This window comes from Candidatus Binataceae bacterium, assembly GCA_035308025.1.
GTDB lineage: Bacteria > Desulfobacterota > Binatia > Binatales > Binataceae > JAJPHI01.
The window spans coordinates 114,504-172,174 of record DATGHL010000026.1; the positions used below are offsets into that span (position 1 = coordinate 114,504).

Sequence of the window (57,671 nt, forward strand, 5' to 3'; positions counted from 1 at the left end):
GTTTTGAGCAAAGGCGTGACCTGGGACTGGGAAACCTTTCCGCAATATCTCGACGCCGCCGAACGGCGCGGCAGCGGAATCAACCTCGGCTTCCTGGCCGCGCTGACCCCTTTCCGTCATTACGTGATGGGCGAGGAATCGATGGAGCGCGCCGCCAACGTCGACGAGACCGCGAAGATCAAAGCTCTGCTGAAAGAAGCGGTCGCCGCCGGTGCGATGGGTTTCACCACCACGGCGGTCCCGCAGCATATCGGTTACAAGGGCCGTCCGATCGCCTGCCGCAACGCCAGTCGCGACGAATTCAAGGCCTACGCCAACGCCCTCAAGGAGTTGGGCAAGGGCTCGATGGAGCTCGCGTTGACCAAATCGGTCAGCGAACTCACCGACGAGGAATACGAATTCCTCGACCTCCTGCTGACCGAAAGCGGCCGCCCGGTCACCTGGCTGGCCGTGCTCAACCGCGACGACATGCCTGATGCCTGCATGCAGACCCTCAAGAAGGCCGAACCGCTCATCCGCCGCGGCGGCATCCCGCAAGTCACCTGCCGCCCGCTACTGATTCAGATCAACCTCCGCGCGCCGTTCATCTTCGCAAACCTCGACTGCTGGAATCCGGTCTTCAATCAGCCGCCGGAGGCCCAGAAGGCGGTCTATCGCGATCCGCAGTTCCGCGCCGCCTTCCGCGAAACGCTCAAGCGGCCGGCCGTCTTCAACGGCAAGTGGGAACGGCTCGAAATCAAGGAAGTGAAAAACCCGGCCTTCGCGCCGCTAGTGGGCCGCAGCGTCGCTGATGTCGCCCGTGAACGCGGCTGCGACGGCGTCGACGCCTTCCTCGACCTCGCGCTCGAAGACGACCTCGGCGTCGAGTACACGATGGAGCTCTTCAACGCCAACGAAGAGCGCATCCCCGAACTGATCACCGATCCGCGCGTGATGGTTGGACTCAGCGACGGCGGCGCGCACGTCGATATGCTCTGCGACGCCGGCTATTGCACCTACCTGCTCGGCCGCTGGGTGCGCGAAAAGCAGGTGATGACCCTGGAACACGCGATCAAGCGGATCACCTCGGAGCCCGCAGATTTCTTCGGGATCAAAAACCGTGGCCGTCTGATGCCCGGCATGGCCGCCGATGTCGTCGTTTTCGATTACAACACGGTTGGCTCGAACAAGCGCGGCGAGATGCGCGATGATCTTCCCGGCAGCGGCCGCCGTCTCGTGATGCCCGCCCGGGGTATCGAGAACGTGATCGTAAACGGCCAGGAGCTCTACCACGAAGGTAAGCTGAGCGGCGCGATGCCCGGACAGGTCCTGCGCTCCGGCACCTGCTAGACTTCTAGCCTGAGTGGGCGGGGCGGCGTCATCACGCCGCCCCGCCCGCTTCCCGTGCAGTTCTGGAAAAAATCCCGGCCCGTCTTCTTCAAGCGATCAGAGTTGTGTTACCGACGGGCAACGCGATAAGAAATCTGCATATCCAGCTCACAAGGAAGCCAACGTGGACAAGCAAACGCGATCGCCTTTCAGCGCGATCAAAGTCGTCGAGTGCGGCGAGGGTATCTCGGCCGCCTTCGCCGCCAAGATGCTCGCCGATATCGGCGCCGAAGTCGTCAAGGTCGAGTCGCCGGGCGGAGATTTGACGCGCCGTCGTGGTCCCTTTCCGGACGACAAGCCTGATTCTGAGAAAAGCGGCCTCTACATCTATCTCAATGCGAACAAACGCGGCGTCGTCGCCGACCTCACCCGGCCCGAAGGACGCGAACTGCTCGGCAAGCTGCTCGCGAGCGCCGACGTCCTGATCCATAACGTCGCGCCCGCCGACCGCGCCGCGCAGGGACTCGACGGCGCGGCCCTCTCAGCCAAGTATCCGAAACTGATCATCGCCGGCATCTCGATGTTCGGCGACTCCGGCCCTTATGCGAATTACAAAGGCTACGAGCTGACGGCAGCCAACGCCTCCGGTTGGGCGAATCTCAGTCCGGGCGCGTCGCCCTATGCCGACTTACCGCCGCTCAAGGCGTTCGGCAGCCAGTGCGATTTCCAGGCGGGCGCGCACGCCGCATTCACCGTTATGGCCGCGCACTTCAGCCGGCTCACTTCGGGCAAAGGGCAGGTGATCGAGGTCTCGGAGCAGGAGACCGTCACTGCGATGCTCGAGAACAACCTGGTCCATTACACATACGCCGGCCGCGAAACCTCGCGCCTGGGCGCGCGCATAATCGGACCCTGGTTTATCGCCGACGCCGCCGACGGCCAAATCTTTGTGCTCGCGGTCGAAGAAGACCAGTGGAAGCGGCTGGTCGAGCTGATGGGCAATCCCGAATGGGCCGCCGACGATCTCTTCAAGGACCGCCTGAGCCGCGGCGCGAACATGGACGCCCTCAAAGCCCTGATGTCAGACTGGATCGCCGGATGGAAAGTGCAGGACCTCTATCAGGCCGCCCAGAACGCCCGCGTCCCCTTCGCGCCGATCAACACCATGCGCGACCTCTTCGACAATCCGCATTTGAAGGAACGTGATTTCTTCGTGCAACTCGATCAACCCGGCGTCGGCAAATTGACCCTGCCCGGGATGCCGTCGCGCTACGGCGCGACGCCGTGGGCGCTCCGGCGTCCGGCGCCGCGACTCGGTCAGCATAGCGAGGAAGTTTACTGTGCCGAACTGGGCATGACCAAAGATCAGCTAAGGGCTTTGCGCCAGGCGGGCGTGGCCTGATTCCGGAGGAAATTGCGATGGCAAATGCGCCACTTGATGGAATCCGCGTACTCGACTTCACCTGGGCCTGGGCTGGTCCTTTCTGCACGATGCAGCTCGCGCATCTCGGCGCCGAAGTAATTCGCGCGGAATGCACCCTGCGCCCCTGCGTGACGCGCTACCTTCCGCCCTTCGCCGACGACGTCCCCGGGCACAATCGCGCCGGCTACTTCAATCAGTATAGCCAGGGCAAGAAGAGCATCCTGCTCAACCTGGCTAAGCCCGAGACCGTCGAACTTGTCTGCGAGATGGTCAAGCAATGCGACATCGTCGTGGATAATTTCGCCGCGGGCGTGATGCAGAAGCTCGGGCTCGGCTACGACAAGCTGCGGAAATTCCGTCCTGATCTTATCCAGATCTCGATGTCCGGCTACGGCCAGACCGGACCCTTCAAGGGCTTCGTCGGCTATGGTCCGCCCGCTTCCGCTGCGGCCGGGCTATTCTTCGGCACCGGCTATCGCGGTCTCGAACCGGCCGAAATCGGCATCTCCTATCCCGACCCCAACGCCGGCGTCTTCGGCGCCTTCGCGCTGCTCGCCGCCTTAAATCAGCGCGCGATGACCGGCGAGGGCCAGTATATCGATCAGTCGCAACTCGAGGCCGTACTGGTCTTGATGCCCGAGGGACTGATGCAGTACGAGATGACCAAGCGCGAGCCGGTGCGCGCGGGTAATCGCGACATCGTGATGGCGCCGCACGAATGCTATCGCGCGGCGGGCGACGACCAGTGGGTTTCGATCGCGGTCGGCAGCGAGGAGGAGTGGCGCGCGCTGTGTGGTGTGATGGGCAATCCCGCCCTCGCGGATGACGCTCGCTTCAAGACTGCACCGCTGCGCAAGCAAAACGAGGACGCGCTCGATGAGCTGGTTACCGCGTGGACAATCAAGCAGGATCGCTGGGAGGTCGCGCGCAAACTGCAGGCCGTCGGTGTCGCGGCCTTTCCCTCGCTCAGCAACAAGGACGTTGCCGAAGACCCGCATCTGAGCGAGCGCGGCTACCTCGTGCAGCTCGATCATCCGGAAATTGGCAAGCGCAAACATGCCGGGATTCCGTGGAAGATGTCGGGCACACCCTGTGCGGTCCGTTCATCCGCGCCCATTCGCGGCGCCGATACCGAGCAGGTCTTGAAGTCTTTGCTCGGCTATACCAGCGACCGCGTCGAGCAACTGCGCAAAACCGGCGTCCTCGTCTGAGGGTATCGCATCTCTACACCCCGCTCCCTGAACCGGGAGAGGGCAGGCGCGCCTCACGCCACGCGCGTGGGTTAGGTTAATCGATGAAACCACTGCCCCTCGACGATCTGCGAGTCCTCGATCTGACGCATTACTACAATGGCCCCTACGCCACGATGCTGCTCGGCTACCTCGGCGCCGACGTCATCAAAATAGAAGCTCCGCCGTATGGCGACGGGATTCGCGCGCTCTATCGCTCTCCGGGCAAGCCTTTCGGCATCCCGTTCGCACTGGTGAATTCCAACAAACGCGCGATCACCCTCAACCTCAAGAGCGAAGAGGGCCGCGCACTCTTCAAGCGGCTCGTCACCAGGGCCGATATAGTCGTCGAGAATTTCGCTGCCGGCACGATGGACAAGCTGGGCGTCGGCTGGGAGACGCTACGCGCGCTCAACCCGAAACTGATCTACGCCTCGGGCACCGGCTACGGCCTGACCGGGCCCAATCGCAATCTGCCGGCCTTCGATCCGGTCGTGCAGGCCAACACCGGCGTGATGGCGGTGACCGGCGAGATCGACGGCCCGCCCTTGAAAGCCGGTCCCGCCGTCGTCGATATTCTCGGCGCAACCCATCTGTTCGCCGGAATCCTCGCGGCGGTGCGTCAGCGCGATCGCACCGGCACCGGGCTGATGGTGGAGCTCTCGCTGCAGGAATCGACTATCCCGAGCCTCTCATCGCATATCGGCGCACGCGGGATGGGTATCCAACAACTTCGCGACGGCAATCGGTCACCGGGTGGCTACGTCGTGCCTTACAATACCTACCCGGCCGCCGACGGCTGGGTGATGATCCTGGCATCGGATAACCCGCGCTGGCGAAAGCTGTGCACGCTGATGGGTCATCCCGAACTGGGTGATGACGCGCGCTTCGCCACCCTCGCGGCGCGACGCCAGCGGCAGGACGAAGTTGATCAGATCGTCGCGGCGTGGACGCAGCAGCAAACTCGTCAGGAAATCATGGATATGCTCGCCGCCAACGACGTCCTCGGCGGAATCGTCAACGACCTCGACGAGGTGATGGCGGACCCGCATCTGCACGAGCGCGGCTCGTTGCGCAAAATCGACCATCCGGAACTCGGCACGATGACGATCTTCACCTCGCCGCTCCGCCTCGACGGCGAGCCCAACGTTCCGCGCTCGCCGGCGCCTACGCTAGGCAAGGACAATGATCAGTTCTACGCGACTGAGCTTGGTCTCAACGCTGGCGAAATCGCGTCACTGCGCGATCGCAAAGTGATCTGACCCAGTTCCGTCGGAGTGCTAAAGCGCTTGAGCGGCCGCCTGCTAGGCGATTTGGCCGTCGGCGCGCAGCTCGGCGACGTGCGGCTCCTGTACGAGAATCCCGGCCTTCGTCAGCGCCGCGATCTTGTCGGCTGAGTATCCGAGATAGCCACCCAGAACCTTTTCGTTGTGCTCGCCCAGAAGCGGCGTCCGCGCACGGATCATCGCCGGCGTTTCCGACATGCGAAATGGCGACTTCGGCAGCGCGATCGGCCCGATCCCCGGATGATCAATCTTCTGCATCGCGCCGCGCTCCGTAATCACCGGATGGTTGGCGATCTGGGCGATATCCAGGACCGGCGCACTCAGAATGCGCGCCTTTTCCAGTATCGCCAGCGGTTCTTCGCGCGTCGCGAAGGATTGCAGCCACTGCTCGATCAGCGTTGCCAGCTCCATCCGGTTGGCCGCCCGATCATCGCGATCGGCGAAGCGTGGATCAGTCATCCATTCGCGACGCCCGAGCGCGTCGCAGAAGCGCTCCCAATGATGGTCCACGACCGTGATCACGACATAGCCGTCACGCGCCTTGAAAATTCCGCAGGGCGCGAGCAGGTAGTGATGCGAACCGAAGCGGTTCGGATTCAACTTGCCTTCGCTCATCACGTAGTACTGCAGCGCCGTGTCGTGCAGATGAAACATGCATTCGAGCAGCGAAAGATCGATATACTGGTCGACGCCGGTTCTTTCGCGATGGTAGAGTGCGGCGCAGACTGCGGCGAGTCCGTGCACGCCCGCGTTCTCGTCCGCGATGAAGAGCCCCACATAGACTGGCGGGCCGTCCGCATTTCCGGTCAAATGCATCAGGCCGCTCATCGCCAGCGCGACGGTGTCATTGCCCATCCGATCGCGCATCGGCCCATCCTGGCCGAAGCCCGAAATCGAGCACATGATCAGGCGCGGATTCTCCTTGCGCAAATCCTCGTAGCCGAGGCCGTGCTTGGGCAGGACGCCGGGGCTGTAATTCTCGGTCACCACGTCGCATTGGCGCGCGAGTGTGCGCACGATCTCGACGCCTTCCGCGGTCTTGATGTCAACGCAGATACTCTGCTTGCCGCGATTGTGCTGGATGAACCCGCCGCTGTAGCCCTCGCGCATGTAGGGCATGAAGCGCGTCAGATCGCCGAGCGGCGCAGCTTCGACCTTGATCACTTCCGCGCCCAGGTCGGCCATCATCCGCGTCAGGATCGGAATCGCGATGTAATGACCGAGGTCCAGCACGCGGATTCCGGCCAGCGGTCCAGGTTTGATCGGGCTCTCCATCAGCGTCGCCTCCGAGGGCGACCATAGCGCATACCTGCGCTACCGCAACAACGATCGGCTTGCTCGACTCCGCGTTGACGATTACGACATTGGAGCATGGTAACACTGGTTGGAATCCTGGGTAGTGTGACGCCGCCGGGGCGCTCGTTGCGCGCGCTCGAATATACGCTCGAGGCGGCGCGCGCGGCCGATCCGGCGCTCGCCTGCGTCGGCCTCAATCTCGCCGATTACAAACTTGCGTTCGCTGACGGCCGGCCGCCCGAAGCCTTCCGCGACGATACCGCAACCGTCGTCGCGCGCATCACGCTCGCCGAGGCGTTGCTGCTCTTCAGTCCGGTCTATCGCGGCTCGTTCTCGGGCTCACTCAAGAATCTGCTCGACCATCTGCCGGTGGAGGCGCTGCGCGGCAAGCCCTGCGGGATCGTCGCGATCGGCGCCACGCCGCATCATTATCTCGGCGTGGACTGGCATCTGCGCGACGTTCTGACCTGGTTCGGAGCGCTGATTGCCCCGACCAGCGTCTATCTCTCATCGAGCGATTTTGTGGAGGGCGCGCCGAACGAAGCCGCGCGGCGCGAGCTGCGGGAATTGGTGAACACGCTCCTGACCTTGCGCGTGGCGCGCGCCGCCGGAGTATTGGGTCCCGCGCCGCTCGCCGCCCGCCGCTAGAAAAGCTCTGCCGCCGTATCCCGACGGCTATTCCGCGTCGAGCACCGCCGTGATCCGATCCATCCGATCGTAGAAGGCGTGTAGATTAACCAGCGGCCCCAGATCGAGCTTTCCGCCGATCGCGAAACTGGCTAGCTGTCCGTACAGCGCAAAGTCCGCATAGCCGATCCGGCCGAGGATAAACGCGCGCCCGCTCAAATCCTCGTCGAGCGGCGCGAGCATCGACGCCGCGCGCTCGCGATTTTGCGCATGATCGCGGACCATTTGGTCGCAGAAACCCGCGCCGTATTTGCGCTCGCGGATTAATCGCCACAGCGCCTCGTAGCCACTACCGCGCTGCCTCCAATAAGCAAGCATCGCCGGAATCGCGGCGCGAAATAGTGCATCTTCGAGTTCGCTGTCGAAGTAGCGCGCGAGCGCACGATGGATTCCGCGCCACTGTGCCGGGAAAATCGTCGGCTCCGGATATTCCGTCTCGAGCCGTTCAGCGATCCGATCGGAATCCGCGATCGTCTCGCCACTCTCAAGCGTCAGCGCCGGCACCATCAGTTGCCCGGAAGCTTCGAGCAACTCCGCGCGATTGAGATAGTCCACCTCGACGAGATCGTACGGGGCACCCTTGTAATCGAGAATTTTGCGCACCTTTGCGCAGAAGGGGCTGTCCGCGAACTGATAGAGGCGTAATCTTCCCATCGGGTTCGGCTCAACGCTCAAGCATCCGGCTCATCGTGGTGGCGTTCATCACACCGAAGTTACTGTAACAGTTGTTGAAAATCACGAAGGCTCGCCGCACTCCCCGTATCCGCTTCAGGCGGCCCGCCCATTCGGCGAGTTCGCGTTCAGCATAGAGGTGATCAAAACCCCGCAGGTGCGAAGAAGGGACATACGAAGCGCAGATCTTGCGGGCCTTGCGTCAGGCGGAGGGCCAGAGCGGCCGACATCTGCCGCGAACACGGAATCAGCGAAGCCACGGACGCGACCTGCTTGCGATAGTTATCGGCGCATCCCGATTCGACGAGGCGCCGACAGCCGCAATTCTGACACTCGCAGCCGGTCGGCGCTATTACACAAACCGCGTCGTGCAATCGCGCCGTTTTTGCGGTATCTGTTGCTCAATCTCGACGGCAGAAAGAGGCGCGGGATGGGACGACTTGACGGAAAAATCGCGCTGGTCATGGGCGGCGGCGCTAACGGTCCACCCAATCCGGGCGAACCGCTCTCGATCGGCAATGGGCGCGCAACTGCGATTATGTGTGCGCGCGCGGGCGCGGCGGTAATGGTCGCCGATCTTGACGCCGCGCTCGCGCATCAAACCGCCGCGGCGATTCGCGCCGAAGAAGGCCGCGCGGATTCTTTCGCCGCAGACGTTGCCAGGGAGGAGGATTGCCGGCGCGCGGTGGAAGAAGCGGTGCGGCGCTTCGGCGCACTGCATCTGTTGGTCAACAATGTTGGAATCGCGATCGGCCGCTCGCTGCTTAACACCACGATCGACGAATTCAACACGATGTACGAGGTCAACCTGCGCAGCCAATTCCTGATGATGCGATGCGCGGTGCCCGAAATGATCAAGGCGGGCGGCGGCGCGATCGTCAATGTATCGTCGGTGGCGGCGATTATGGCGGGCAGCGGAATCGCCTACGAAGCGACCAAGGCCGCAATCCTCGGACTCTCGCGCTCCGTCGCGGTGCGTTACGCGCGCGATGGCGTGCGCTGCAACACGATCCTGCCTGGATTGATCAACTCTTCGATGGTCCGGCGGGAGATCGGCGACCGTGAGGCGCGTGTCGCCCCGCGAATCCCGATGGGGCGCCAAGGGACGCCCTGGGAAATTGCCAAGGCGGTGGTTTTTCTGCTTTCAGACGACGCCTCGTACATCACCGGCACGACGCTCATCGTCGACGGCGGCATCAGCGCCGGCGAAGGTATGAGGCGGTCGCGGGACGGTCAACGCTAGTGATCGAGCCGCGCCGCAATGCTAAAGTTCATTCGGCGGCCGCTACAGAAGCTGACGCCTCGCGAGACGGCTTCGTAATCCTGCTCACAGAATTCATTCCGATCGTCGACGCCTTGTGTATAATGCCTTTTGCGAAGTGATGCGCTGCCGGTAGCGACCTGCACCGGACATGACTGACGCTGGAACCAAAAAACAGCGAATCTAAGTTGCACGCATCCAGGGAGCAAGCATGGAAAAGCCGGACAATCTGTCCAAGCCCGCCGCTCCGATTGGGTTCGCCGCGAGACCTACGCGCTCGCAGGAGTTCTACGATCGGATCAAACAAAAATTCGCCGAAGAACGCGATTTGCGCCTCGGCTATCGACCCGAGGGTACCGCACAGTACCTCACTGAGTTTGAGGGCGATCTCGCGAGGTACGAGATCGACACCTACGCCAGCGAGCCGACGCCGCGCGCGCCGATTAACGATACGGTCGAGTGCCTGTTCATCGGCGGCGGCTTCTCTGCCCTGCTCACCTCCGCCCGCTTGCGCGAGCGCGGCGTCGAAAGCATTCGCATCGTCGAGCGCGGCGCCGATGTCGGCGGCACGTGGTATTGGAATCGCTACCCCGGGGTCGCCTGCGACGTCCCCTCTTATGACTATTTGCCCCTGCTCGACGAGCTCGACTACGTGCCGAAGGATCACTATGCCCGCGGCCCGGAGATCTTTGCCCATTGCCAGGCGATCGCGCGCAAGTACAATCTCTACGAGCTCGCGGTCTTCCAAACTACCGTCACCTCAACTGTGTGGGATGAGGCCGACGGGATGTGGCATCTCACCACCGATCGCGGCGATCATATGAAGGCGCGTTTCGTAATCTGCGCGAACGGCACCCTGTCCAAACCCAAGCTCGCCAAAATCCGCGGTATGGAGTCGTTCAAGGGCCATTCCTTCCACACCTCGCGATGGGACTACGCTTATACGAAGCCGGACCTGTCGGGGCTCGAGGAGAAGGTTGTCGGCATCATCGGCACGGGCGCGACGGCGGTTCAGGCTGTCCCCGATCTCGGCGCCGCGGCCAAAGAATTGTACGTATTTCAGCGCACGCCCTCCTCTATCGATATCCGCGACGATTGGCCGACCGATCCCAATTGGGCGCGGAGGCTGGCGCCGGGATGGCAGACCGAGCGGCGCTTGCGCGCGCGGATGCAGCCGCAGATGCAGTTGAACGAAGCCCAAAAGGCCAAGCTTGCCGCGATGTCGCGCGAGGAGAAGATCCGCCAGCAGGAGAACGCGAACATCGAAGCCATGATGCGGATTCATCAGCGCATCGATCAGATCGTCAAGAACAAGCAGACCGCTGAGGCGCTCAAACCCTGGTATATGTTGATGTGCAAGCGCCCCTGCTTTCACAACGACTACCTGCCGACGTTCAATCGCCCTAATGTCCATCTGATCGATACGCACGGCGCGGGTATCACTGAAATCCGCGAGCAGGGACCTGTTTTCAACGGCAAGCAGTATGAGCTCGACGTCCTCATCTACGCCACCGGCTTCGAGGTGCAGAAGACCGGTATCTACAACCAGATCAAGGGCGCGCAGGGCCTCGACCTTAACGACAAATACCGCGACGGCATTCGCACACTGCTGGGAATCCATTCGCAAGGCTATCCCAACCTTTTCATCATGGGCGGTTATCAGGCCTCCTTCCAGTTCAATCTGACGGATATGCTGCAGGCGCAGGGCGATCACATCGCCGCGTGCATCGACTACGCGCGCCGCAATGACTATCGCACCCTCGACGCTGCTCCGGACGCGGAGGAGTGGTGGGTGCAGGAGGTCATCCGGCATCGCGGCAAGACCGGGCGTAATCAGGAATGCACCCCCGGTTACTACAACTTCGAGGGTGAGTCGCAGCGACGGCAGGACGGCAACTACAACGGCGGCTTCTATCAATACTGCAACAACCTGACCGAAGTGCAGGCGCGGATGCGCGAGCACTTCGTCTTCACGCGGCAGTAACGACTGTACTCGGCAGGAGAGTACCCGATGATTAAGTCAGTTTTTCACGTCAACGTAAACGTGACCGATTTCGATCGCTCGCTGGCCTTCTACAAGATGCTCGGCTTCAAGGTCGTGCTCGATATCGGCGAAGGGCCGAATAAGGGCAACGACATCGGTCTGAATATTCCAAACAGTGTCGCCCGCGCCGCGCTCCTCTCTTTGAGTGACGACCCGCGGGCGACGCGGATCGATTTGATCGAATGGAAGGAACCGCGCACCGCGGGCGCCGCCTACCCTCATCTGTACCACGCCGGGATCGCGCGGATCGCGCTCTTTACGAAAAATCTCGACGAGGAATACCAGCGTCTGAAGGCCGCCGGCGTCGCGATGGTATCTGAGCCGGTGGTTATCCGCTTCGGCAATAAGGCCGGCGCGAAATTCTTCTGCTTCAAGGATCCGGACGGCACGTTTTTGGAATTGATCGAACCTTTCAACGGCTAGCCGGCGCCGTGGGCGCGAATCTGCTGAAACGCGCTCGCTCAGCCGGCCCTTTTCCTCGGGCTCTTGCGAGGCTTTGCGCGCGGCGTCGGACTCGGGTCAGCAGTCGATGCGCCCATCCAGATTTTGAAGGCCTGCTCGGCCAGGCTGGCGCCTTCCTGCAAGGCCGCGGCCCAGCCGGCCACCGCGCCTGCAACAAACCCGTTCGAGGTCAGATCGGGGCTCAGGACATTCTCATGCGCGAGCCGGCGCGCAAAATTCTCGAAACCGATCGCCGCCGCATGCGCCACTCCGCGCGCCAGGTGAACGTTGGCGTGAGTAATCCGCAAGATCGCTTCGGTCTGTGGAGTTCTCTTTTCAGCCATGGCGACTCTCCATCCTCCCCGATGAACCGGCTAATGCCGCAGCGCCGGCTTCGTGGTTTCACTGCCTGACGAGCCCGACTGCATCGCAGTCCCATCGTGGCCGTCGGTGGTCCACAAGCTAACACGCGCCCGATCTTGCGCACCACTTCGATTGACGAGGTTCGCCAGCGCGATATCGGCGCGAATCTCGAACAAGACTGCGCCGTTGCGGCGCGCCGACTCGATCACCCGCAGCCAGCCGGCTTCAATAATGTCCGGCGCCGCCCCACTCTGGGTGAGGATTTCCGCCCGCGCCGAGCGGACGATCGTCTCCTCGAGCAGCATCTCACCGACCGCGGCCTCAGCCTCGTCAATCATTTCGAGCGCTTCGACGGCCGCACCGGCCATTGCTGAGCCCGACGCCAGCAGCGAGAGAAACCAGGCGTGCGGCAAACGCTGGCCGTTGGCTAGCCAGCCCGCGATCGCGGTGCGGATTTGCGCAACGCCGGCGAGCGCGTCGCCGGTCGTCGCGATAGCCCAGCCCGCATAGACGTCGAGGCCGCAGGCGAGTTGCTCGAGGCCGTGCGCGCGCGCCGCCGCGGCCCCCGCGCGCGCGACGTGCAGGGCTTCGCGCGGCTCACCGAACAGCCAATGCAGAGCCGCGCAGTTCAACTTGCAAAACGCCAGGGTCGGCTGGCTTTCGAGCTGCTCAGCCGCCCGCAGCGCGCGCACCGACATCTCGCGCGCTTCGTCACGCCGCTCCGCTAAGCCGAGCGCGACGGCTAGATAAGCCATCGCGAGCGGCCCGGCGTCGAACAGGGCGACGCGCCCCTGGTCCTCGACGTAGCACTCAACCGCGGCGTGCAGATGATTAATGCTCTGGGCGATCCGGCCGCGATGGAACAGCGTCATGCCGACCGCCAGATGCGAACGACATAAGGCCGACGCGCTCTTTTCGCTTTGCGCGATTTGCAGACGCTGTTCGGCCAAGGCTTGCGCTGCGATCGCTTCGCCGCGGGTCACGTGCCCCTGCCACAACCCCAACAGTGCGGCCGAGCGCTCCGGATGCAGCCGACGGCCCAGTTCGCGCGCGCGCTGATGAGCGCTTTTGCTCTCGCTGGAAGCCAGGCCCTTGATTGCCGAGAGGATCGAGGCCAGCGTCATGAGCAGCGACATTTCGCGCTGATCGCGCGCCGCCGCCGGCGCCATACCGCTCAGCATCTCGACCGCTTTCGCGTAGTGACTCGCCGCCTCTATCAGCGCGCCGCGTTTCGCTGCGGCGGCGCCGGCGCTCTCCCACGCGCGGCTCGCGGCGTCAGCCTCGCCCGCGGCGCTCCAATGATAGGCCAGCCGCTCGGGTTCGTGCTCGGCAAGCGGCGTCTGCTCGGCCAACTCGCGCGCGACCGCGCCGTGCAAGCGGCGGCGGCGGCTGCGCAGCAAGGAATCATACGCGGCGTCGCGCACCAGGGCGTGCTTGAAGCTATAGCGCGCCTCCGGCGGATTACCCCGCGAGTGAATCACGTCCGAGTCGAGCAGGCGTTGCAGATTCGCGACCAGGGCGACTTCACTATCTCCGCTGATCGCACGCAGTGTCGAATACGAGAACTCCCGCCCAATCACCGCGGCAATCTGGGCGAGCTCTTTCGCCGCTCCGAGGCGATCCAGCCGCGCCATCAGCGAATCCGCCAGGGTTGCGGGAATCTCGTGAGCCGCCCCCGGGGCGGCTTTCTGATCGGCGATTACTCCGGCCAGCTCCTCGACGAACAGCGGGACTCCGCCACTGCGGTCCGCGACCAGTTCCATCGCCGCCGCGGAAAATCCCGCGCTCGGCTGCGCGGCTCTGATCAACGCGAGCGTTTCCTCCTGGGTTAACCTTCCAATCCCAAAGACTGCGCTATGCTCGCTGCGCGCCGCGGGCAGCTCAAACTCGGGCCGCGCGGCGTAGATCAGCATCAGAGGAAGCCCGCGGCCGCGATCGATCAGATCCTCGGCAAGTTCCATCGTCGAAGGATCGGCCCATTGCGCGTCTTCGATCACGATCACCAGGGGCTGCAAACGCGCCAGCCCGAGCAGCCATTCGCCCACGACGAGGATAAAGCGCCGGCGCTTTTGCTCGGGCGATGACAAGAGCGGCAGATAGCCGGACGGTACCGGCAGGCCCATCATCTCGGCGATCGCCGGCACGGCCAGCTCCGGCTTGACGCCGGCCGCGGCTACAGCCCGGGCGATCTTTTCCAGCGCCGCTTGGGGCGAACGCGCACGCCGCAGGAAGGAGTTCTCGAGCGCTTTTACCACTGGCGCGAAGGGCGTGTTCAGCGAAAACGGCGAGCCGAATATTTCAAAGCGTGAGTGCGGCTGGTCATGCATCTCTGCCCCGAACTGACGCAGCAGCCGCGACTTGCCGATCCCGGGCTCCCCTTTGATCAGCACACGCCACCCGGCGCCCAGCTTCACCCGCGCCCAAACCTCGCGCAGCCCGGCCAGTTCGGCGTTGCGGCCGATGAACGGCCCGCTCGCGCGGAGCGCGCGCAAGGGACGGCGCACCGCGGCCGCCTGCTGCACGCAATAAAGCTCGACCGGCTGAGTCACACCCTTGAGCAAATGGCTGCCGAACGCTTCGATGACAAAGCGGCCGCTCACCAGCCGGCGGGTTGCGTCCGTGATGACGACTCCGCGGCGCGACGCCAGACTCTGCGCGCGCGCTGCGACATTCGGCGTTTCGCCCAAGGCGGCAATCTGATGCCCCGCCCCTACCCCAACTTGGCCAAGCAATACCGGACCGGTGTGGATACCCACCCGCGCCGCAATTTTGCGATCGTCGGACAGGCCGCGGCTCAGATTGTTCAGGGCGTCGAGGATTTCGAGCCCGGCGCGCACCGCCCGCTCCGCATCATCACCATAGGCCAGGGGCCAGCCGAAGTAGGCCACAACTCCATCGCCCAGGTACTGCGCAACATGTCCATTGAAGGCGGCCACGGCGGCGGCCACGGTCTGCTGGTATAACTGCAACACCTCGCGATACTCCTCGACATCGAGGCGGCCCGACATTTCGGTCGATCCGACCATGTCGCAGAAGAGCACGGTGATCTGGCGGCGCTCGCCTTCCATCTCTGCGCCTGTGCGCCGCCCGCCATCCTCGTCGGGATCAAGCCGCGTTCCGCAACTGCTGCAGAACCTGGCGTTCGGCAGTACGACTGCGTGGCATTGCGCGCAATGAGCGATGCTGCTGGTCAATGCGGGCTCCCCCTTTCCGATCTCCTCTTTATTACCGTCAACCCGTCCGCGACAACCGTCACCCGTGCCACAATACCCGCCCGTGCTCCACCTTGAAGTTGGTGCGGACGCGGTAGCCCGGTGACTTGCTGGTCGGCGGCAATCCAAGCTCCTTGACGATCGGATGGCTATCAAGGTGCTTGAGTTTAATCTCGTAGAGATGAGTCAACGGATCGATTTCAGCCGGCGGACCAAAGAGCCCGTAGTCGGCGGTGGCGATTTCATGCAAGCACGCCGGCGCCAGGTTGCCCTTTTGGCGATCGCTGATTGCACGGAATTGTTTGTGAAAGATCTCCGTAACGCCCTCTCCCGACCAACTCTCGAGCAGGTAACCAACCTCACCCAGCCCGCCGACCAGATCCATAATCGAGACCAACGGATTCGGAGCCTGCTGCTTGCGTTTGATCCGGATCAGCCCCGGATGCATATCCCAAAACTGGTCGTTCAGATTGCCGCCGAAGGTGTCGAGGTCAAACGCCACCGGTTCCGGCGATGAGTTGATTTCAATCTTGCCGAAAGTCTTGGCGTAGCCGAACACCTCGCGGCCGCCCGTCATCGAGTTCGGGTTATCGACCCAAACAAAGGGCGAAAAGAGCGCCGGAAAGCTGGCGTCGGCGGTTTCGACAAGGACCGGCACGTGCAAAAGAACATTTTTCTCCTTTACACCCGGGCCTCCGACAACGCCCGAGACTTTTTTGATTGCGCCGAAAATCAGAATTATGTACGGATCGAGCGCACGACACTTGACCGCGCCGCCCGAGGGTTGATCGAATACCCTTTTGCACAGACGGTTCAGCGCTTTGAGGTCAGCCAAGATAGCGAAGACATAGAGATCCGCCCCGATACAAACGATCGGCGCCGCCGCGGTCATAATCGGACCGTACTGAATATATGGTATCATCGCCAGACTGAGACCATCTTGATTCTTGCGAGCATACCATGACTCAATCAAGTCAAAAATTGCTCGGCAGTCCTCTCCTTTTACTACAATAAAGGCGTTAAGTTGGATCGAACAATTGTTCAATTCGGGTGAACAAATGTCCCCCTGATGGATTTATTAACCCGCGGCGTGCAGACCGCAATCGAAAATCTGACCTCAGCGGGCGGCACTCCATGAAAATCCTGGTCCTCGGCGTGACCGGCCATATAGGCAGCGCCGTAACCCGCGAGTTGTTGACGCGGGGCCATGCGGTCACTGGCGTCGCCCGACGACCTCGCGCGCGCGCGAACCTTGACGGGCTTTCGATATCCTACGTGCGCGGCGATATAGACGATTTCTCGGCTGATCTTAATTCGTGGATGCGCGGCCACGACGCCGTCGTCGACGCGGCTGCGCCGTATCCAGTCGCGCTACCGCGCGATGCGAACGCCGCGGATCTCGTGCGCGACGCGACGACGCGCACGCAAAGATTACTGCGTGCAGCCCGACGCCATCGCGCGCCCATTGCCTACGTCAGCTCGTTCGGCACTCTGCCGCAGCGCCGCATCGGTTTGGACCGCTGGGCGACCGATCTGATGCAACGACTGCACCCCTATTTCGCCGTCAAAAGCGCGATCGAAAACATGCTGCTCGAGGCGGCGCGAGACGGACAGCCGGTGGTCGTCGTAAACCCCACCGGATGCCTCGGGCCGTGGGACTTGAAGCCGCGCGAGCGCTGTTTCGTGCCCGCGCTGCTGCGCGGTGAGATGCCCGCGGCGACCAATCAGATGCTTAACGTAATCGACGTTCGTGACGTTGCGATCGGGCTGGTGAACGCGCTGGAAGCAGAAGTTTACGGCACCCCGATCGCGCTCGTTGGCCACAACATCTCGAACGAGATTCTCTTCCGCTGGATTTGCGAGATCGGCAACGTCAAGCCGCCGCCCTTCACCGCACCCAGCGGCGCCGCAGTAGTCGCAACCTATTTGAGCGAAGTGGCGCTCGGCGCGATCGGCGTCGAACCACCGCTGCCCGCGCTAATTGCGATGCTCACCTATATCCACGGTTATCTGGCGCCCAGCGCCGCCCAAGTCGATCTCGGTCTCGTTCCCCGGCCACTCTCCCGCACGCTGCTGGAAACGATCGAGTGGTATCGCGCGATCGGCTACTGCTAGCTGCGCTCGATCACCCACAGCGCCATCGCTTCGATAAAACGCTTGTCCCGCGAATCGGGAATGCCCCGGTAGATGCGCGAGAATTCGTGCAGCGCGGCCCCCGCCAGCTCTTCCGCCAGCGCCTGCGCATAATCGATACAGCAGTACTTATCGATCAGTGTGCGCATCCGCGACACCTGGCGCGAGGTGCGTGCGATTCGCGGTCCGCGCAGAATCCTGGTCACCTCCGCCTGCTCGTCCGCCGTCGCCTGATCGAGCAGACGAATCAGCATTAGGGTACGCTTGCCCTCGAGCAGGTCGCCGTTGAGTTCCTTGCCGTAGTGCCTGCCGGGTGAAAGGTTCAGGAGATCATCGCGGATCTGGAATGCCGCGCCCAGAAAAAAACCGAAGCGGACAAACGGCTCCAGATCGAGCGTCCCGCGCGATCCGATCAGCGCGCCGGCGCGCATCGGAAAAATCGTCGCCAGCCAGCAGGTCTTCTTCAAGACCATTTCGAGGTAGTCGGCCGCCCTCAGCAGCCCATTCGACTCCTCGCGCCAACCCAACTCCAGGGCCTGGCCCTCCGCCGATTCCCGCGCCATCCGCTCGGATTCTTCCATCATCCGCGCGGCCAGTTCGTCGCCGAGGATCTGCCGATTGCGCATCAACGGCCGCATACTCATCAGCAGCAAACGATCGCCTGCGTTCAATGCCAGTGGAATTCCGTGGATGACATGCAACGCCGGTCGTCCGCGGCGGCGTTCACTGCCGTCCTCGATATCGTCGTGAATCAGCAGCGCGTTATGCAGCAGTTCGATTGCCAGCGCGGTGGGTAGCGCCATTGCGGGTTCTGCGCCGAAAACACGCGCCGTCGCGATACACAAACTCGGGCGCATCATCTTGCCCGCGCGCAGAGGGTAGTCCGCAACCAGATCGTACAGGTAGCGACGGGGTTCGCCCGCCTCGGCCAGATATGCGCGCAGCGCGCCGACGGTCAGCGCGCCATATTCGGCGAGCGTCGTCTCGACGACCTTCAATGCGGCCGGTGGCATCATCGCGGACGCGCCGATGCGGGCAATTTACCGGCCGATGCGGACACTCACGACGCCCTGCGGCTCTCCCGAAACTCGCTCCACGAGCAGGCCGCAATAAACCCCGGCGGGCTGCTCATCCGGAATGCGAATCTGCAACCTCGCCGGTTTACCGCCCTTGGCCGGCGCGAAGGTTACTGCGGTCACGGCTCTGACTCTACCATTACCTCCCTCCAAGCCCCGCGTCATCAGCCGCAGGCGCTCGGCCGCCGCCCGCAACTCGCATGATACTGCCGCATAGCGCTTCGAGCTTACTCCGATCACAACTCGCGCCGCCGCAGGAACAAAACCATTGCTATTCGCAATCGCGCCCGTCGGATTCATCGCACCCAGTATCTGCGTAAAATTCTGCGCCCCGAGATTATTGAATAACTCGCCGACCACCGGCGTCAGGTCGGACAGCGATCGGAAAATGCGCGCCAACATCTGTGTTACGTCTTCGTTCCGCGGCATCGATTTTTTGCCCGTACGATCTTTCTCGTATTGCGCGGCGATCGCGCGCGCCTGACGGATATGTTTCTCGATCACCGCGTACCCCAGGCGCGCGCCGTCGGCTGCAGCGCCGTCGGCTACGTTGTCGTCAATCTTCGGCTCCTCGACCGCCATGCTCCGGGCTCCGGCGAGCGCGGCGACGGGACCCCCGGAGGCGCCGTTGCGCAAAACCCGCGGCCACGCGCGTAGAGGATCGGTTCGCGCTGGTTGCGGCCGCCGGATTCTTTCATCCCGTTGCCCGACGGGGCTCTTACGGGTGGTCATAACCGATGATCTCCTCCAGCGCCGGCGCGGCCGCGATCGCGTGCGCGGCCAGCCGACCCGAAATAAAAGCTGATTCCACGCATCCGACGTTGAGTCCGCAACTCGTCCAATCCCCGGCAATAGTCAGATTGTCATAAGTATAGTCCAGTGGCGAAATGCGATACTCCGTACTGCCCGGCAGCGATAGTACATAGCGGTCCGACGGATTAACATTCGCGGTCCAGAATTGACTGGTAAAGCGCGCCGCCCCATGCTTACCGCTTCCTGCCGCGGTCTCCGCGGCATCGATCAACAGCTCCCAGCGAAACCCGCCGCTGGCATGAACCGCGTTCGGCAAAATATCGCCGCCATGACGGTTGAGCCAGCGCACGGCCTCCCGCCGCACTTGCGCGCTGGATGCTGACGCATAACTCGAATCTCTACGCCCGCGCGATTGCGCAGACTCGTGCATCGCGCCGCAGGAATAAACGATCGCGCGCGGCCGGCAAGGCCAGTCCTCCTGCACCGCCAGATGGCGCATGTCGGCCCACGTATCGAAGGGCTTGGCGTAACCGGACATCGTCGTCGGCAGCTCCTTCCATCCCAGCGTTTCCATATCTTCACGCAGCCATATTTGAAACGCCTGGGTCGGAATCGTTTTCACCCGCTGCACCATCGCCCGCCAGCGTTGATCACGCGCGAGGATCGCCTTGCAGACGTGTGGGATCGCGCCAAGCCCGATCGCCAGCACGACCAGGTCGAAATCCTCGCCGACGCGCAGAGTTTTGCGCCCGGCGCGCGGCTCCTCCCAGTGCGATTCAAAGTCGCAACTCTCGGCGCGCAGCCGTTCGCCATCGCGCAATTGATCATAGTCGGGCCGCGACGGCCAGCAGGGCAGCCCGCGCCGATCGATCAGCGGCTGATACTCAAGGCCGTCTTTGATCTCAGCCTGAACGTCGAAGTCGAGCGTCGTCACGTGCGCCGCGCCGCGCGCATCGTCACCAAGCTCCACCTTACGCAGGCGATGGAAAAATCTGAAATGGACACCGCGCTTTCTCAACACTTCGTAAAATGGCGCAAAGACCACGTCACCCATCCCCGCCTGCATCTTCCACATCATCGCGCCGCGATAGGTGAAGAACATCCGCAGGCAAGCGCGCAACCCCAGTCCGGCGGCCATCCGCGGCCGCCGCGGATGGCCATCTTCATAGGCCATCGCAAGATCGTACAGCCCGCGCATCATGTCGGAGTTGACCGAGTGTTGCGCGGCGCCGTTGAGCCGCAGCCACTCCCGCGTGTCGTAGTCATTGAGGGCGTCAAAGCCGCGCGGATCGTTGAGCAGATTGAAGCGCAGCACGCCGCGCTGAAAGGCGAGCAGCAGATCGATCACTTCCCACACCGGCCGAAGGTCGGGATCGGATTCGGCGATCGCGTTGAACTGCCGATGCAGACTCTCGGCCATCGCTTCGATCAGTGCGAGCAGGCCGTCCGGCAACGTAATCGACGCCGTTTTGAAGATGAGCTCGATAAAGCGCGCGGCGCTGATCAGCCCGGTCACCGTGGTTAGTGCACCATACTTCAATAATCGCGGAAGGATTGCGCCAAGGTCATCATAGAGGCCGCGAGCAGCCGGCGATTCGCTGGACGACGTCGCGCCGCTATCAGACTCACCGGCGTCGTCTGCCGTCGGCGCGCTGCCCAGCAGCGTCTGCATCAGCATCGCCGTGCGCACCATATAGCTCGCGAGCGTAAACGGGTTGTAGCCGCTAAGAGGATCGCCCGGCAGGCCGTCGCCCGGAGGGAAGTGCACCGACCAACTGCGACCGCGTTCGCCGGAGTGCGCGCCGCCGACGCCGATGAACGGCTCGGCGACGAAGGCGTCGCGCCAGTCCGCCATCGGATGAGTGCGCGGATCGCGCCCCAACTCCGCGTAGCATTCGCGCAGCAGGCGAAAGGCATTCTCGTAAAAGCCCATCCAGAGATGCAGCCCGTGCTCCTCGATACGGTTGGCGACGCCGCGGCCCGAAGCGCCCTTGCCCCCGAGCCGCCACCCCAGTTGATACACAGTCACGTGATACTTGCCGCGATGCTGCGGGCGGCTCAGCTCAAACGCCGCGGCAATCCCGCCGCAGCCGCCGCCCACGACCGCGACTTCGATTGGGCGCTGATCACGCGCACGCTTTTTCATTTTCGGGCGTTGTCAAGACACGTGCGCGTCATGCGCCAATCGGATGCTGGTAGCATGGCGCAGACCTCGCGGCCAGCCCTCCATACGCATCAAGAACAGCTCCTCCACGTGCTCGCTTGCAGCGCAAGGCGCATACGGCGTATCTTCGCTACGTGCCGACCTTCACCAAGATCCTCGCACCCACCGATTTTTCCGACGACTCGAAATTGGCGCTCACCTATGCGATCGAACTGGCGCTGAGGTTCAGCGCCGAGATCATCGTGATGCACGTCGATCAACCGCTATCGCCGGTGATGATCGGCGACCTCAGCCCGGGGCTCGACATGGGCACCGTCAACCGGATCGCGGAAGAGCAGCGTCTGATGGCGTTGAAGGAACTCGATCAGGTGACCGCGCGCTTGCGCGAGACCGGGGTCAAGGCGCGCAGCCTCATGCGCGTCGGCGCGCCCTTCCTCGAAATCATCAGCGGCGCGCAGAGCGAAGGCGCCGACTTGATCGTGATGGGCACGCACGGACGCACCGGCCTGGTGCACGTTCTGATGGGCAGCGTCGCCGAGCGCGTGGTTAACAAAGCGCACTGCCCGGTGCTGACGATTCGCCATCCCGACCGCAAGTTCAAGCATCCACTCGACAAGTAATCACCCAGGTCGGGCGCTTACTTTCCGGTGAAGCGCGGCGTGCGCTTCTCCATGTAGGCCTTGATGCCCTCCTTGAAATCTTCCGAATGCAGCATCTCCACCGCGGCTTGATCGTCATCCGTCGTCGCGGTCGCCAAATCGGTAAAGAGATGGCCATAGATCAGCCGTTTGACCTTCGAGACGCCCAGCGGTGTGCATTGAGTCGCGATCTGACTGGCCAGCGCGCGCGCCGCCGGCATCAATTCCGCGTCAGCGACCACCTTATTGATTAGCCCCATCTGACGCCCTTCGGCAGCGTCGATTAGGCGTCCGGTGACCGCCAGGTCCATCGCGTTCGCGATCCCAACGATGCGTGGCAGCATCCACGACGCGCCGAACTCAATCGCGAGGCCGCGCTGCGTGAAAATCAGTCCCATCCGCGCTTTATCGGAAGCGACCCGCAGGTCGCAGTAGAGCGAATTCGCAAAGCCCATCCCCACCGCAGCGCCATTGATCGCGCCGATGACCGGCTTCTTCAACGCCATCATCCACGAGAAGCGTCCGCGGAAATTGGGATCCAGATCCTCGGTGCCGGCGAGCGGCCGCCCCACTCCCGCAAGTTGATCGGTGTTGCCCTGCGCCAGACTGTTGAGGTTTTCCATATCGGCGCCCGCACAAAACGCCCGGCCCGCACCGGTCAGGATGATCGCGCCGATCGCCGGGTCCGCGTCCGCATCGAGCATCGCGGTCCGCGCCTCGGCACCCATGCGCATCGTCCAGGCATTCAAGCGCTCCGGCCGGTTGTAACTCACGACCGCCACGCGATCCGACTTTTCGTAAATGATCTCTTTGAATTCCATCAGCAAATCCTCCCGGGTCCCGACGCCTTCTAATCAAAGCATTCGGCGGCGCGAGCCGCCAGCGCTGCGACTGTTCCTAGCGCCGCCGGATGCGTAATATGCAAACTTCGCGCACGGCGAGCGGCGAATTGTCCTACCGGCTAATCCCGGCGGCTGCGCCAGCCCGATCTCGTGCGTCACTTGATGAACGTCACCCGACTCTCGCCATCAGCCGCCAACATCGTCGTTCCTACCATCGTCGGCTGCGCGCTCTTTATGCAGACGCTCGATTCGACCGTGATCGCGACGGCGCTGCCGGTTATCGCGCGCTCGATGGGCCAGAACCCCATTCGCCTAAACCTTGCCATCACCTCGTATCTGCTCAGCCTTGCGGTCTTCATTCCAATCAGCGGATGGGTGGCGGATCGCTTCGGCGCGCGCACGGTGTTTCGCGCGGCGATTGCAGTGTTCACTCTGGGTTCGATCTTTTGCGGCCTCTCCTCAACCTTGATGGAGCTCGTTCTCGCCCGCGTGCTGCAGGGCTTTGGCGGCGCCATGATGGTGCCCGTCGGCCGCCTCGTCGTCCTGCGCATCGTGCCGAAATCCGGGCTCGTCGACGCGATGTCATGGCTCACCATCCCGGCAGTGCTCGGGCCGGTCTTCGGACCGCCGGTCGGCGGCTTCATCGTGACTTACAGTTCCTGGCGCTGGATTTTTTTCATGAATGTGCCGATCGCGATCATGGGCGTCATTCTCGTGACGCTCTATATCCCGGACATCAGAGAGGACGAAGCCGTCCCGCTCGATTTTCGCGGCTTCGTCCTGACCGGATTGGGGCTCGCCGGGCTGGTCTTCGGCTTCGAGACGATCGGGCGCGGGATGCTGCCGGCCGGCCTGGTGACGGCGGTGATGACGATCGGCGGTCTATGCGCGGCGCTCTATTTTCTACATTCGCGCCGAATCACTAATCCGATAGTCGATCTGAAACTGATGCGCATCCACACCTTCGCCGCCTCAGTGCTGGGCGGCGGTCTCGCCCGGATGGGCATCGGCGCGCTGCCATTCCTGCTCGCGATGCTGCTGCAAATCGTCTTCGGGCTCACGCCCTTTGCCTCGGGCCTGATCACCTTCACCAGCGCCGTCGGCGCGCTGACGATGAAGTTCACCGTCAGCCCGATTGTTCGCCGCTTCGGTTTCCGATCGGTGTTGATCGGCAACGGCGTCATCAGCGGATTGCTCCTCGTCAGCTACGCCGCCTTCCGGCCAGGCTTTCCGACCACTCTCATGATCGCAACTCTGCTCGCGGGCGGCTTCTTCCGCTCGTTGCAGTTCACCGCGCTCAACACCGTCGCCTACGCCGATATCACGCTGCCGCTGATGAGCGGGGCGAGCACGCTCTCGAGTATGGCCCAGCAGCTTTTCTTGAGTCTCGGCGTCACTGTCGCCGCGCTGACCCTGCATGTGAGCCTGGCGTTCCGCGGCGCTTCGACCCTGTCGGCCAACGATTTCGCTGCGGCGTTCGTAGTAATCGGGATCCTGTCGCTGGCCTCGACCCTGTTCTTCGTCCCGCTCGAATATCACGCCGGCGCCGAGGTCAGCGGCCATCAGCCTGCCCCGGCGCTCGCCGACGACGTGATCGCTCAAGCCGACTGATGACGCACCCGCCGCTTGCGAAACCTGCAACCCTGTTTGAGACTATGCTGATGTCGGCGACGGGAGCTAAGCTGAATGGATAATGGCAACGTACTTTCCGGGATTCGCGTAATCGACTGCGGCACCTACGTCGCCGGCCCGGCGGCCGCAACCGTGATGTCGGACTTCGGCGCCGACGTCGTCAAAATTGAGCGCCCCGGCGGCGGCGATCTCTTCAGGCTGTTCTCGCGTCTGCCCGGCAACGCCACCGCCGAGCTCGACTGGTGCTGGACCTTGACCAGCCGCAACAAGCGCAGCGTCGCGATCGATTTCGCCAATCCCGCCGGTCGCGACGCGATCCTTCGCCTGGTCAAAACCTCGGACGTCTTCGTGACCAATTACCAGCGTCAGTTACTGCGCAAATTCTCACTGAATTACGATGACCTCAGCACCGTCAATCCCCGGCTCATCTATGCGCATCTCACCGGCTACGGCGACGCCGGCGACGATTGCGACGATCCGAGCTTCGACGCCCTCGCCTACTGGGCGCGCTCCGGCCTGATGCGCACCGTGACCGGTCTCGACGGCACCCCTGGCTCCCCTCGTCCCGGGATGGGCGATCATCCCACCGCGATGTCATTGTTCGCCGCGGTGATGCTCGGGCTCTACCGCCGCGAACGCACCGGCAAGGGAATGCGCGTCACGACCTCGCTGATGGCGAGCGGGGCCTGGGCCAACGGCTGCGACATCCAGGCGAAGCTGTGCGACGCGGTTTTCCCTGAGCGCGGCGCCGACAAGCATCCGCCGAATCCGCTCGCAGCAGTTTACTTGAGCCGCGACCAAAAGATGTTTCTGCTGGTTCTCATCGATCCGGACAATGAATTCCCGCGGCTGTGTGGCGACGTCTTCGGTCAGCCGGAACTCGCCACCAGCGAACTCTTTTCCACCAACTCGGCGCGCGGCGAGAATGCCGCGTCGCTCTACGCCATCCTGCAAGCGCAATTCGAGGCTCGCGACCTTGCCGAATGGCGAGCAGTTTTCAAGCAATTCGATATCAAGTGGTCCGCGCTGCCGACGCGCGACGAAGCGGTCGCCGATCCGCAGATGCGCGCCTCGGGCGCGATCGTCAAGATGCAAGGCGGAAAGCTGGAAACCGTCAACAGCCCAGTCTTCATTTCCGGCGTTGAGAAGCAAACACCTCGGATGGCCCCGGCGCTCGGAGAACATACGCGCGAGGTCCTGCACGAGCTCGGCTACGCCGACCCCGAAATCGACTCGATGATCAAATCCGGCGCCGTCACCGCAACGCCCTGAGCCGCACAAAGCTCGCCATACGCGGCGCGGCATTATAAAAGAGGCGCCTCCACGACTACCTTGAGCGCTGTGGCATGTGTTGCCGCAGCACTTCATTAATACGTGTCTGCCAGCCTTTACCCGCGCGGCGGTAGGCTGCCAGCACGTCTGCGTCCATTCGGAGCGTCTGATTGACCTTCTTGTCCGGCTTTAGCGGTCTGCCGCGACCTCGACGCATCAACTCCTGCGTCGCCTTTGCGCCAATAAATTCCGGGAGAATTTTTGCCGCTGGCCGCGCCCTCGCGAAATCTTCTTGAGTCCATTCCGGATTGTCTTCGTCGGGGCGCGAGGCCCGATTATCCGGGATCTTTTTTGCCATATCGCCTTACCTCTCGCGTGTTTGCCCGCCGGAAGCTGATCACATGCAAATCCTCGCCGCGGGGCGTCACAACTGCCGCATGTAATCGCCCAGCAAGACGGGCCATTACGCGCAAGCGGGTCTCGCCGTAATCGCGACGCGTATCCTCTGCCACAATTGCCGTGTCCCAATCGAGCTCAGTCACCCGCTCGAATGACAGCCCACGCTCGGCAATGTTCCGGGCGTTCTTGGCTGAATCGAACGTGATCCGCATGCAATTTATCGCTACAGCATAAATTATAGCGGAGCCAAGAATTATTTGCTGAAAAAACCTCTTCGGGATGCTTAACAGCCGCTCGACAGGTCATCCGCTCATCCTCAACGTGCTGCGCTGCGAGTTCTACTTGCGGCTGGTGAAGCGATGGTCGAGGCGCGTGACGATCGCGCCGTCCTGATTGGTCAAGGTCGAGCGGATCACCGTAAAGACCATCACGCCGCTGCGCCCGGTCTTTTCATAGATTTCCGTGACTGCGGATGAGATCGTGATCGTATCCTCGGCCCGGATCGGCGCGAGGAATTCCAGCTCCATCGAGGCCAGCAGCCGCCGCTCACTGGGCGGTAGATGATCGAAGATGTCTTCAGCGGCGCGAAAACTGCCCGAGACCGACAGCGGCGCGACGATCACACCATACGGTCCGCGCCGGGCAAACTCCGCGTCGAGATGGAGCGGATTGGTCTCGCCGACCGCCGCGCAGAAGTCCGCGATCATCTCGGCGGTCACTCGCACCGGTGCGCTCGCCGCGAAAACCTTCCCAATCAGCTCGCTTGCGAAATCCGCCATCTCCAAATCTATGCGACCGCGCAATTGCGATCAGCGATTATTGATTCCTTGACGGGAACCGGCGCTTGAGCGCAGCCTTGATCACAATTCAGCCGCGCCCGCGAAGGAGCATACCATCATGGCTGCAAGCGCAAACAATCGCTACGAGATCGACATTACCGACGTCGAATATCTGCGGCACAACGGCAAGCCCCTACTCGCGCGCCTGTTCAAACCGCGCGGCGCCGGTCCGTTCCCGATCATCGTCGAGGTCCATGGCGGCGCCTGGTGCCTGATGGATCGCACGCACGATGCCGCGGTCAACGAACCGCTCGCGCGCAGCGGCGTCATCGTTGTCGCGCTGGATTTCCGGATGCCGCCCGAGGCGATGTATCCGGCCTCCATGGCGGACATCAATTACGGTATCCGGTGGGTCAAAAGCCATGCGGCCTCGATGGGTGGAAGTCCGGCGCGAGTCGGCGTGATGGGCAGTTCGAGCGGCGGCCATCAGGCGATGCTCGCGGCGATGCGCCCGCGCGATACGCGCTATGCGTCGATCCCGCTCAACACGGAGGGTCCGCAACCTGACGCCACCGTGAATTGCGTTGTGATGCTCTGGCCGGTGATCGACCCACTCGGCCGTTACCAGTACGCCAAACAACTGAAAGCCGCGGCCGAGCCTGCTCCGCAGTTCGTCGATCTCGTGCTCCCTCTCCATGACAAATATTGGCGGAGCGAAGCCGAGATGGCCGAGGGCAATCCGACCCGAGCGCTTGAGCGTGGCGAGCCGGCCGAGTTCCCGCCTGCACTCTACGTCCAGGGCTTACTCGATCAGGCGCATCCGCGGCCGCACCTCGAGCGCTTTGTCGCGGAGTATCGGAAAGCCGGCGGACATCTCGAACTCGCGATGTTTGAGGGTGAGGCCGAGGGCTTCATCGTCCGCCGCCCCGAAGCGCCCGAATCGATCCGCGCGATCGCAACAATCATCGATTTCGTCCACGCGCAAAACTGCTAAAGGAGATCTCTTCGCATGGCGCTGCTGCCCTATCTCGACGAACGCGACGCCTCACCCGAGGTGCTGAAAATTCTCCAGCGCCCACTGGTGCTCAATGTGCAGCGGATGACGGCGCACGCGCAGCAGCTATTCCCGGCGCGGAGCCGATTGAGCAACGCGCTGATGACGCGCATCGTCCTCGATTCGCGGCTGCGCGAAATCGCAATCCTGCGCACCGCCAAAGTTTGCCGATCAGTGTACGAATGGACGCAGCATGTGCCGCCCGCGAAGCATGTCGGCGTGACCGACGCTCAAATCGCCGCGATCGACAATTGGCCGGCCGCCGATTGTTTCAGCGAGCTCGAGCGGCTCGTCCTGCGATTCACCGACGAGGTCAATGCAAACGTCAAAGGAACGCGCGCTACGCTCGAGGGCCTGAAACACCATCTGAGCCCCGCAGAGATCATCGAGTTGCTGATCATCATCGGCCACTGGCGGCAAACCGCGAGCATCCTCGAGACTCTCGAAGTTGACCTCGACGAATTCGCCGGCAAGGTCAACATCCTCGACAGCTTGGAAAAGCTTCCGTGAACAGGCGGAGTCAGCATAAAGAAAACTCACGAGCCGCCCGCGAGCGCCTGGCCGCTGATGAATTCCTGCTCGACTCTGCGCGCACGCTCGAGCGCGAAGCCCGGGATGTGCGATTCGAGCTTCGGATTCAGGACCAGATTTACCATCCCGTCTTTCATCCCGAATTCGAGCATCCCCGGATGGAACTGCTTCGCTTTCACCTCCTGCGCGATCTTAAGGAAGGCCAGCGGCGTCGAGGTCACGGCGCTCGCCAAGACCACGTCCGGCGCGACGTTGTTCTGATTGTTGAACGCCCCGAACGCGAACACATGCGTCTGCTGCGCCGCCTCGAAGACGCCGAGGCCCGCGGCGTCCGCGTTATGGATCAGGACGTCCGCACCCTGGCTGACTTGCGCGAGCGCGGCCTCTTTAGCCGCGCCGATATCGTCAAAGTTTCCCGTGTAACTGATTAGCACTCGCCCCTTCGGTTGAACCGAAAGAAATCCGCGCTTGAAGCCCTCGAAGGTCATCCGGATCGATGGCAGTTCGATTCCACCGATCGCGCCGGCCACTCCGCTCTTCGACACGCCGCCGGCCAGTACGCCTTCGACGTAAGTTGCCTCATCGACGTTGAAGGTCAGCGACGCGACATTACTCGACGACGCCGCACCGGAACTGACGATAAAGTAAGAGTTCGGAAAGCTGCTCGCGACTTTAAGCGCCTCATCGCTGTACTCGAAGCCGTGCGCGAAGATGAGGTCGAAGCCGCGCGAGGCAAAGTCGCGAAAGGCATCATCGAAGTCCGCCGGCGAGCGCGTCTGCACCATCGCAGTCTCGGCGCCAAGCCGCTGCTTGATTAGTTGCAGGCCGTCGAACGCCGCGGCGTTCCAGCCGCCATCGCTGACCGGCCCGGGCGTAAGCAACGCCACCCGAAACCCTGGCGCCGCAACGGGAACTGTGGCTGCAGACCGGCAGGCGCTGATTATGGCGATCTGCACGATCGCGAAGATCAGCAGAGCGCCCAGCCGCACAAATCCCCAACGCGGGAGACCGCGCTGTGCCCAGTTCATAACTTCTTTCACTTGTCTGAAATTTGCGAGCCCTCGCGTCGGGCCGCAACGATTGCCCTTCAGGCCGCGTAGTTCGTGGGATCCCGTACTTCCGCAGTTTGAAAACCGCGTTGACGCTCGCGGCATTTATTGCAATTGCCGCAGTGATGAGCGCCGCGCGGCGACATACAACTCAGCGTCAAGTCGAACGGCAGATGTGTGAAGCGCCGAATAATCTCTTCCTTATGAACAGTCCTGTAGGGCGCGGTCACATGCAGACGATGACCCAAACCGAGGCTCAACGCACGCGCGAAGTCTTGAAAAAATTCGAGCGTTGCGTCGGGAAAAGGATTTCCGCCCAAAGAGCCAATCGCCAGATGAGAAATCTCGTGCGTGCTGCACCAAACCGCGGCCAACGCGATCAGTAAAATGTTGCGGCCCGGCAAGAATACCGATTCGTCCGGCTCATCGACTCCGGGCACATCGCGGCCCGTCATGCTCCAGTGATCGCCGTACATGTTCGCCGTCGGCGCGGAAAGCGTCACCACCGGCGCGACGTTAGGGCTTTTGAGCGCGCGCAAAAACACTTCCAATGCTTCACGCTCGCCCGCTTCCCACGCCAGACCGCATTCCACATAGATCGGATAGACCTGCGCGTTGCGGGCTTCGTCGGCCAGCAGGATCGAGCTGTCCAAGCCGCCACTTGCGAGAATCGCAATCTTGTCCAAGCTACACCTTTTGCAATGGTTAACAGGTCCCGGGCGTCCAGAGTTCCGGAACCTCGACGTGCGTGACGACCTACCCGTGATGACGGATTATTCCTTCGATGCGCGAACCGCCCGACGCAAATCATCCCGCACCGGATGGTGTAGAATACTCCCTTTTGTTAGTGTTGCCGAGCGCCCCTGCCTGATTCAAATATTATGACCACTTCAAGCTCCGCCTGGTACGTAGACTTTTTCCGCAATGATTACCTCAGCGTATACGGCCATCTGTTTACTACCGAGCGCGCCGAAAAAGAGACGGTTTTCGTCGCAGAGGTGCTCGAGCTTAAGCCTGGCGCCCGCGTGCTCGATCTATGCTGCGGGCCGGGCCGCCACGCTTTGTCGCTGGCGCAGCGCGGCTTTCGCGTAACCGGCCTCGACCTCAATCAAGCCTATCTCGACGCGGCCCAGCGCGCCGCCAAAGCCGCCAAACTTAATCTCGAAACGGTGGCCGCCGACATGCGCGAGATCCCCTTTGCGGATTCCTTCGACGCGATCGTCAACATGTACTCTTCCTTCGGCTACCTCGAATCCGAAGCTGACGATGCACGCGTGCTGCAATCCGTCGCTCGCGCCAGCAAACCCGGCGGCCGCTTCCTCCTCGACATGCTCAACCGCGAATGGGCCGTCGCCAACTACATCCCGCACGATTGGCATTCCGGCGCCGACGGCACGCTCTATGTCGAGCGCCGCGAGCTCGATCTCGCAAGCAGCCGGATGCACGTAAGTTTCACCATCATCGATCCCGACGGCGGCCGGCGTGATTCGGTGGGTCACCATATCCGCCTCTACTCGCTCACCGAGACTACCCGATTGCTCGAGCAAGCCGGCCTTGACGTGACCGGCGTCTTCGGCGGTTTCGAGGGCGAGCCCTATGCGATCGCGACGCGCCGCATGATCATCTGCGCGCGAAAACGGCCGCCGGCCTAATGTAATTTCTCCAGGGCGTCAGCCCTGTTCGCGCTTGCCGCTCGTATCGATCATTCGGACAGATAGAGTCCGATAATCCCGCCAAACAAAAAGCGGCGCGCGATCGCGCGCCGCCCTCTGTCTCACTCGCGCACGCCGACGTTAGCGCATCAGTTGCTGCAACCCGCCCGGCGTCGAATACTTGGCCACGTCGTTGAATTGCCCAGGCACCTGCGAATCGTAAAGGATCGGTATCCCGCCTTTGTTGAAGGTCGTCACGTAACTGACGTGCTCGTTTTGCACGTCGAAGAAATTCTCGATGATGCCGCCGAAATTCGGCTGCATCCCGTATTTCTCGTAGGGCGCCTCCGCGCCCGCTTCAAACATCACCTTCCACAGTTTCTGATTGCTGTCGTAGATGTCTTCGGCCAGCGTCTGGTAGTACTGCCGGTCGATATACATGATGCGGCTGCCGTAGCAGTAGCCGGGATTCAACGCGGGCACGCGCCGCACATCAATCACGTCGGCGGGGCGCACTTCCCAGTTGCCCCAGGAAGGCTTCGGCCAGCCCAGCACCCCGTCATACTCACCCGGAAATTGCGACGCAACCTTGGAGTTGACGTCCCATAGCGTCAGGATCGGCGCTTCCCGCCGGAACGCGCCTTCGAATTTGCCGACCCCGCCATTCCAGCCGACCCGCTGATCATCCTTGATCAAGTCGCTGCCCAGCAGCGGCGCGCAGCGCGCCGCCGACGACAGGCGCAACGAGCGGCGCAGCGCCGGCACGAACGCGTAGTCGTCCTCATCCTTCAGGTTATCCTGCCAGAAGATCGTCAACACCGCGGTGTAGCGGGACTGCTCCGGCTGTTCCACCATCAGCCATTCGGTGTACCAGCCGCCGTTCGCCAACGGATCGGTCTGCGGCACCCCCGGCTTCCAGTTGTACGCCAACTGCCGATAGAGCGCGTCGACGACCTCGAGGTTCCAGTTGCCGTAGCGGTCCTTTGTATAGAAGGCTCCGGCATTGCCCAGATCGACAAAGACCGCGGTCAAATAGCCCTGCATCCGATAGGTCACATTCGCCGCGATTTCGGTCCCCTTGTCGGGCCCCTTCGGGTCGGGAAACGGCGTGCCGGCGATGTAGTTTTGCAGCAAAAAGCGTCCGTCGGCCTGCTTCACCAGGCGGGTCTGACCGCCATATTTTTCAGTCGCGTCCATGTAGGGTTGCGGCAGGCTCCACTTATGCGGCGCGCCGACGTGGATTTCAACATCATCCGGCATCTTCCAGAAGCCGCTCCCCTGCCAGAAATATTGTTCGCCGGCCGAGAAGCAATCCTTGTACTGCTGCCAGTTTTTCTGCGTGATCACCGTCCCCGACGCCGGATTACATTGAGCGTGCGTTTCCTCACCACACCACGCGAAAATGGCGAGCATCAGGATCAATATGGTTAGGTGTTTGCGTGCCATGCTGTTTGACCCTCCTTCAGCGCATCGTGCAACTGCCTCATCTCTCAATTGCTCAACTACGTAGGCCATGTCAACTCCCCATTGCTCAACTTCGTAGGTCATGTCAACTGCTTGTTTAGCTTTTGATCTCATCCTGATAGCGCACGGCGGATTTCACTAATCGCAAGACGCGAACAACGCGCGAGCCGGCAGTGTCTCTCCGACGGCATCCGAACAAGCTATCTCCTCTTGAAGCGTGGGATAGACCAGGATTGCGATCCGAACCATCGAACTCCTCCTCCTGGGGAGGCCGTTTCGCACCACCCCTCTCCAAGAATGCCGCCGCGGCCAGCCACGAGGTTGCACCGACCAACACCCCGAGCACAAATCCGATTACAACCAGTATCATGACTTACTCCCTTCGCGATCGAGGCCGGGGGAAATCACGGCTTTGCAGAGTTGAAATACCCTCTGAGTCGCTGACTGACGCCACACGCTTCAGCGCCTCGCCCACCGCTCCCGCTGCGCATCCGACGACCTCAGAAGCGCCAATTAATCGGCCGTATGGCGTCCGGCGTATAGCAACAAAGCCAGCCGGTCTTGATCCGCCGGTCGAGATGGCAGCCGAGTTCCGGACTGAACTCCGCGACGCGCTCGATCGCGAGCCGGATGCTGCGGGTAACGTTGACTCGCGCCCGCTCGATTGGCGCGCCCGCAACCCGAGGACGACCCCCGATGCCGAAAGCCCGGCTGAGCTCACGTCGCAGCGCCTCGACCTCTTCCTCGATCCGTCGAGCGCGCAGGACATCATCGTGCGCCTCTGCGACTTCGCGGGCTTCCCGCAGCTCCAAAAGGCGGTGCTCGTAGGCCGACTTCGCCTGCCGGTCAAGTAGCGGGCCGGCGTCCCCAAACGTCCGCAACACCTCGCCGACCGGCCGCCATTGAATTCCGCCACCAGCCCCGCGGTCTTCACCAGTGACGGTCTCCGGCCGGCGCTCGCTTAAGTTCATCAGCTCGAGGACGCAAATCTCGTTGCCCGGACTCCGCAAGAGACTGGCTATGTAACGCAAGCCCTTGCGATCTTTGAGCAGGGCCTGATGCTCCCGCAGGCCGACGCTCCAGTATTCGCCGTTGCCGCGGAAGCTCGCCTCCGCAGCCGCTGGTTCTGCCGCCGCGCGCTTAGCCAGCCGTTGATCCGGCCCGATCGGGTCGGCAGCCGACTGCCTTTTGTGGTTCGCCGCTACAAGTTTCATCGATGATTACCCTCCATCAATAACTTTCTTTCAAAAACATATTACAAATCTAATTAAGAAAGCAAGAAATGAAAGATAAACCAAAGACATAAATGCCAAAAATTGTTAAGTTAAAGAAAAGTCTGCTCAGCCTCCGTCAGTCGCTTGCATACCTTGCTTTCGCGTTTATGTTTGTGTTAAAGACATTAAGACATGGAAGGATTAGACCTATGGCCGCTAGTGAGCGTTCAAGTCGTAACCATCGGCCCCGCGCGTCGGCCCCGGAGGCTGCCCTCATGACCGTCAGCCGCCCCGAACTCCTGGTGAATGGCTCCGATGCGGAATTCCGCACCCTGATTCATCGTCTGATGTCCTTCTCCCGCTGCATCAACGCCATCCGCGACGGCTTCGGCTCGCTCGCCGGAATCAGCGGTGTGCAATACGAAATCCTGATGTGGGTCGGACGCCTGCAAGGCGCCGACGGCATCACCGTCGGCGAGGTCAGCACCGCGATGCGGCAAAGCGGGGCCTTCACCACGATTGAGACCGGCAAACTCGTGGAGAAAGGCTTGCTCGAAAAATCCGCCGATCTTAAAGACCGGCGGCGGGTCCGGCTGCGCATTACCGACGCCGGCCGCGATCTTCTCAGTTCACTGGTGGTCTATCAGCGCCGCGTCAACGACACGCTGTTCGGCAGCATCAAGGCGGACGAACTCGGCGAGTTGAGCGGCACCCTGCGCGAGCTTTTGCCCTGCGCCGATCAGGCCGCTAATCTGATGCAGTTCATCCTCAAGCAGGGCTCAGCGGACGCGGCAATTCAGTAAGTCTGCGCGCCGCGAGCGCTTCAAGAGTTCCAGATTTTCCCTTGATCGTCGGCAGCCGCGTGACGTCAACAAATCCGGGTTAGCCGAGAGGAGATCCCACCGATGCGCTTTGGCCTGACGACCGACTTTCGCAACCGCCCGGGCTCCGGCAAGAGCACCGCCCACGTCTACGCCGAGATTATCGAGCATTTCACCTGGGCCGAGTCGCTCGGCTTCGACGCCGCCTACGTCTTCGAGCATCATTTCACTGACGACGACTACATGCCGTCGCCGATGCTCGCGGCGACCGCGATCGCTGCGCGCACGCAGCGGATGCGCGTAGGGCCCGACATCGCCATCCTGCCGCTTTACGATCCGGTGCGGATGGCCGAGGACGGCGCGGTGCTCGATGTTATCTCGAATGGCCGTCTCGATTTCGGCGTTGGGCTCGGCTACCGCTCGCAGGAGTACGCGGGTTACGGCCTGGACATCAACCGCAAAGGCGCGCGCGCCAACGAGGCGCTGCAGATCATCCGGCGGTTATGGCAGGGCGAGACCGTCACCTTCCACGGCAAGCATTTTCACGTCGATGGCGCCACGCTTTCGCCGCGGCCGGTGCAACAACCCAACCCTCCCATATGGGTAGGCGGCTTCAGCCGCGCCGCCGCTCGCCGCGCCGCCAGGTATGGCGACGGCTACATCGGACCCTCGAATCGGGCGGTCTACGACATGTACCTCGAGGAGCTGCGCACGGCGGGCAAGGATCCCGCTCATGCCCGCGTGATGGGTGGTGAGTTGTGGTTGATCGTCGCGGAGGATCCCGATCGGACTTTCGCAATCTACGCGCCCCATCTCGTCTACTGGTTCAACGCCTACGCACGCTGGTTTGAAGGGACCGATACCGGTCCCTGGCCGCACATCGATAACCCCTCGCAACTGCGCGAGCTCGGTCTGGTCAACGTCCTGACGCCGGAAGCCGCGGTCAGCTTGATCAAGCAGCGCGTCGCCGAAGTCCCGATAGAGATGTACACGATGATGCTCTCTCCGCCCGGCCTCGCGATGAGCACGGTCGAGGAGAGCCTCGAACTGTTCGCCAAAAAGGTCATTCCGCACTTCAAATAAGCCGGCCGATCTCACGTCCTAGAAGGGCCTGAGTCGTTGGCGTAATAGATGAACTCGCGCTCGCGCTAACCAACCTTGCCGAGCAGGACGCCGGCGATCAGTCCGGCGAGCACATAGCCGGTGAGCATCACGTAGGTGAAGTCGCGCTGCTTCATGAACAGGATCAGGCAGAACGCAACGCGGGCGAGCGGCACGAGGGTCAATGCGTAGAGGCCCAGCGTCAAAATCGCGTGAGGTTGGCCAGCGAGCATATTCGACCACAGACCGATGACGGTTTCCCGCCCGAACAGGTGCCCAGCCTGAGCCTGATTGTAACGGCTGACGAAGTAGCCCGGCTCCGCCACCGCAGTCAGAATCAGCCCGCCACTCAGAAGCGCGATCGCGACGAGCAGGATGGTCCGCAGCAGCATCGGCGTCCAGCGCCGCAAAATCTTGTTTTCGACCTCGTTAAGCTCGCGTCTGTGTTCTTCTGACCGCATAATTCAGAGTCCTCGGTCCTCGCTCAGATTCCGCTCAGTGCGCGCCAGCCCATCTCGGCGGCAATCAGAATCAGGATAACCACAAACACGATCCGCAACGGTTCAACCCTCAGATGCGGTAGCAGGCGGCTGCCGGTCACCGCGCCGGCAGTGACCCCCAACGCGACCGGCGCCGCCAGCGTCGTCGCGATGTCGCCGCGCGAAAGAAAGACCAGTGCGCCCGCGCCGGCCGTCACCCCAATCATGAAATTGCTCGTCGCGCTCGAAACCTTGAGCGGGATATGCATGACGTAGTCCATCGCCATCACTTTGAGCGCGCCCGAGCCGATCCCGAGCAGCCCCGACATCAGCCCCGCCACCACCATCAGCGCCGCTCCGCCGCCAACGTGCACCACCTCGTAATGCACTGGCTGACCGGTGTTATCGATCGTTTCGCCCGCCAGTTCGAGCCGCGACGACAACCGATCGCCTTTGGTTATGATCTCGTCGCCGCCCTTTCTGATCGTAAAGTACGCCGACTGCAGCATCATTGCCGCAAACAGCACCTCGAGCGCCGCGGTTGGTACGACTCCCGCCAGGTAGGCGCCGATCACCGCACCGGTCACGGTCGCGCACTCGAGCGTCATCGCGACCTTGAGGTTGGTCCAGCCATCGCGCACAAAGGCCACGCTCGCGCCGGCGCTCGTCGCCACCACTGAGATGAGGCTGGCGCCGATCGCGACCCGCATTGGCATTTTGGCGACCATCACCAGCGCCGGCACAATGAAGACTCCGCCGCCCAGACCCGAGATCGCGCCGACGAAGCCTGCGCCGGCCGCCAGCGCGATCAATTCGACCAAAATTATAAGCACTCGCTATCCTTTTCCCTTCGCCGACTACGATTACTTGTCCGCTCCGCACTTTCATGGTTCTTCCCTGCGCCAGGTGAGTCTATAATACCAGGCAAAGCATGGCTGACCTTGAGCGAAAATTGAACGGCTTATGCACGCATCTTTGAGCCAGATCATCGAGCCCGCCCTCGAGGGCCTGCTGGCGCTTGCCGCCGCGCTCTCCGCCGTGGCCTTCCGGCGTCGCACCCGCGTGTTCACGCCGTCGGGTTTTATCATGCTGGCGGTCGGCCTGATGCTCAACTTGCTGACGCCACACGGCGCCCAAACTACCACCTGGTCACCTTACCTGCGGGTCGCCGCGATCACGCTAATCTGCTGCGGTGTCATTCGCCTGATTCTCGAAAGCGTCGAGATCTGGATGCGCCGCCGGCACATGCACGTCTCCACCATCGCAACCGAATTCATCCTGACGCTGTCGTATGCCGCAACGCTGCTGATCGTCTCGCGGATGATCCTGAACTTTGATATTCGGCAACTCGTCGCGCTGCCGGCGCTGTTCACGCTCGTGGGCGCCTGGCTGCAGCATCGCGATTTGTTCAGCGGCCTCCTGATCCAGAGCCAACGGCCATTCCGGCCCGGCGATTGGGTGCGCATCGGCGATCACGTCGGCCAGGTCCAGGAAACCGGATGGCAGGCGACGCGCATCCTGACCCGCACGCGCGAGAGCGTGACAATTCCGAGCAACGCCCTGGCCAAGGATTTGTTCATTAATTACTCGGTGGTACGCCCGGTCGCCGACGAGATTTTTCTCGATCTCGGTTTTGCCGAAGCGCCCGGCGCGATCGAGACTGCGGTGCGGGCGCTGCTCGCCGACGTGCCCGATGTCGTGAAGGATCCGCCCCCCGAAGTCGGCCCCTGCGAATACACCGATGGAGCCGTTCGCTACCGCATCCGCTACTGGTTGACCGACTATGGTCGGCAGGAGATCGTTCGCGCCCGCATCATTCGCAGTCTGTGGTATGTCTTGCGCCGTCACCGTCTCGCCCCACCAACTCATCCCGTCGCGCCTTCGCATCCCAGTTTCGATAGTGTCGCCGAACCCCGCCTGATGGAAGAACTACGCCGCGTCGATCTGCTCAAGGAGCTCTCCGACGCCGATCTGCGCATCATCCTGCCGTCGATCAAAGTTGCTGACTACGGACGCGGCGAAGTCCTGATTCGCCAGGGCGAAGTCGGCGATCGCTTCTTTATTCTCCGCCGCGGCACGGCCGAGGCCGTCGACGAGGGTTCTAACGGCCGCGGGCCCATCGTGGTCGGCTTCATTGAACATAGTTCCGAAAGAAACTTTTTCGGCGAGATGGCCTTGCTCAAGGGTGAGCCGCGCAACGCGACGATCCGCGCCGCGACCGACGTCGAGGTGCTCGAAATCGAACGCACCGGCCTCACCCACCTGTTCCGTGCGAATCCGGAGATTGCTCAGGGCATCGCGCGCATCGCCGCGGCGCGCGAGCAAGAAAACCTCGCGCATACCTCCGCGGCGCACAATTCTCCGGCCAGCGTAATCGAGCGCCAAAGCAGAACCTTTCAGACCATGCGCCGCATCTTCGACTTCTAAGCCGTCACCTTATGACTGAGGAGTAGGCCGTTGCTACTGCTCCCGCCGAAACCCAAAGTTACTATTGCAGCGCGCTGCGCGCCGCGGCGATCGCGCTCTGCAACGACGCGTCAGTCAGATCACTCGTGTATAGCTCAAGATATTCCGCGCCCACGCCGGTCGCGGAATTCAACGCCGCCGGCAGTCGCGCGCCTAGCGCCGCTACGGTCTGATAGCCAGTCGTGATTTGATTTGCGTAACTCACTTCCGTCGCCCACGGTGCGCCGTAGCTCAAAAGCCCATCGTTCTGCAATGCGAACTGGACGCCATAATCCGCTACGGCCGCAGCGATCACGTCGGTCGAGACCTGCGAATCCTGCCCGTACGAACCCACGAAGATGTTGCCGTAATCGTCGATCGGCGGGAATCCACCCACATTAAGCACCGCGATCAACGCCTTATCGGGAAATGCGACTTGATACACTGCGGCAATCTGCTCCCACGCCGATTCGACTACCAACCGGGTATAGCCAATCGCCTGCCAGTCAGTCACATCGTCATAACTGACGCAACTGGTCTTGCCGTTCGAAATCCTGGCGTTGACACTGTACGGAAGTCGCGTCTCTTCGTCGTCCGAGTTCACTCCGAGCAACTTCACTCCAACCACGGTCGGATTCGAGTCATAGCGCGCGCCCATAGCCTTCACGAAAGCGCTCCACTTCGCCAGATAGACGGCATCCCATGGCGCCGGAATCGTCGCAACACTACAAAACGTCGGGCCCCAGCCGCTATCCGCCCAGATGAAGTTGAACCTCTGCGCGCCTTCGGTGTAGATCCACGCCGGCGTTTCCCAGCCCGGGATTACGTCCAGAGTCACCGTCTTGCCTGCGCTGGCCGCCTGACTTGTCAGGCTGTCGAGTGCATTCCACACATAGACTCCGTCGCTCGTCTCGGTTGCGCTCCATGCTACGTGAAGCGCGATCCCATCGACATTACTATTCGTGAGAATTGCGGAATTTATGAATTGCTGTTCACCTTGGCCTTTCACATACTTGCCATAAATCGCGTTGGCGGCAAAAATCCCACTGACCGGCCATCTCGCGGTCCGCCGCCGTTGCGTCGAACCGACCGCCCCGCCGCTACTCATACCGCTCAAGACAAGCATAGCAACCACTCCAAGCGTCGCCGACGCCTTTGTCCTGATTCTCATTAGAGTAACCCTTCGATTCCTATTGCAACTGGCCGCGCGCTGTCGCGATCGCGCTCTGGAGAGAGGAACTGGTCAGATCACTCGAATATAACTCGAGGTAGTCGGTCTTTGCCCCGGTCGCTATAGTTAACGCGGACGGCAGCTTCGATCCCATGGCCGACGCAGTTTGATAGCCGGTAATGATCTGCCCAGCGTAGCTATTCTCAGTTGACCAGCCCGAACCCCAACTAATCAATCCGTCGAATTGAAGCCCAAACCGTTGGCCATAGTCCGTCACCCCCATCGCGATAATGTCGAGCGTGGCTTGCTGGTCTTGGCCGACTGCCGGCTGCAGACCAACGAAGATCGTTCCGTTATCGTCAATCGGCGGAAAACCGCCGACGTCCATCGTTGCAACCAAAGCCTTGCTCGGAAACGACACCGCGTAGTTCGCCGCGATCTGCCGCCACGCCGACTCTACTTGCAGCCTTGTATAGCCAATCGCTTGCCAGTCGGTAACATCATCGTAACCTGTACATTTGGTTTTGCCGCTCGATATACTCTCGTTGACCCCATACGGTAACATCGTCTCTTCGTCTTTCGAATTCACTCCTGAGATTTTGACGCCAACTACTGTCGGGTTCGAGTTATAACGCGCTCCCATCGCCTGAATGAATGCATTCCATTTCGCTAAGAACACCGGGTCCCACGGCAAGGGTATAGTCACAATGCTGCAAAGCTTTGGCCCCCATGGCTCGTCCCAGACAAAGTTGAAACCTTGGGCGCCCTCGCTAAACAGCCAGCTCGGCGTCTGATAACCTGGTACTACGTTTAAGGTGACCGTCTTGCTCACCGCCGCCACTTGCGCGATTACGCTATCCAGTTCGGCCCACGAATAGACTCCGTTTACGCTTTCGATAAAGCTCCAGCCGACTTTGACGGCAATTCCATCGACGTTGCTGTTATTGAGAACCTGAGTGTTGGCGAAGAGCTGCGTGCCCGCTTTCTTCGACCATTGTGTATATGTCGAGCCATAGCCGTAGATGCCCTTGAGCGGCCAGCTTTGCGCCGTCACTATCGATCCACTCGAGGCTACCACCGCTACCACCGCGGATAGTCGTATCGCATAGCGCTTCATACTCGGGATCCTCCCTTTTGTCAGATTGAAATGTCGGCGCGTGGCTTTTCGAGCCGACCGGATGCTTACCTCGCCGCAAGAGCGAAATGCGGCCGAGATGGGAGGAGCTGTTATCGGCGGGACTACCGCGCGATCTATTCAGTCTCGTCGTCGCTATTTCGGTGCAGTTAGTATTTCAAATCGAGATCGCAGACCGGCGCTAATACCTACACTCGACCCCGCGAAAGATCGCCGATCACAACGTTGAGCCGATAGTCTGACGAGGTCTTTGAGGTCCCCCACCCCCCGCATTCACCCTTACAGCGCTCTAGTACGAAGCACTCAAAGGGCGGTTACAACATCTTTACTTGTGCGCTCGTAATGCGGAGCTTACTGCTACGCTGTTTTAGGGACACGACCATGAACTGGAGTCGTTGAGGGGACCGATATTGTTGTACTGCGCCAGGGTCGGATAGACGCACAGCGGCATTGTCCGATCCACGGGCTTCGTCGGATCGTCATTGATGTGGTGGCTGGCAATAATGCTGTTGGGTAAGGTTCCGCCTTCAACCCATTGCGTAACCGGCGTCAGCGGATCGAAATTATTCGGTCCGGGTCCGAGACCTTGGCAATGATGCATTCCCGGCACCATGAACAACCTTACGTCGGCGGTAGTACTACTGCCCAGTACTGCCTGCACGCTGTTGTAGTATTGTACGCTGATGTACGGAGAGAGGGCGGGATCGCTCCAGCCGTGATACATCAGAAGCTTGTGACCCAGCTTGGTGAAGGACTTGAGATTCGCCTTCATGCCGTCACCGTCCCAACGCTTATTCGCATTGGTTACCTGGTTGATTAGCTTTTGACTGGTGAAATCGAATGTTCGGGTATCGTAATTCGGATTATTGAAGACGAAATTACGCAAAACCTGCTCTTGAAAACCCCACTGCCCAGGTGAATTCAGCGGCGGTGTCTCCCCAGTCCAAGGCTCCGCCGCGCTCGGGCCGAATAGCGGATCCAGGCAAATCGGCTGTGTCACCGGGCAGCCGGTTAGCCAATTACCCCAGGCCGAATCTGCGGGCGAACTCTCGATCACGTCGCTGACGCTGTAACCGACGTAGAGCGGCTTGCCATGGGTATCGACCGCGCCCGCAAAGATCGCCTTGAATGACGCGACCTGCCCGGAACTAAGACAGCCGCTGGTCTGCCCAGGAGCGCATTGCAGGGTCGCCGGATCGAAATTGCATACGCTGGGATCCTGGATCAGACCATCGACCACCCCGTCCTTATCGTCGCACTCGCTCAGTACCGCCTCGTCGAGTAACTTGGTCGCACCCGAATCGATGAAATTGCCCGCGGTCTGCAAAATCTGCTGAGCGCTCGCATTGAAGTTGATGAACGGATCCCCGATCGCCGGATCGCCCGCAATAATTCCGTCAAAGTCCTTCGGATATTTCTGCGCCTCGACCAAACCCTGACGCCCGCCGGTCGAGCAACCATTGAAGTACGAGTGAAAGCTCGCCCCGCTATAATAATCGCCGACGATCGCTTCCGACGCCACGGTCGCGTCATGCACGGCCCGATATTCGAAATCCTTAACCCCCTGCACGTTGTTCAGCGCCCAGCTCGCGTCGTTTGAAAGGGCCGTGTGCCCGGTATCAGTCGCGGCAGTGGCATAGCCACCGGTCTGAAGATCGCTCACGTCGAGCGCGATACTGCCGCCAAAGCCGGCGTTGCCCGTGAACAAAAAACGCGAATTCCAGCTACTCGCCTGCGGCAGCCCGATCTCGAAGTTCACAACGTTGCCCTTGGCCTTGTCGGTGGTGATCGACGCCATGACGTCACAGTACGACGGCGTGCCGGTAGTCGTAGCGGAACTTATCGTCGTATTTTTGGGTGCGATCGCCTGAATCGAGGCGGAATCACAGTTAACTGCGAATACCTGCGACCGATTCAGCAAAATACTGATGATTAACGCTAAAACAACAGTAAAACGACGTGCATGAGGGTTTATTTTCATATTGAACCTCACCTCACCGCCCATAGTACGAACTTGGTGCAAAGTTGTTACACGATACTGTCCAAGAGAGCGTACAACAAACCACCCGGCTCAACTGCTCGACGGGCATGACCATGACGTCGCGGCGTTCAGCCCACCCACCCCGTTGTAGACCGCCTGCTCCGGATAGGCGCACAGAGGCATCGTGCGATCGACCGGCATGGTGAAATCGTCCATCTTATGATGACTCGCGATGATGCCGTCCGGGACGGTTCCCTGCTCAACCCAGGTTTCCATAGCCCCCAGAGCGTCGAAGTCGTTGGGTCCGGGCCCGGATGATTGGCAATGATGCATGTCCGGCACCATGAATAGCCGCAACGTGTTAGTCGTCGCGCTGCCTGCTCCAAGAACACCCTCCACGCTGTTGAAGTAATTCACGCTCACTAACGGTGAGAAAGCCGGGTCACTCCAGCCATGGTACATAAGCAGCTTGTGGCCCAGACTCGCGAACTTGGCGATATTCGGATTCTGCCCTTCTCCGCCCTGCTGCGCCGTCGTGTTGCTGATCTTCGTCAGTTCATGCTGCTGCTTGTAGCTGATGGTTCGAGTGTCATAGCTCGCACTGTTGAAGATGAAGTCCTTGAAAAATCCATCCTGCGACGACCATTCGACCGGAGGCTTCTTGAACGAGCTATAGGGCTCCGCCGCCGTGAAATTCGGCACCATGCACGTCTGCGTGTTGCAGCCGATTATGTAAGTTTCCCAACCCGCATCAAGCGGTGCGCTCGACTCCGGATCGCTGACCGTCAGGCCGGGATAAAGCAAGTTCCCCTTCGTGTCCACTGGCCCCTGGTAGATCTTGTTGAGTGCCGCCACCTGCCCGGCGCCCAAACATCCTTTGGTCTGGCCCGACGCACACTGGATGCTCGCCGGATTGAATGCACACTTGGTCGGATCCTGGATTAAGCCATCAACCACTCCATCGACCCCGTCGCATTGCGAGAGCACCGCGCTATTGAGCGTATCGATGGCTTTAGTGTCGAAAAAGGCCGTTGAGCCCGCAAGAATCGCCTGTTGGGTCCAGTTAAATCCCAGATACGGCTGTCCGATCGAAGGGTCGCCCGCCACGATCCCATCGAAATCATTCGGATAATTCTCTGCCTCAACCAAACCCTGCCGTCCCGCCGTTGAGCACCCCTGGAAGTAAGAAAAATAAGGCACGTTTCCATAATAGTTGCTCAGAATCTGCTCCGATGCCGACGCTGACTCATGCACCGATCGATACTCGAAATCCTGAATCGCTGGAATGTTGTTCAGCGCCCAGGCCGACTCCGTCGGGGCGGTCGAGGTATGCCCGGTGTCAGTCGCCGCTTCCGCGTAGCCCATCGGAATATTCTTCGAGACGTCGCCGATGGTGCCGCCAAACTCGCCATTGCCGCTGAACAGCAGGCGTGCGTTCCAAAAGCCTGCGTCGGGCAGGTCCAGATCGTAGTGAATGATGTCATTCAAGGAGGCGTTCGTCACGATATGCGCCGTAATCGCGCAGTACGGCACCGTTCCCGTCGTGATCTCGGTCGCGGTATCGATCGTAGTGGTGGTCGGCGCGATCGCCTGGATTGACGCCGGGCTGCAATCAACCGCCTGCGCTGATACTGCTCGAAGCGCGAGGCCCACTGTAAGCAGCAAACCGATAGCAAAGTTACGACGCATGAGTTTCCTCCACTCGGATGACATCTCACCAAAAAGATCTGCTTATTTTCACGTCTAAGCTTAAATTTTCTTGCTTTGACCTATCTTAACATTCGTCTGCTCGATACGAAACGATCTTCCTATCCGCGTTTACCGACTCTACGACGCGCTCGATGCCCCGCTCGTGCCGCAGGACCACGACGCCGCCGTGTCCACCGGACCGACTCCGTTATATACCGCCATCTCCGGATAGGCGCACAGCGGCATCGTCCGATCCACCGGCTGGGTCGAGTCGTCGTTCATGTGATGGCTGGCGATGATCCCATCCGGTGCGATCCCCTGCTCAACCCAGTTCGTAATCGCCGTGATCACGTCAAAGCTGTTCGGCCCGGGTCCTAGCCCCTGGCAATGATGCATCCCCGGAACCATGAACAATCTGGCGCTGTTGGTCGTGCTGCTCCCGAGGATCGCACTCACTCCGTTGTAATAATTAACACTGACGTAAGGAGAAAAGGCCGGATCGCTCCACCCATGATACATGATCAGTTTGTGACCCACGTGGGCGAAGGAGGTCAAATTCGCGTTCATCCCTTCGCCGCCCAGACTCGCCGTCAGAGCGCCAATCTGATTGAGCAACGTCTGGTTCGTAAATTTTAGCGTGCGCGTATCGTAATTAGGGTTGTTGAAGATGAAATCTTTGAAAAATTCGTCTTGCGCGCCCCACTGAGACGGCGTGCGCGCCAAGCTCGCCCAGGGCTCCGCCGCCGTAAAATTGGGTTCCTGGCACACGCCGCTGGCCCGGCATCCGACCATATATGTGGCCCAGCCGGCGTCCAGCGATGCGCTCTGCGCCGGATCGCTGACGCTCAGCCCCGGGTAGAGCGAGACCCCGTTGGTATCGACTGCGCCCTGATAGATCTTGTTCAACGCCACGATTTGCCCCGCACTCAGACAGCCCGTGGCCTGTCCCGGCGCGCACAGCAGGGTCTCAGGATTGAAATTGCACGCAACCGGATTTTGGATGAGGCCATCCACCACCCCGTCAACCCCATCGCATTGCGCCAGCACTGCCGAGTTGATCAACCCGATCGCGTTACCATCGATGAAGCTGCTGGAACCCGCCAAAATTGCCTGCGCGTTCCAGTTGAACCCGAGATAGGCCTGGCCGATCCCGGCGTCTCCCACAACGACGCCATCGAAATCGTTGGGATACTTCTGCGCCTCGACCAGTCCCTGCCGCCCGCCGTCGGAACAGGCTGAGAAATAGGAATGATAGACCGGCGCGCCATAATAGCCGCTCAGAATCTGCTCGCTGGCCGCCACGGTCTCGTGGAGGGCCTTATACTCGTAGTCCAGCACGGCCGGCACATTGTTGAGTGCCCAGCTGGCGTCGTCGTTGGCCGCAGTGTGTCCCGTATCGGTAGCGGCTACGGCGCTGCCCGCCTGCAAAGCGCCGGGCGACAGTACAATCGACCCGCCGAAGCCGCCATTGCCAAAAAAGAACAGCCGCGAATTCCAGGAACTCGCGTCCGGCAGATCGACCTCATAGTGAATCACGTCGCCGAGCGCCGCGTCGGTCGTGATCGAGGCGTCGATCTTGCAATACGGGATCGTTCCCGTCGTCGTCTCGAGCGCCGAGGTAACCGTTGAGCTGCCTGGCGCGATCGCTTGAATCGACCCGGCGTCGCAGCTCAGCGCATAAAGCTGCGTCACCCTCAGGGTAATGCTGGCCCCTAGCAACAGGATGGCCGTTACGTAACAGCGCATAGTAGCTCCTCCCTCCCGACCCTCCCCCGGGAGCAGCTAGACTTCAGCTTTCAGATCGAGATTTTTGGCTTAATTCCTCGAGGCCCCGACCGACTGACACGACCATGAAGAGGAGTCGTTCACCGGATCAACCCCATCGTAGACTGCGCGCTCCGGATAGGCGCACAGCGGCATCGTCCGATCCACCGGTTGCGCCGGATCATCGGCGGTGTTGTGGCTGGCGATTATGCCATCGGGGGCGACGTCCTGCTCGACCCATGTGGTAACCGGCGTCAGCTCGTCAAAAGTATTCGGCCCGGGACCCTTGCCCTGGCAATGATGCATCCCCGGCGCCATGAACAGCCGGACGCTGTCGCGACCCGTCGGCCCGAGAATCGCCTGCACACTGTTGTAATAATTTACGCTCACGAGCGGGGAGAACGAGGGATCGCTCCAGCCATGGTACATGAGCAGCTTGTGGCCCTTGTGCACGAACGGCTTGAGGTTCGCCTTCATCGCATCGGCGCCCCACTTGCTCGTTTCCTTTGAGACCTTATTGATGCTCGCCTGATCGGAAAAGCTGAAGGCCCGCGAATTGTAGCTCGCATCTGAATAGACAAAATACTTCATGAAGGAATCTTGCCGGTCCCACCACACCGGCGGCGGAACGAAAGTCGGCGCCGGCCACGGCTCAGCCGCGGTAAAATCCGGCAGCGCGCAGTTGTTGGAATGCGGACAGGCCGCGAGATACTGCTGCCACGCGATGTCGAGCGAGGCGCTTGAAGCCGGATCGCTCTCTGTAAAGCCCGGATAGACCTGCTTGCCCTTGGTGTCGACCACGCCCTGCCAGATGGCATTGACGGTGTTGATCTGCCCCTGCGTCAGACAGCCGGCGGTTTGCCCAGGGGCGCATAGCAACGTCGACGGATTGAAATTGCACGCCGTGGGATCCTGAATCAGCCCGTCAACCACGCCGTCAAGTCCGTCACATTCGCTCAGCACCGCGGCGCTTAACAGGTTTATTTGATCGACGTTCAGATAGGCGTCGCTCGAGACCAAAGTCGCCTGCGAGTTCCAGTTGTAGGCCAGATAAAATTGCCCCGCCGCCGGCGCCCCAGCCACAATTCCTTGATAGTCGTCCGGAAACTTCTGCGCCTCCACCAGCGCCTGACGGCCGCCGGTCGAGCAACTGTCAAAGTAAGTGAAGTAGCTATTGCGCTTGGTGTCGTAGTAGGCGGTGGTCATCGCCTCCGCGAGCTGCGTCGATTCATGCAGCGCGAGATATTGAAAATCCTTGATCGCCGGCGGGTTGTTCAATGCCCAGGTCGCGACCGTACCATCGGCGCCCTCATGGCCGGTATCCGTTGCCGCCACCGCATAGCCCTCTTGCAGATGGATCGTATCCGGCGTCGCGCGGCCGGCAAATCCGCCATTGCCGGTGAACAGGAAGCGGGAGTTCCAGAACAGAAGATCAGGCAGGTCGATCGCGACGAAGATTTTGTCATTCAATTTCGAGTCGGTCACGATGATTGCCGTGATTTGACAGTAAGGTAAGCTGCCGAGCGAACTCGGGCTGGCCGCAAAGATCTCCACGGCCTTGCCCAGTAACCGGCCCTGCTTGGTCGCCACCGTCTGCAGCGACGTCGGATCGCAGGTCAGGCTGCTGCCCGCAAACGCCGGCCGCCCACCGAGCAGCATCAAAGCGCTTAGAAGGAACCCAATGTTCAGGAAAAACCAGATAAAGCGAAATTTATTCACCGTAGCGCGATGCCGTCTCTCTGATTCGTCGGTTTTGACGAGAATCCGTGCTGAAACGATAGAAAGTTAAGCGTAACATCGACTCTGGCGAAAGACCAGACAAAATGATCGCTAGTTCAGCCTATCTCCGCCCGCGATAACCCACGGCGAGGCGTTGCTCAAAACTGGGTTGCGCGAAGTCAAGCGGCGATGAGCGTCGGCGATTACTCCTTGCATCGCCGGATTCTCCAAATCCGGCGGATAGAGCTCGACGTAGCTCGCGCCCGCTCCGATCGCCCGTTCGAGCGCCGCCCGCTGCACGGCAACCGCGTCGCACGGCGAGGAACCCCCGTTCATCCGGCACTGCGGATCGCCCGTGACGAACCAAAGCATCTGGTATCCGACCGTCGCCCGATTACCGTATTGCGCGAGCAGATCCCAGTTCCACCGCGCCGAGATGCCGTCATTCTGGATCACAAACCGCGCACCAAACTCTCGCATCCCGAGCGCAATTAGCTGCGGCACCGCGACCTCGTCGAAGCGGCCGCTGGTCAGCCGCCCCTGATCATCGATTGGCGGCAGGCCATCAGGAATAACCTCCTGCACCAGCCCCTTGTTTGGGAAGGCTTGGGCATAAGTCTCGGCATAAGCCTGCCAGGTCTGCAGCACCCGCGTTCGCGTGTAACCGACCTGCTGCCAGTTGGCGTTGCGATCGCTGTAAGGGCATCCGCCCCAGGGCCCGCTATGCGGCAAAATCAACTCGGGCGTATTGGCCTGCACGCCTTGAATCTTGATCGAGACGATTGCCGGATTGCTGTAGTAGCGCGCCCCGAAGGCCCGCACGAAAGTCTCCCACTTGTTCATCAGGATCGGATCCCACGGTACCGGAATCTGGATATTGCGGCAGGGTCCCTGCCCGCGCAGACGCCAGGAAAAGCTGTAGAGCCGGACGCCCTGATTGATCACCCACGGCGGCGTGAAGCGCCCGGGCGAGATTGTAATCGAGATCTTTTTCCCATGCGCCATATCACGCGCGATCTCCTGATCGATAAAGCCCCAATTGTACACCCCCTCTGAGCGCTCGAGCGCGAACCACGGGTAGCGCAGCGCGAGCCCATCGACGTTGGGATTGTTCATAATATCGTCGGGGAACGGATGGCCCGGGTCCTGCACCGCGTAAACCCCGGACACTTCCGCGGCGGCGCCATCGCCAACCTGCGCCAGCATCAATGCCAACAACGGCAACACCGCCAGCAGGATCCGCCAACTCCAGCACGTTTTGCGTTCAACCGTGAAAATCATCTGTCGGTTACTCATCTCGCTGACTCTTTCGGAAATTCGCAGTCGTCTTTACGGTCTGACGCGCGCGACGTTAGTCGCGTGACGCTGCCGCCGGGCCGACGCCGCTATCCGCCCGCACCCCGGCGCCGATTCCATTGATCAGTACGACGCTCTGCAAATCGGATTCATAAACTACGCGTCCGTAAGTCAGCAGGTAGTTGGTGATATCGGGCGTCTCGGCGTCGATTCGGATGTTGCGCTCAACGATCCACAGCCGCTTGTATTTGGCGCGCGCGCGTTCCAACTCGTGCAAATCCAGAATCAGCGGGACCCCGATCGAGCGGTCGATAAAGCCGGCCGCGGGCTGCCCGCCGTCGTAGTAATAACGGTACGACAGCATCGTGTTCATGGTGTAATCCGGGATAATCCCGGTGTCGAAGGCGAAGACGTGCGGCGCTGGCGTCATTACGCCGTCGCCGGCTTCAAGGTGTTTGGCGATATAGCTATCTTCCGCCTGATAATTCGGGCTGAAGCTAATCCCCAGCCGGCTGTCGAATGGCGGCGCGTCCGGTATCGCCGCCAGACGATAGAGCTTCACCAGATAGGGATTGGAGAAGACAATCAGGACGGCGATACCGCCGGCCAGGGCGAAGCCGCGCACAAAGCGGACTTTGCGGCTCGTGAAATCTATCTGACGGATTTCGTCGTAGAATTGGAACAGGCTTCCAACGGCCGCGAGCACCAATACAGTCGTCCAATTGTATGCATATTTAGGATGATATAAGCCCAACAAACAAGTATAGAAAACTTCAAAGCTCAACAAAAGAACCGTCAGATACAGGATCGCCTTGTTGCGCCGCAGAAAGACGAAACCTAGGATCGCGAGGATCGAAAGCAGCCACTGATTGTCGATAAAAAAGAACGACTTGATATAGAACCATGGATCGAAAACCAGGCGATTGAGAAAAACCAGGCTGGGGCTGGCCAAATCGTTCAAGTCTTTGCCGACCCCGAGGTAATCGGGAATGACCACTATCAGCTTCCAGCTCAGCTCGATCAGCACCACCGCGCTGACGACTGTCAGGCAGGCCCACAGATGACCGTCGGCGAGCCAGTCCCACTCACCCCATTTGCAGGCGAGCAGCGCAACCACCAGCGCCGGCAGAAAAAAGCCGCTGCCCTCCCATGAGAGGTAGGTGAGAATAAACGCGGCCGTCGCGTAGGTCATGTAACGGCGATTGATTCTGGGGCCGCGGATCGCCTCGTAAAAGAGCCAAATCGCCAGCAGCGCAAAAAAGCTCTCCTGCGCCGGATAGAACAGATCCTGCGAATGCAGGATCGGCGCGGGCAGGAAGGCATAGATCGCCGCCGCGGTGAGCCCGACCCGCCAGTCCATCATGCGGCGGCCTGCCCAACCGATTAGCCCGACCGTAAGCGTGCCGAAAATCAGCGCGGGCATCCGCAACGCCACCGCCGAGTTCCCGAAGAACAGCTTGAAGAGCGCGATCGGATACGGCAGCAATTCATAAGTCGCCGCGTACCTGACGAAACTGCCGGTCGTGATGTAAGGAAAGCCTATCTTCAAAACGCCTTCCACCATCCGAATGACCGAAACCTCGTCGTGACTCAACGACGGCTCGGCTAACCCCGATGCGCGCACGATCAGACCGGCGATCATCAGCACGACCAGCGCGGGCGCTTGCCAACCCCATCGCGCAACGCGGCGCGGCCAGTTGTCGCGCGACGCGAGCTCCGGCGCTGAACGGCCAAGCAGCAGCAGCTTGCTCAGAAGCAGGAGCCCCGCCAGCGCGAAAATCACAACCGGGCGGAAGCACCACTCGTAGGGCAAGCGCACGTCGTAACTGCTGAGCCAAACGCCCGCGATAAGGATCAGCATCGGCAGATGAGTCAGCGCGTCGGCGCTCCACAGCTCCTCGACGCGATCGTCTTGCGATCCGTTCTCATTCGACGCGAATAGCGGCGCCGCGAGGCCCCACAACAAAAACACCACTGCGAGCGTGAGCGTGACCGCAACCGTCCAGCGCCACAGCAGGCGCGCGTCGTCGCCCGGCAGCAGATGGGAAAACGCAACCACCTGCGGGATCAATCCGGCGGGGGCGCTCCCGCTTTGGCCCAGCACGACCGCGTGCTGCCATACCGAACTGTCCTTTGATGCGATTGCCGCCGATGCAGAACCCAGGGTCAACCAGTCTGCGTGCGAGCCGAAATACTGCTTTTCACTCCCAAGGTCGACCAGACCATCAACCAGGATCGCCGGCGAGCCGGTGCTGGAGTGCACGCGAATCGTTATCCGGTTGACGCCCGCGTGAAACAGATTGCTTAGGTTATAGGCGATCATCGCGGGCGACGCGGGGAGCACGCCGATGGTCGAAAACAGCGGATAGGGCTGGGGCGCGAGCGGCGCGTTAGGGGCGGCGATCCCCGCGAGTTCGGGTGGCGCGACCGCCTCATCTTCCGCTTGCGTATCTCCGGTTACAGAGACCGGGCGCGAGGAGATGGCAACCGCGGGCGTCGGCGTCCCCACCGGGCCGTTTTCGGCGGCGCCCTTAGTTCCTAAGCCGTGCGCCGGCCTCGCCGTTCGCGGCGGCGGCGCTGGAGTGGGCGTCGGCGCCGGGCTCGCAAAACTGAAACCCGTCACGATCGAGTTCGCGGCGCCTGCCGTGATCAGATGTGGAGGGAGCGGCGCGATCGGAACGCTGTTCGGCACTTGCGGATTCGGCTGCAAAATCGACGCTGCCGGCGCCGACGGCGGCGCTTCCTGGGGCGGCTTCGACGGCGGAATCTGCGGCACCACGACGTTCAAATCTTGGGTACTGACGCCTGCGGTCCATGGTCCGATCATACGCGGCATCGTGGCGCTTTCACGGGTCAACTGGCCGTTCATCGGTATCGGCGCCCGCGGCCCGAAGACTGCCGCCCAATCATTATCGGCGACCATCGCGCCCAACCGATTATTGACAAACAGGTCGTAGCCGCCAGTGGCCGCGACCTGAATCCAGACCTGCCTGACTGCCCACTTGAGCGTCAAGTCGTAGACAAACGAGGTGCGCCCCGCGGCGAACGACGGCGCCTGAATCCATTCACCGTCCGGCGGATGAGCGAACAGCGCCGGGTCGGCCGTCAGCCGCTGAACCGTCGAAAAGGCTTCGCCACCAGCGGCAGTAGCGGCATCCGCCCACAGCCGATCCTCCAGCTCCGGCGCCGTCCAACCATAGCCGCCGATTACACCGTCGGGGGTTTCGGAGGCCTTCCACGACGAGTCCGAGATAAACTCTTCACGCACGCCGCCTTTGACTTTGTACATCCCGCGAACGCGGATTTGCGGCGGCGTCGCGAAGGTCCCACCAGCGACGTGAATCGCGATGACGTTTTTCCCCGGAACCAGCAGGGTCTTGAGATCGTAAATTCCGCTGACTCGCGCGCCGGGGTAGATGACCTGGCCGAGATCGACGTTGTTCACGTAAAGCGTGAAGTTGCCGGTCGCGGCGACCATGAGTGAACCCAGTTCCGGCGGCCCCGGCAGGTAGAGGGTCTTGCGAAAATAGGCTGCTTCACCCGGCTGCTTGAGCTGAATCCACGACGCCGCGCCAAACTCCGGCGCATATTGCCGGAGCGGCGGATCGACGAAGGTCTGGCCGACGAAAATCGCGAGCATCACCGCGTAAGCGGCCACCACCGCGGCGGCAAGCCCTCCACGCCGGCTCGACAGATAGTTGCGAAAACGCCTGATCACGCCTGCTGCTTCACGCCTTCCACCTACGGCCCCACTAACGAAGCGAGCCCGCGAAAATCGCCAAGGTAATCGATTTTGTAGGCTTCAAAGTAGGCGAGATGGGCGTCGTCATATTCGCTCAGGCGGATTAGCGCGTCGCCGAGGTTGCTGTAAAGATCCGCTACGACGCGCGGGTCCGAGCAATCCGCCAGCGCGTCCCGGCTCATCGATGCGGCTTCCTGATAGCGGCCCACCACGAAGTAGGCGCGCGAGAGGTAGTACTTGGCCAGCCACATGCTGCGATCACGCGCCAGGATAGTTTCCCAGACATCGACCGCGCTGCCGAAGGCGCCGTCGCTGAACAGATTGACGCCGTACGCGGCCTTGAGGTCGCTCGCTCTTATTGCCGCAGCCTCATCTCCCGAGGCCGCCAGCACTTCATAGATTGCGATCGCCTTCGGCAACTGTCCGATCGCGCCGGGCGCCGAACTCTGCGCGACATACTCTTCCGCCCGGAAGACCTGCGCATCAGGCGTCGAGTCGTGGCCCATGCTCACTTCGAGACCGCCGATTCGTTGGCGCAAACGTAAATCCGTCCCCAGCCAGCGATCGAGCCGCCCCGCCCGCGTATAAAGTCGCTGCGCAGCTCCGGAACGGCCCTGCGCCTCGGCCAACGCACCGCGAATCAAAGCCTGTTGGCCGCGGACGGGGCCCCACAGGAAGACCACGAACAAGGCGAGTCCAGCTAGCGCCGTGAGACCTATCGCGCGCCGGCGAGTCCTCCGCGCAAGCCGCTTGACCGCCGTAGCAAAGATCGCGAAGCCGAACGCTAAAGCCACGTTCCAGCCGAAGCCCATGAAGTACCAGCCGGTCACCATGCGGTCCCACACCGTATCGAAACGGAAGAGTTCCCACAGACTCGGCTCGCTCGCCACATTGCGCGGCATATAGGCAAAATCGAAAGTATAGGCGTCCTGCAGCCACGCGGCCTCGCGCACCAGCTGCGCGAGCAGGGAAGTGCGTCCCACCGCGACCTCGAGGTAGACGCCAAGCGTCAGGATCAGCAGCCCGGCGCCCGCCGCGGTCACAATGCCGGGATGGCGCAACACGCACGCGACCGCGGCAACTACCAACATCAGCGCCATGATCAGATTGAAGCCGTCGATCCGCCCCAGCAGATGCGGCATCGAGCCGTTGAGCGCCGGCGCGAGCAATCTTATCGGCCCTCGCGCGATCGGCAGGTAGATGCGCTGCGTGAACAACAGGAGCGGGATACAAAGCAGGATCGCGAAACCGCCAATCCACGGCATCACGCGCGCCTGATCCGGCATCCGGTCGTAGATTCTCGCGAGAAGATCTTTCGATGATGGCACAGCGACTCAGACGATTTCAGCTCTGCGCAACGGCACGGCCTCGTGACGACACATCAGGACGCGATTTAGAAATTACGTGAGGAGGCGATGAGCTGAGACCATTGGAATCAACCCCATCAGAAGTCATCTACCTCACCACCTGCGCCCTTCCCCACTCCGCGGGCACGACGAGTCCGACGGATTATATCGGAGCAGCGTTCACTTGAGAAAGGAGTTTTCTCGCCCCGCCCACGTCGCGCCGCTTATGCCACCTATCGGCTCAGCTGAAATTTACTTTCCTTGGCGCGCCCGGAGGGATTCGAGCCCCCACCCTCGAATTTGGACATTTCGATTAGCGTCCCCGCTGAGATTCCGCTGCAGTTCTCGTTTTCGATGGGGTCGGCCCGCTCACCCCGTAGCGGAGTGCCTGGACTACCAAGGCAAAGGCCGGGGTGGTTTGGCGGCGGCTCGGGTAGTAAAGATGGTAGCCCGAAAACGGAGGGCACCAATCCTCGAGCACTCGCTTTAGACGACCCTTGGCGAGGTAGGGTTCCGCCACGTCCTCGGGCACGTAGGCCAGACCGGATCCGGCCAGCGCCGCGTTAAGCATCTGGAGCGTCCCGCTAAAGACGAGCTGGCCTTCGACGCGCACTTTCAGTTGGCGCCGGCCTCTCTCGAACTCCCATGCATAGAGGCCGCCGAGGGTCGGTAGGCGTAAATTGATGCAGTTATGAGCGATCAGGTCCTGTGGCCTTTTGGGCAGCGGCCGCCGCGCGAAGTAGGAAGGCGCACCGACCACCGCCATGCGCCGGTCCGGGCCGATACGCACCGCGATCATGTCTTTGGCCACCTGCTCGCCACTGCGCACGCCGGCGTCATAGCGCTCGGTGACGATATCGATCAGGTTCTGTTCGACGATGATCTCGACCTTTATATCCGGATAGTCCGGCAGGAGTTTGGCAAGCCTGGGCCAGAGGATCGTATTAGTAGCATGCTCGGTGGCGGTGATCCGAATTGTCCCGGCGGGCTTTTCCCGCAGTTCACTCAACCCCACGAGTTCGGTCTCGATTTCATCGAAGCGCGGGCCCACCGTCTGAAGCAGGCGCTCGCCCGCCTCCGTCGGGGAGACGCTGCGTGTGGTGCGAGTCAGCAGTCGAAGACCCAGGCGTTTCTCAAATCCCCGGATGGTATGGCTCAGCGCCGATTGTGACACCCCGAGCTTTGCGGCGGCTTTGGTAAAGCTCCGCTCTCGCGCGACCGCGAGGAAGGCAAAGAGGTTGTTAAAGTCTTCGCGCGGCATTCATGAATCCGTCTCATAAGGTCATGCCAATTCTACCATCTAGTCGCGGACTATCACGCGCTCTAGATTGATAATCGAAGGCGCCCGGCGAGCCGCCAAATCAATCGCACAAGGGAGCAACGATGGAAATCAAGCGCAGCAGTTCACGGCCTTCCCGCAAGGGACCGACCGAAAATTTCACCGGCTCGGTGCGGATCGATCCCCTCTTCGAGCCACCCGATCCGGCGCGTGTTTTTGGCGCCATGGTCACGTTCGAACCCGGGGCGCGCACGGCATGGCATACCCACCCGCTCGGGCAGACGCTGATCGTTACCACCGGCTGCGGCTGGACGCAGTGTTGGGGCGAGGCCAAAGAGGAAATCCGTCCCGGCGACGTGATCTGGTGTCCGCCCGGCAAGAAGCATTGGCACGGCGCGACGGCAACCACCGCTATGTCGCATATCGCGATCGTGGAAAAGCTCAACGGCAAGGCCGTCGACTGGATGGAGAAAGTCAGCGACGATCAGTACCAGGCCGCATTAAGCGGCGAATGAAATCAGAAAGGAAAGCCCGATGACCACGTGGACGCGCGAGGATCTCGACCAGCTAGGAGCAGCGGAGGAACTGGCGCTCGCGCCGCTCCGGCGCGACGGCACACAGAGCAAGCCGGTGACGATCTGGGTGGTCCGTGTCGGCGACGAACTTTGCGTCCGGTCCGTGAACGGGCGCACCTCCCGCTGGTTTCGCGGCACCCAGGCACGGCACAACGGGAATATCAGCGCCGGTGAAGTCGAGAAAGAAGTAATCTTCATCGACGCTGATCCCGGGCTCAACGACGCGATCGACGCTGCCTACCGCGCCAAGTACCGCCGCTACCAAGCAAGAATCGTCGACTCCATAGTTAGTCCTGCGGCGCGATCCGCGACGATTCGGCTGCTGCCGCGCTGCCGCTAATTCCGCGTCGAAGGAGACCACCGTGCAGAAGCGTAAACTCGGCAAGAGCAATCTGGAAGTCTCAGCTATCGGCCTAGGCTGCATGGGCATGAGCGGCAACTATGGTCCACCCGCCAACCGGCAGGAAATGGTCGCCCTTATTCGGGCTGCTGTCGACCGCGGCGTCACGTTTTTCGATACGGCCGAGACCTACGGTCCCTTCGCCAACGAAGAGTCTCGTCGGTGAGGCCCTCGCCCCTGTCCGTGATCGCGTCGTGATCGCCACCAAGTTCGGCTTCGACTTCGATCCGGAAACGCGGCAGCGTCTAGGCTTTAACAGCCGCCCGGAGCACATCAAGCAGGTTGCCGAGGCCTCGCTCAAGCGCCTCAAGACCGATGTTATCGATCTGTTCTACCAGCATCGCGTTGACCCGTCCGTGCCGATCGAAGATGTGGCGGGTGCGGTGAAGGATCTGATCGCAGCAGGCAAGGTCAAACATTTCGGCCTTTCCGAGGCAGGTGCGCAGACGATTCGAAGGGCGCACGCGGTCCAGCCGGTTACCGCCGTCGAGAGCGAGTACTCGCTTTGGACGCGCGATCCGGAAGCGAACGTGCTGCCGACTTGCGAAGAGTTGGGGATCGGCTTCGTGCCCTGGAGCCCTCTCGGGCAGGGTTTCCTCACGGCGAAGGTCGACGCCGCCATGACCTTCGAGGCTTCCGACATTCGGTCCTGGTTCCCGCGCTTTACTCCCGACGCCCGGAGAGCCAATCAGCCGATCGTCGATCTGCTTAGCCAAATCGCGGCCCGAAAGAATGCGACACCTGCGCAGATCGCCCTCGCCTGGCTGCTGGCGCAGAAGCCGTGGATTGTTCCAATCCCGGGAACCACGAAGCTGACGCGCCTAGAGGAGAACATCGGAGCAGCGGCAATCAAA

At 61.5% G+C, this 57,671-nt stretch carries 49 protein-coding genes (2 of these 49 cut by a window edge); 22 read left to right on the plus strand and 27 right to left on the minus strand.

Features of this window, described 5'->3' with window-relative positions; genetic code table 11:
* The 4 genes from VKS22_07500 to VKS22_07515 all read left to right on the plus strand — a co-directional run.
* Positions 1–1,329: the 3' portion of an amidohydrolase family protein gene (locus VKS22_07500; protein HLW70452.1), read on the plus strand. It extends 354 nt beyond the left edge of the window; 1,329 of the gene's 1,683 nt are visible here — the last part of the coding sequence; its start codon lies beyond the left edge, outside the window; it ends in the stop codon at positions 1,327–1,329.
* Between the two features lie 163 nt (positions 1,330–1,492).
* Positions 1,493–2,710, plus strand: a complete 1,218-nt coding sequence (locus VKS22_07505) for a CoA transferase (GenBank protein HLW70453.1) — start codon at positions 1,493–1,495, stop codon at positions 2,708–2,710.
* 17 nt (positions 2,711–2,727) lie between these two features.
* Positions 2,728–3,942 (plus strand): CoA transferase, encoded by a 1,215-nt coding sequence (locus VKS22_07510; GenBank protein HLW70454.1) that lies wholly within the window; start codon positions 2,728–2,730, stop codon positions 3,940–3,942.
* An 83-nt stretch (positions 3,943–4,025) separates the two neighbouring features.
* Positions 4,026–5,222, plus strand: coding sequence for a CoA transferase (locus VKS22_07515; GenBank protein ID HLW70455.1), 1,197 nt, complete (start codon positions 4,026–4,028; stop codon positions 5,220–5,222).
* A gap of 42 nt (positions 5,223–5,264) precedes the next feature.
* Here the strand turns inward: VKS22_07515 and VKS22_07520 are convergent, their stop codons facing one another.
* Positions 5,265–6,521, minus strand: a complete 1,257-nt coding sequence (locus VKS22_07520) for a CoA transferase (GenBank protein HLW70456.1) — start codon at positions 6,519–6,521, stop codon at positions 5,265–5,267.
* 96 nt (positions 6,522–6,617) lie between these two features.
* On the opposite strand from VKS22_07520, the gene VKS22_07525 reads away from it, so the two are divergent.
* Entirely contained in the window at positions 6,618–7,190 is a 573-nt protein-coding gene (locus VKS22_07525; protein HLW70457.1) for an NADPH-dependent FMN reductase, read from the plus strand.
* Positions 7,191–7,217: 27 nt separating this feature from the next.
* Here the strand turns inward: VKS22_07525 and VKS22_07530 are convergent, their stop codons facing one another.
* Positions 7,218–7,883 (minus strand): glutathione S-transferase family protein, encoded by a 666-nt coding sequence (locus VKS22_07530; protein HLW70458.1) that lies wholly within the window; start codon positions 7,881–7,883, stop codon positions 7,218–7,220.
* Positions 7,884–8,331: 448 nt separating this feature from the next.
* Between VKS22_07530 and VKS22_07535 the strand changes: the two genes are divergently transcribed.
* The 3 genes from VKS22_07535 to VKS22_07545 all read left to right on the plus strand — a co-directional run bounded on the left by VKS22_07535 (position 8,332) and on the right by VKS22_07545 (position 11,629).
* On the plus strand, positions 8,332–9,144 hold the full coding sequence (locus VKS22_07535; GenBank protein HLW70459.1) for an SDR family oxidoreductase: 813 nt from the start codon (positions 8,332–8,334) through the stop codon (positions 9,142–9,144).
* Between the two features lie 229 nt (positions 9,145–9,373).
* Positions 9,374–11,146: an NAD(P)/FAD-dependent oxidoreductase gene (locus tag VKS22_07540; protein HLW70460.1), complete on the plus strand. Its 1,773-nt coding sequence runs from the start codon at positions 9,374–9,376 to the stop codon at positions 11,144–11,146.
* Positions 11,147–11,173: 27 nt separating this feature from the next.
* Positions 11,174–11,629, plus strand: coding sequence for a VOC family protein (locus VKS22_07545; GenBank protein ID HLW70461.1), 456 nt, complete (start codon positions 11,174–11,176; stop codon positions 11,627–11,629).
* A 38-nt stretch (positions 11,630–11,667) separates the two neighbouring features.
* On the opposite strand, the gene VKS22_07550 is transcribed toward VKS22_07545, so the two are convergent.
* The 3 genes from VKS22_07550 to VKS22_07560 are packed head-to-tail and all read right to left on the minus strand — an operon-like array spanning position 11,668 to position 16,144.
* The gene (locus VKS22_07550; GenBank protein ID HLW70462.1) at positions 11,668–11,991 is read right to left on the minus strand and encodes a hypothetical protein; all 324 of its coding nucleotides are present in this window, start codon (positions 11,989–11,991) and stop codon (positions 11,668–11,670) included.
* Positions 11,992–12,021: 30 nt separating this feature from the next.
* Positions 12,022–15,204, minus strand: coding sequence for an AAA family ATPase (locus tag VKS22_07555; GenBank protein HLW70463.1), 3,183 nt, complete (start codon positions 15,202–15,204; stop codon positions 12,022–12,024).
* 58 nt (positions 15,205–15,262) lie between these two features.
* Positions 15,263–16,144 (minus strand): acetoacetate decarboxylase family protein, encoded by an 882-nt coding sequence (locus VKS22_07560; GenBank protein HLW70464.1) that lies wholly within the window; start codon positions 16,142–16,144, stop codon positions 15,263–15,265.
* A 212-nt stretch (positions 16,145–16,356) separates the two neighbouring features.
* Between VKS22_07560 and VKS22_07565 the strand changes: the two genes are divergently transcribed.
* Complete coding sequence (locus tag VKS22_07565) at positions 16,357–17,337, plus strand: NAD-dependent epimerase/dehydratase family protein (GenBank protein HLW70465.1); 981 nt, start codon at positions 16,357–16,359, stop codon at positions 17,335–17,337.
* On the opposite strand, the gene VKS22_07570 is transcribed toward VKS22_07565, so the two are convergent.
* From VKS22_07570 to VKS22_07580, 3 genes are all read right to left on the minus strand, one after another.
* Complete coding sequence (locus tag VKS22_07570) at positions 17,334–18,371, minus strand: polyprenyl synthetase family protein (protein HLW70466.1); 1,038 nt, start codon at positions 18,369–18,371, stop codon at positions 17,334–17,336. The two genes, VKS22_07565 and VKS22_07570, sit on opposite strands and share 4 nt — an antisense overlap.
* 24 nt (positions 18,372–18,395) lie before the next feature.
* Positions 18,396–19,013: a hypothetical protein gene (locus VKS22_07575; protein ID HLW70467.1), complete on the minus strand. Its 618-nt coding sequence runs from the start codon at positions 19,011–19,013 to the stop codon at positions 18,396–18,398.
* 136 nt (positions 19,014–19,149) lie between these two features.
* Positions 19,150–21,330: an NAD(P)-binding protein gene (locus VKS22_07580; GenBank protein ID HLW70468.1), complete on the minus strand. Its 2,181-nt coding sequence runs from the start codon at positions 21,328–21,330 to the stop codon at positions 19,150–19,152.
* A gap of 116 nt (positions 21,331–21,446) precedes the next feature.
* On the opposite strand from VKS22_07580, the gene VKS22_07585 reads away from it, so the two are divergent.
* Positions 21,447–21,968 carry a universal stress protein gene (locus tag VKS22_07585; protein ID HLW70469.1) on the plus strand — a complete coding sequence of 174 codons (522 nt, stop codon included), beginning with the start codon at positions 21,447–21,449 and terminating at the stop codon, positions 21,966–21,968.
* 17 nt (positions 21,969–21,985) lie between these two features.
* Here the strand turns inward: VKS22_07585 and VKS22_07590 are convergent, their stop codons facing one another.
* Complete coding sequence (locus tag VKS22_07590; GenBank protein ID HLW70470.1) at positions 21,986–22,807, minus strand: enoyl-CoA hydratase-related protein; 822 nt, start codon at positions 22,805–22,807, stop codon at positions 21,986–21,988.
* A gap of 183 nt (positions 22,808–22,990) precedes the next feature.
* Between VKS22_07590 and VKS22_07595 the strand changes: the two genes are divergently transcribed.
* The gene (locus VKS22_07595) at positions 22,991–24,439 is read left to right on the plus strand and encodes an MFS transporter (protein ID HLW70471.1); all 1,449 of its coding nucleotides are present in this window, start codon (positions 22,991–22,993) and stop codon (positions 24,437–24,439) included.
* Between the two features lie 75 nt (positions 24,440–24,514).
* Positions 24,515–25,732, plus strand: a complete 1,218-nt coding sequence (locus tag VKS22_07600; protein ID HLW70472.1) for a CaiB/BaiF CoA-transferase family protein — start codon at positions 24,515–24,517, stop codon at positions 25,730–25,732.
* A 55-nt stretch (positions 25,733–25,787) separates the two neighbouring features.
* On the opposite strand, the gene VKS22_07605 is transcribed toward VKS22_07600, so the two are convergent.
* Both VKS22_07605 and VKS22_07610 read right to left on the minus strand, forming a co-directional pair.
* A complete protein-coding gene (locus tag VKS22_07605; protein ID HLW70473.1) occupies positions 25,788–26,090 on the minus strand; it encodes a BrnA antitoxin family protein in 303 nt (100 codons plus the stop codon).
* Between the two features lie 379 nt (positions 26,091–26,469).
* Positions 26,470–26,910, minus strand: a complete 441-nt coding sequence (locus tag VKS22_07610) for a MaoC family dehydratase N-terminal domain-containing protein (protein ID HLW70474.1) — start codon at positions 26,908–26,910, stop codon at positions 26,470–26,472.
* A 118-nt stretch (positions 26,911–27,028) separates the two neighbouring features.
* Here VKS22_07610 and VKS22_07615 point away from each other — a divergent pair, with 118 nt between their 5' ends.
* On the plus strand, positions 27,029–27,904 hold the full coding sequence (locus VKS22_07615) for an alpha/beta hydrolase (protein ID HLW70475.1): 876 nt from the start codon (positions 27,029–27,031) through the stop codon (positions 27,902–27,904).
* 15 nt (positions 27,905–27,919) lie between these two features.
* On the plus strand, positions 27,920–28,474 hold the full coding sequence (locus tag VKS22_07620; protein ID HLW70476.1) for a carboxymuconolactone decarboxylase family protein: 555 nt from the start codon (positions 27,920–27,922) through the stop codon (positions 28,472–28,474).
* A 26-nt stretch (positions 28,475–28,500) separates the two neighbouring features.
* Here VKS22_07620 and VKS22_07625 read toward each other — a convergent pair whose 3' ends face one another.
* Both VKS22_07625 and VKS22_07630 read right to left on the minus strand, forming a co-directional pair.
* On the minus strand, positions 28,501–29,523 hold the full coding sequence (locus tag VKS22_07625) for a BMP family protein (protein ID HLW70477.1): 1,023 nt from the start codon (positions 29,521–29,523) through the stop codon (positions 28,501–28,503).
* Between the two features lie 59 nt (positions 29,524–29,582).
* Positions 29,583–30,230 carry a 7-cyano-7-deazaguanine synthase gene (locus VKS22_07630; GenBank protein ID HLW70478.1) on the minus strand — a complete coding sequence of 216 codons (648 nt, stop codon included), beginning with the start codon at positions 30,228–30,230 and terminating at the stop codon, positions 29,583–29,585.
* Between the two features lie 195 nt (positions 30,231–30,425).
* On the opposite strand from VKS22_07630, the gene VKS22_07635 reads away from it, so the two are divergent.
* Complete coding sequence (locus tag VKS22_07635; protein ID HLW70479.1) at positions 30,426–31,196, plus strand: class I SAM-dependent methyltransferase; 771 nt, start codon at positions 30,426–30,428, stop codon at positions 31,194–31,196.
* A 141-nt stretch (positions 31,197–31,337) separates the two neighbouring features.
* On the opposite strand, the gene VKS22_07640 is transcribed toward VKS22_07635, so the two are convergent.
* Entirely contained in the window at positions 31,338–32,642 is a 1,305-nt protein-coding gene (locus tag VKS22_07640) for a DUF1329 domain-containing protein (protein HLW70480.1), read from the minus strand.
* 518 nt (positions 32,643–33,160) lie between these two features.
* On the minus strand, positions 33,161–33,874 hold the full coding sequence (locus VKS22_07645; GenBank protein ID HLW70481.1) for a hypothetical protein: 714 nt from the start codon (positions 33,872–33,874) through the stop codon (positions 33,161–33,163).
* 275 nt (positions 33,875–34,149) lie between these two features.
* Between VKS22_07645 and VKS22_07650 the strand changes: the two genes are divergently transcribed.
* Both VKS22_07650 and VKS22_07655 read left to right on the plus strand, forming a co-directional pair.
* Positions 34,150–34,677, plus strand: a complete 528-nt coding sequence (locus tag VKS22_07650; protein HLW70482.1) for a MarR family transcriptional regulator — start codon at positions 34,150–34,152, stop codon at positions 34,675–34,677.
* A gap of 102 nt (positions 34,678–34,779) precedes the next feature.
* The gene (locus VKS22_07655) at positions 34,780–35,778 is read left to right on the plus strand and encodes an LLM class flavin-dependent oxidoreductase (GenBank protein HLW70483.1); all 999 of its coding nucleotides are present in this window, start codon (positions 34,780–34,782) and stop codon (positions 35,776–35,778) included.
* A gap of 65 nt (positions 35,779–35,843) precedes the next feature.
* Here VKS22_07655 and VKS22_07660 read toward each other — a convergent pair whose 3' ends face one another.
* Positions 35,844–36,257 carry a DUF1634 domain-containing protein gene (locus tag VKS22_07660; GenBank protein ID HLW70484.1) on the minus strand — a complete coding sequence of 138 codons (414 nt, stop codon included), beginning with the start codon at positions 36,255–36,257 and terminating at the stop codon, positions 35,844–35,846.
* 23 nt (positions 36,258–36,280) lie between these two features.
* Positions 36,281–37,108, minus strand: a complete 828-nt coding sequence (locus tag VKS22_07665) for a sulfite exporter TauE/SafE family protein (GenBank protein ID HLW70485.1) — start codon at positions 37,106–37,108, stop codon at positions 36,281–36,283.
* A gap of 130 nt (positions 37,109–37,238) precedes the next feature.
* On the opposite strand from VKS22_07665, the gene VKS22_07670 reads away from it, so the two are divergent.
* A complete protein-coding gene (locus VKS22_07670) occupies positions 37,239–38,702 on the plus strand; it encodes a mechanosensitive ion channel family protein (GenBank protein HLW70486.1) in 1,464 nt (487 codons plus the stop codon).
* 61 nt (positions 38,703–38,763) lie between these two features.
* Here the strand turns inward: VKS22_07670 and VKS22_07675 are convergent, their stop codons facing one another.
* The 10 genes from VKS22_07675 to VKS22_07720 all read right to left on the minus strand — a co-directional run bounded on the left by VKS22_07675 (position 38,764) and on the right by VKS22_07720 (position 55,824).
* Positions 38,764–39,891: a hypothetical protein gene (locus VKS22_07675; protein HLW70487.1), complete on the minus strand. Its 1,128-nt coding sequence runs from the start codon at positions 39,889–39,891 to the stop codon at positions 38,764–38,766.
* 19 nt (positions 39,892–39,910) lie between these two features.
* Positions 39,911–41,008 (minus strand): hypothetical protein, encoded by a 1,098-nt coding sequence (locus VKS22_07680; protein HLW70488.1) that lies wholly within the window; start codon positions 41,006–41,008, stop codon positions 39,911–39,913.
* 385 nt (positions 41,009–41,393) lie between these two features.
* The gene (locus VKS22_07685) at positions 41,394–42,824 is read right to left on the minus strand and encodes a tannase/feruloyl esterase family alpha/beta hydrolase (GenBank protein HLW70489.1); all 1,431 of its coding nucleotides are present in this window, start codon (positions 42,822–42,824) and stop codon (positions 41,394–41,396) included.
* Positions 42,825–43,097: 273 nt separating this feature from the next.
* A complete protein-coding gene (locus tag VKS22_07690) occupies positions 43,098–44,696 on the minus strand; it encodes a tannase/feruloyl esterase family alpha/beta hydrolase (protein HLW70490.1) in 1,599 nt (532 codons plus the stop codon).
* Positions 44,697–44,834: 138 nt separating this feature from the next.
* The gene (locus tag VKS22_07695; protein HLW70491.1) at positions 44,835–46,442 is read right to left on the minus strand and encodes a tannase/feruloyl esterase family alpha/beta hydrolase; all 1,608 of its coding nucleotides are present in this window, start codon (positions 46,440–46,442) and stop codon (positions 44,835–44,837) included.
* Between the two features lie 69 nt (positions 46,443–46,511).
* The gene (locus VKS22_07700; GenBank protein ID HLW70492.1) at positions 46,512–48,179 is read right to left on the minus strand and encodes a tannase/feruloyl esterase family alpha/beta hydrolase; all 1,668 of its coding nucleotides are present in this window, start codon (positions 48,177–48,179) and stop codon (positions 46,512–46,514) included.
* A 111-nt stretch (positions 48,180–48,290) separates the two neighbouring features.
* Positions 48,291–49,475 (minus strand): hypothetical protein, encoded by a 1,185-nt coding sequence (locus VKS22_07705; protein HLW70493.1) that lies wholly within the window; start codon positions 49,473–49,475, stop codon positions 48,291–48,293.
* A 55-nt stretch (positions 49,476–49,530) separates the two neighbouring features.
* On the minus strand, positions 49,531–53,193 hold the full coding sequence (locus VKS22_07710; GenBank protein HLW70494.1) for a glycosyltransferase family 39 protein: 3,663 nt from the start codon (positions 53,191–53,193) through the stop codon (positions 49,531–49,533).
* Positions 53,194–53,216: 23 nt separating this feature from the next.
* A complete protein-coding gene (locus VKS22_07715; protein ID HLW70495.1) occupies positions 53,217–54,545 on the minus strand; it encodes a hypothetical protein in 1,329 nt (442 codons plus the stop codon).
* A gap of 331 nt (positions 54,546–54,876) precedes the next feature.
* Entirely contained in the window at positions 54,877–55,824 is a 948-nt protein-coding gene (locus tag VKS22_07720) for a LysR family transcriptional regulator (protein ID HLW70496.1), read from the minus strand.
* A gap of 122 nt (positions 55,825–55,946) precedes the next feature.
* Between VKS22_07720 and VKS22_07725 the strand changes: the two genes are divergently transcribed.
* The 4 genes in view from VKS22_07725 to VKS22_07740 are tightly spaced (at most 28 nt apart) and all read left to right on the plus strand, a layout consistent with a single transcriptional unit that may run on beyond the window.
* Positions 55,947–56,357: a cupin domain-containing protein gene (locus VKS22_07725; GenBank protein HLW70497.1), complete on the plus strand. Its 411-nt coding sequence runs from the start codon at positions 55,947–55,949 to the stop codon at positions 56,355–56,357.
* Positions 56,358–56,376: 19 nt separating this feature from the next.
* Positions 56,377–56,757, plus strand: a complete 381-nt coding sequence (locus tag VKS22_07730) for a DUF2255 family protein (GenBank protein ID HLW70498.1) — start codon at positions 56,377–56,379, stop codon at positions 56,755–56,757.
* Between the two features lie 22 nt (positions 56,758–56,779).
* Positions 56,780–56,983 carry an aldo/keto reductase gene (locus VKS22_07735; GenBank protein HLW70499.1) on the plus strand — a complete coding sequence of 68 codons (204 nt, stop codon included), beginning with the start codon at positions 56,780–56,782 and terminating at the stop codon, positions 56,981–56,983.
* Positions 56,984–57,011: 28 nt separating this feature from the next.
* Positions 57,012–57,671 carry the 5' portion of an aldo/keto reductase gene (locus VKS22_07740; GenBank protein ID HLW70500.1) on the plus strand. It continues 93 nt past the right edge of the window, so 660 of the gene's 753 nt are visible here — the first part of the coding sequence; its start codon is at positions 57,012–57,014; the stop codon falls past the right edge of the window.

Bases quoted from the DNA above. Each gene is read 5' to 3' on its own strand.
- VKS22_07510 (HLW70454.1), top strand. From the start codon at position 2,728: ATGGCAAATGCGCCACTTGATGGAATCCGCGTACTCGACTTCACCTGG.
- VKS22_07515 (HLW70455.1), top strand. From the start codon at position 4,026: ATGAAACCACTGCCCCTCGACGATCTGCGAGTCCTCGATCTGACGCAT.
- VKS22_07520 (HLW70456.1), bottom strand. From the start codon at position 6,521: ATGGAGAGCCCGATCAAACCTGGACCGCTGGCCGGAATCCGCGTGCTG.
- VKS22_07525 (HLW70457.1), top strand. From the start codon at position 6,618: ATGGTAACACTGGTTGGAATCCTGGGTAGTGTGACGCCGCCGGGGCGC.
- VKS22_07530 (HLW70458.1), bottom strand. From the start codon at position 7,883: ATGGGAAGATTACGCCTCTATCAGTTCGCGGACAGCCCCTTCTGCGCA.
- VKS22_07535 (HLW70459.1), top strand. From the start codon at position 8,332: ATGGGACGACTTGACGGAAAAATCGCGCTGGTCATGGGCGGCGGCGCT.
- VKS22_07540 (HLW70460.1), top strand. From the start codon at position 9,374: ATGGAAAAGCCGGACAATCTGTCCAAGCCCGCCGCTCCGATTGGGTTC.
- VKS22_07545 (HLW70461.1), top strand. From the start codon at position 11,174: ATGATTAAGTCAGTTTTTCACGTCAACGTAAACGTGACCGATTTCGAT.
- VKS22_07550 (HLW70462.1), bottom strand. From the start codon at position 11,991: ATGGCTGAAAAGAGAACTCCACAGACCGAAGCGATCTTGCGGATTACT.
- VKS22_07560 (HLW70464.1), bottom strand. From the start codon at position 16,144: ATGATACCATATATTCAGTACGGTCCGATTATGACCGCGGCGGCGCCG.
- VKS22_07565 (HLW70465.1), top strand. From the start codon at position 16,357: ATGAAAATCCTGGTCCTCGGCGTGACCGGCCATATAGGCAGCGCCGTA.
- VKS22_07570 (HLW70466.1), bottom strand. From the start codon at position 18,371: ATGATGCCACCGGCCGCATTGAAGGTCGTCGAGACGACGCTCGCCGAA.
- VKS22_07575 (HLW70467.1), bottom strand. From the start codon at position 19,013: ATGGCGGTCGAGGAGCCGAAGATTGACGACAACGTAGCCGACGGCGCT.
- VKS22_07580 (HLW70468.1), bottom strand. From the start codon at position 21,330: ATGAAAAAGCGTGCGCGTGATCAGCGCCCAATCGAAGTCGCGGTCGTG.
- VKS22_07590 (HLW70470.1), bottom strand. From the start codon at position 22,807: ATGGAATTCAAAGAGATCATTTACGAAAAGTCGGATCGCGTGGCGGTC.
- VKS22_07595 (HLW70471.1), top strand. From the start codon at position 22,991: ATGAACGTCACCCGACTCTCGCCATCAGCCGCCAACATCGTCGTTCCT.
- VKS22_07600 (HLW70472.1), top strand. From the start codon at position 24,515: ATGGATAATGGCAACGTACTTTCCGGGATTCGCGTAATCGACTGCGGC.
- VKS22_07605 (HLW70473.1), bottom strand. From the start codon at position 26,090: ATGGCAAAAAAGATCCCGGATAATCGGGCCTCGCGCCCCGACGAAGAC.
- VKS22_07610 (HLW70474.1), bottom strand. From the start codon at position 26,910: ATGGCGGATTTCGCAAGCGAGCTGATTGGGAAGGTTTTCGCGGCGAGC.
- VKS22_07615 (HLW70475.1), top strand. From the start codon at position 27,029: ATGGCTGCAAGCGCAAACAATCGCTACGAGATCGACATTACCGACGTC.
- VKS22_07620 (HLW70476.1), top strand. From the start codon at position 27,920: ATGGCGCTGCTGCCCTATCTCGACGAACGCGACGCCTCACCCGAGGTG.
- VKS22_07625 (HLW70477.1), bottom strand. From the start codon at position 29,523: ATGAACTGGGCACAGCGCGGTCTCCCGCGTTGGGGATTTGTGCGGCTG.
- VKS22_07635 (HLW70479.1), top strand. From the start codon at position 30,426: ATGACCACTTCAAGCTCCGCCTGGTACGTAGACTTTTTCCGCAATGAT.
- VKS22_07640 (HLW70480.1), bottom strand. From the start codon at position 32,642: ATGGCACGCAAACACCTAACCATATTGATCCTGATGCTCGCCATTTTC.
- VKS22_07645 (HLW70481.1), bottom strand. From the start codon at position 33,874: ATGAAACTTGTAGCGGCGAACCACAAAAGGCAGTCGGCTGCCGACCCG.
- VKS22_07650 (HLW70482.1), top strand. From the start codon at position 34,150: ATGACCGTCAGCCGCCCCGAACTCCTGGTGAATGGCTCCGATGCGGAA.
- VKS22_07655 (HLW70483.1), top strand. From the start codon at position 34,780: ATGCGCTTTGGCCTGACGACCGACTTTCGCAACCGCCCGGGCTCCGGC.
- VKS22_07660 (HLW70484.1), bottom strand. From the start codon at position 36,257: ATGCGGTCAGAAGAACACAGACGCGAGCTTAACGAGGTCGAAAACAAG.
- VKS22_07670 (HLW70486.1), top strand. From the start codon at position 37,239: ATGCACGCATCTTTGAGCCAGATCATCGAGCCCGCCCTCGAGGGCCTG.
- VKS22_07675 (HLW70487.1), bottom strand. From the start codon at position 39,891: ATGAGAATCAGGACAAAGGCGTCGGCGACGCTTGGAGTGGTTGCTATG.
- VKS22_07680 (HLW70488.1), bottom strand. From the start codon at position 41,008: ATGAAGCGCTATGCGATACGACTATCCGCGGTGGTAGCGGTGGTAGCC.
- VKS22_07685 (HLW70489.1), bottom strand. From the start codon at position 42,824: ATGGCGTCGATCACCACCGACAAGGCCAAGGGCAACGTTGTGAACTTC.
- VKS22_07690 (HLW70490.1), bottom strand. From the start codon at position 44,696: ATGCGTCGTAACTTTGCTATCGGTTTGCTGCTTACAGTGGGCCTCGCG.
- VKS22_07695 (HLW70491.1), bottom strand. From the start codon at position 46,442: ATGCGCTGTTACGTAACGGCCATCCTGTTGCTAGGGGCCAGCATTACC.
- VKS22_07705 (HLW70493.1), bottom strand. From the start codon at position 49,475: ATGAGTAACCGACAGATGATTTTCACGGTTGAACGCAAAACGTGCTGG.
- VKS22_07720 (HLW70496.1), bottom strand. From the start codon at position 55,824: ATGCCGCGCGAAGACTTTAACAACCTCTTTGCCTTCCTCGCGGTCGCG.
- VKS22_07725 (HLW70497.1), top strand. From the start codon at position 55,947: ATGGAAATCAAGCGCAGCAGTTCACGGCCTTCCCGCAAGGGACCGACC.
- VKS22_07730 (HLW70498.1), top strand. From the start codon at position 56,377: ATGACCACGTGGACGCGCGAGGATCTCGACCAGCTAGGAGCAGCGGAG.